Below are 55713 nucleotides of genomic sequence, written 5' to 3' on the forward strand. Positions count from 1 at the left end.
CGGACTTATCCGGATCATGACGGACTATAACGGACTGCGCGCGCACGCAGCCACAAAGCGAGACAGGCACATCGCTGCCAAGGGCAGGATGTTTCCAGCGCGGAGTGCGCGGCGCTTCATATGTATAGAGATCATCGGGCGGCGGGGCATCGGCCAGACAGACGAGCCGGATGTTTCCAAAACAGTCCACCGCCATCAGCGCTTCGCGCCCGGTGCGTGCGTGCCAGCGGGCGACGCGCACCAGGTTCCACACCAGCCAGGGCCAGAAGAGCGGCCAGACATGGGTAAAGTAGCGTTGAAGGTCAGGATGCATGCCCTCAAAGATGGGGGCGAGCCCTATCAGACGAATTCAGATCACTCCCCCCAGTGTCATCCCGGAAAGCCCGCAGGGCTTATCCGGGACCTTGTTCCTGTTGTGCGCACACCAGCAAGAAGGTCCCGGATAAACGCTTCGCGTTTTCCGGGATGACACGGTGCGGGTGTGGGATTGGGGCGGAACTATCCCCATATGGTGCAAATCCGGCGTGGATTGACGCAGCGAGAGGCGGGCGCGGCATTGTTTTCGCGCTGTTCCGGCGGGATGGTTCTGTTAGGATCGCTTCAGAGGAAACGTAAAAAACAAAAGATGGGAGGCCTGCACCATGAGTGCCGACATGAAATTCACGATGACAATCAATGGCAAGGCCGTCGCCGGCGCCGAGACATTCGGGGTGGAGAATCCGGCCCTGGGCGAAGTGTTTGCCGAGGCGCCCAATTGCACGCAGGCGGAGCTCGATGAGGCGGTCGCCGCTGCGCGCGCGGCGCTGCCGGGCTGGCGCAAGACGCCCATCGAGAAGCGCAAGGAAGTCATGCTGGCGATTGCCGGTGTCATTGCACAGAACGGCGAAGAGCTGGCCCGCCTTCTGACGCGGGAACAGGGCAAGCCGTTCGAGCAGGCGATGGGCGACGTGCTGGGCGGCGCCCACTGGTTTGCCGAAACGGCCAAGCTGGACATTCCGGAAGTCGTTTCGCAGGACGATGACGAGCGCTACACGGTCACCCGCTATGAGCCGATTGGCGTTGTCGCGGCCATTGTGCCGTGGAACTTCCCGATCATCCTGGCTGCGTTCAAACTGGCACCTGCGCTGCTGGCCGGGAACACAATCGTGCTGAAGCCGGCGCCGACGACACCGCTGACGACGCTGCGCCTTGTGGAACTGATCCGCGATGTGGTGCCTGCGGGTGTGCTGAATGTCGTCTCTGGCGATGACCGGCTCGGCCCCTGGCTGACCGGCCATTCCGGCATCGACAAGATCAGCTTCACCGGATCGACCCAGACGGGCCGCAAAGTGATGGAAGGGGCCTCGAAAGAGCTGAAGAAGGTGACGCTGGAACTCGGCGGCAATGACGCGGCCATCGTCATGCCGGACGTGAACGTTGAGGCCGTCGCGCAGCAGCTGTTCTGGGCGGCATTCCAGAACACCGGGCAGATCTGCATCGCGACGAAGCGCATGTATGTGCACAAGGACATTTACGAGCCGCTGAAGGCCGCGCTGGTGGAATATGCCAAGACCGTGAAGGTTGGCGACGGCTCCCAGCAGGGCACGCAGATCGGGCCGATCCAGAACAAGGCGCAGTATCAGCGTGTGCTGGACCTGATCCAGGATTCGAAAGACAAGGGCTACAAATTCCTGATCGGCGGCGAAGCCTCCACGGCGCCGGGCTATTTCGTGCCGGTGACCATCCTCGACAATCCGCCCGAAGATGCGCGTATCGTTCAGGAGGAACAGTTCGGGCCGGTCCTGCCGCTGATGTCGTTCGACAATCTCGATGAAGTCGTCAGCCGTGCCAATGATACGATCTACGGCCTCGGCGCCTCGGTCTGGAGTGCAGACATCGCCAAGGCGCAGGAAATTGCCGACCAGCTGGAAACCGGCACGGTGTGGATCAACGAGACCCAGCACCTGTCGCCGCACGCCGTGTTCGGCGGGGCGAAACAGTCCGGCATTGGCGGGGAAGGCGGCGAGCATGGCCTGCTGGAATTCTGCCAGCCCAAGACGACCAATATCCGCCGCAATGCGACGGTCGCCTGAGGCAGCAGGACGGCTGGCCGAAAGCGGACATTTCTGACGGAAAGAGGCGGGCGCGGCATGACGCGCTCGCCTCTGCCTTTTCCTGCCGTGATCCGTGTTGACCGCCCTAGGGGCAGGTGCGGTTGCCACTGTCCGGCAAGACCGGATTTGAAAGGAACATGATTTGGACCCCTATTTTTACCGGAAAAAGGACTATGTGATCGCCACCGAACATGGCGCAGGACCTTGGGATCCGCGCATGCTGCATGGCGGCGCGCCGTCTGGCCTGATTGCCAGTATTGTGCAGAATTTGCCGAGCGAAGTGCCGATGTCGGTAACGCGCCTGACCATCGACCTGCAGCGCCCGGTGCCTGTGGGGATGCTGGACATCGATGTGAACATTACCCGCGAAGGGCGCAACATTCAGACCTCGGAAATCATCCTGTCCGCCAATGGCAAGCAGGTTGTCCGGGCCTCGGCGCTGAAGATCCGCAAGGAAGAGCTGAAGCTGCCGGAAGAGTCGGCGATGCCGGAAATTGAGGGCACCATTCCGGAAACGCCCATCGGCTTCCCGCGTGCGGTCGGTTTCAATACGGCGGTGGAGATGCGCACGGAAGACCCGGCGGCCGTCTCGCGCAAGGCGGTCTGGTTCCACATCAAACGGCCTTTCCTGGACAGCCAGGAGACGACGCCGCTGATGCGGGCGGCGGCGACGGGCGACTATTGCAACGGGTTCGGCTCGACGCTCGATTTTGACGTTTGGACCTATATCAATGCCGACCTGACGCTGCACTTCGCGCGCGAGCCTGTGGGCGAATGGATCAAGCTGGAGGCCAATTCCTGGATCGGCCCGGATGGCCGCGGGCTAGGCTTCGGGGAATTGTCGGACCAGCATGGACCCTTCGGCCGGGCGGTCCAGTCTCTGGTGATCGCGAAGCGCTGAGCTGTCGGTGAGCGGGCGGGCTTTGCCGGGCGGCAAAGCTCGCTTATACGCCGCGCATGACAACCTTTCCGTTTGAGATCAAGGCCCGCGAGGGCAAGGCGCGCACGGGCGTGCTGAAAACGCCGCGCGGCGACATCCGCACGCCGGCCTTTATGCCCGTGGGGACAGCGGGCACCGTGAAAGCGCTCTATATGGATCAGGTGAAGGGCGCCGGGGCAGACATCATCCTCGGCAATACCTACCACCTGATGCTGCGCCCCGGTGCCGAACGGGTCAGCCGTCTGGGTGGTCTGCACAAATTCGCGCACTGGGACGGTCCGATGCTGACCGATAGCGGCGGCTTTCAGGTGTGGAGTCTCGCCCAGCTGCGCAAGATGGATGCCGACGGGGTGACCTTCCAGAGCCATATCGATGGCTCCACGCACCGGCTGGACCCGGCGCGCAGCATCGAGATCCAGGCAGACCTGCTTGGCGCCGACATCTCCATGCAGCTTGACGAGTGCACCGATTATCCGTGCACGCATGAGCAGGCAGAAGAGAGCCTCGAACTCTCCCTGCGATGGGGCGAGCGCAGCCTCGATGCGTTCGGCGAACGGGATGCGCAGACGCTGTTTGGCATCATTCAGGGCTCGAACTTTGCCGATCTGCGCGAACGGTCCGCAAAAGGGGTCGTGTCGCAAGGGTTCGGCGGGATTGCGCTTGGCGGTCTCGCGGTGGGCGAGGGGCATGCGCAGATGTGCGAGACGATCGACATGACCGTGCCGCACCTGCCGGATGGCATGCCGCGTTACGTGATGGGGGTGGGCAAGCCGATCGACCTGGTGGAGAGCGTGGCCCGCGGTATCGACATGTTCGATTGCGTGCTGCCGACCCGGTCCGGGCGCCACGGACAGGCCTGGACCTGGGCCGGGCCGGTGAACGTCAAGAATGCGAAATTCGCGGAGGACCTCTCCCCGCTGGATGACGCCGTCGACTGCCCGGCCAGCCGCGACTATCCGCGCGCCTATTACCACCACCTGTTCCGGGCGGGGGAGTATCTGGGGCCAATGCTGCTGAGCTGGCACAACACAGCCTTCTTCCAGGCCCTGATGCAGGAGATCCGGACGTCCATCGCCGAAGGACGGTTCGAGACGCTGAGAGCGCGGCTCAGTGACGCCTGGGCCTCCACAAAGTCGAAGCCCCGCGCCTCCGAGGGTGAGCCTGGTTAGTCCGGTGTGTCGCCTTTGAACAGGGTCTTGTCGGGCTCTGCTTCAACCGGGTTCGGCCGGGCAGGCGGCGGACAGTTCCGGGCGAGGCCAACGCCCTTCAGATAGGCCCTGCGCTGGGCGCCGAGCCGGAAGGCCTGATTGTACTTCTTCTGATAGGCATAGGCCCCCGTCGCGCGCCGCACGAGGCTGCGGAAGGGAATCAGGCCGCTGGCGGTCGACGAAATCGTGTCGAGCGCTGCATCGGAGGCTTCATCAGCCAGTTTTTCCGTCCGCAGGCGCTCGTCGGGGTTTTCGGTATCCCAGTCTGGCCCGAGCGCAGCGTCCAGCTCCGCCAGCATCAGCGTGATTTCGGAACAGCCAATGTCTTCCGGCACGTCATAGGGGCTTTCGATCCCCTGCAGGACAACGGGAATCGGGTCGCGCTTCAGGTTCAGATCCTCCAGCGGGGACATGGCGGCATCGGGAATACCGTCTTTTGTCTGGGTGTAAGCGCTGCCAGCTGCCGCTTCGGTGTTCTTTACGACCCCCTGGGAGGCCGCGTCATTTTCCGCAGGGGCAGGTTCGGGGCTGCTGGCACAGGCTGCAGCCAGAAAGAGGGCGGGCAGGATCAGGATGGAATATCTCATGATTTCAGTTTGAGAGAAGAAATGTGACGACTTGTGGCGATTGGGTGCAGGCGGGTGTTGACCAGTCCCGAACCCTTCTCTAAATGGGCCGCTCTGGCGTGCCCTTAGCTCAGCTGGTAGAGCAACTGACTTTTAATCAGTAGGTCGCAGGTTCGAACCCTGCAGGGCACACCATCTTCTCCCCTCACTCTCCCTTCACATGGTTATCGTACCAGCCAACATAGCGCTGGTAGCGGTCTGCGACAAAGCTTGGCCGTCCGATTGAATGGTCTTCGCCCGGATACACGACCAGCCCGGTTTCGATGCCGCGCTTGCGAAGGGCCTGGTACATTTCCTCCGAATTGAGAATCGGCACGTTCCAGTCCGCGCCGCCGCCGATGAACAGGCTGGGTGTGGTGACATTGCCGATCTGGTAGAAGGGCGAGATCCGGTGCCATTCGGACTGGTTCTCCCAGGGCAGGCCGAGTTCCATCACCCATTCGCGCTGATAGATGTCGTGGCCGTAATTGGCCGTATAGTTCGCCTCGCTGGCGCCGCTGACGGCGCCTTTGAACCGGCCGGTCTTTGTGATCACGTAATTGGTGAGAATGCCGCCATAGGACCAGCCGCCGACGCCGAGACGGTTTTCATCGGCCAGGCCCATTTCCACGGCCTTGTCGACACCGGCCATGACGTCGGCAAAGTCCCGGTTGCCCCAGTCGGCCCAGATGGCGGACGCATAGTCCTGCCCGCGCCCGCTGGAGCCGCGTGGATTGACCATGACGGTCGTGTAGCCATTGGCGGCATAGATCTGGGCAAATGGGTCAAAGCCATAGTCAAACTGCGCCACAGGGCCGCCGTGGATGCGCAGGATGGCCGGAGGCACGGCGTTTCCGCTTATGCCCAGCGCCGGGTAGATGAATTCCTGCACCGTATCGCCATCAGGATTCGTGAAGTCGACGAATTGCGGCGTGGATAGCGACAGCTGGTTCAGCAGATCCGCATTGGTGTGCGTCACCTGGCTGAGCTTTCCACGCTTGTCGCTGAAGAAGATGTCGCTGGGCACAGCCGGGGTCGACACCACGGCGGCCATCGTGCCCTTCGGTCCGAGGTCGAAGCCTGTGACGGCCAGTTCGCCGTCGATGACTTTGCGGATCGAATTCTTTCTCAGGTCGTAGGCTGACACCGGCTGTGTGCCGGAGTCTTCGCTAAGGAAGTAGATGGTCCGCCCATCCTCGGAGAAGGCCGGGGAATAGACGTTCCGGTCCAGCGCCTCGGTCAAAACCTCTTCCTTGCCGCCATCGGCGGGCACGACGGCCAGGTGAATGGTGGCATACCAGACAAGCTCCGGCTGGATCTGGGCGGTGTAAGCGATGGACTTTCCGTCCGGGCTCCAGTCCGGCGATGCATCGGTCCCCGGGTTGAAGGTGAGTTGCCGGGGATCGGCTGGCGCGGCCGAGGTGTCTGCCGGAATGGTGAAGATGTCGGAATTGAAATTGTCGTCCGGTTCTTCGGTATGGTTGCTGACATAGGCGATCTGCTTGCCGTCGGGGCTCCAGTCCGGCTCGCTGTCATCGCGCTGGCCGAAGGTCAGCTGGACAGGTTCCTCATTGCGGCCGGCGGTTACGTAAAGATGGGTATAGGTGCGGTCCAGATAGCCGACCCCGTCTTCTTTGAACTGCAGGCGATCGATGACGTAGGGATGTTCCTTCGGCGTATCGCCATTGGCTTTGGCCTCCCGGTCTGCCTTGGCGTTGTCACTCTCATCGGTGATGAGCAGGGCCATGCGCTTGCCGTCCGGGGCCCATTCGAAGCCGTCCACGCCTTGGGTCACATCAGTGTAGGCCAAGGCCTCGCCGCCGCGCATGTCCAGCGTCCAGACCTGCGTGGCCGCTTCCTCGTCGAGATCGTCACGGGCGGCCAGGAAGGCGAGTTGCGATCCGTCCGGGCTCCATTGCGGGTCGCTCGCGCTGTAGGTTTCGCCGGTCAGCGGCAGGACGGTGCCGTCTTCCATGGAGACCATCCAGATACGGGTGAAGGTCTTGTCCTCGTCCATGTCGTTGCGTTTGACGGTGTAGGCAGCCCAGGCCCCGTCCGGGCTGAGGTCCACTGAGGAGACATCCCGGATTGCCAGCAGATCGTCGACCGTGATCGCGCGCTTTTCCTGTGCCGAGGCGGGCACGGCGGCCAGGGCGAGCAGGGCGCAGAGGCTGAGGGATGACTTCAGATATTTCATGGGGGAGGCTCCTCGAAGAGAACGTAAAGCTTACTCTCTTCCTGTGGCGCGGCAATGGCGTGCTGAAACCTCAGTTTGCCGCACCGGATTGGCCTGTTATATCCGCGCTTTCACCGCGCGAGGGGCCGGTATGGACAACGCCGTCCGCAAGACAATCCGGGAAGAGTTGCTGCACCGGCTGACCGGTGGGCGGGTGATGCTGATGGGCATCCTGAACGTGACGCCGGATTCCTTCTCGGATGGCGGCGAGCATTACGGGCTGGCCGAGGCGCTACGCCATGCGGAACAGATGCAGCAGGAAGGTGCGGATATCATCGATGTCGGCGGAGAGTCGACGCGCCCGAATGCCGACGAGGTGGATGCCGAAGAAGAATGGCGCCGGGTCTCAGGCGCGATTGCTGCGCTTTCGGAAGCTGGCGCGCTGCCGCTGTCCATCGATACCTACAAGGCGTCTGTCGCACGCCAGGCGGCCGCCGCAGGCGCTGTGATCATAAATGACGTCTGGGGCATGACGCGTGACCCTGACATGGCTGCAGCGGTGTCTGAAACGGCCAGTCTTGTCGTTGTGACCTACAATCGCGGCAAGGCAGACGGCACGATCAATCTGCGTGACGACATGGCCAGCTTCTTTGCCGAGAGCTTTGCCGAGGCGGATGCGCACGGCATTCCGCGCGAGCATGTGATCCTCGACCCGGGCGTCGGGTTCGGGAAAACCTACGAACAGAATTTCGGTGTCCTGGCCAATCTCGATGTGCTCACGGACACCGGGCGCCCGGTTCTGGTCGGCGTGTCCCGGAAGTCCTTTATCGGGCGCCTGACGGGCAACCCTGTCGGCGACCGGTTGATCGGGACGCTTGCCGCCAATCTGGACAGCGTCAGCCGCGGCGCATCCATCCTGCGGGTGCACGATGTTGCTGCGCACCGCGAAGCCCTCAACATGTTGGAAGCAATCGAGAAAGCAAAATGACCGACCGCGTATTCGTCACCAATCTGTGCCTTCATGGGTTTCACGGGCTTCACAAGGCTGAAAACTCCCTCGGGCAAAAATTCTATATCGACCTGGATTGCGAGCTGAAGCCGCAGGCGGCCCGCAAGGACGAGATGTCTGAGACGGTTCACTATGGCGAACTGTGCGATCTGGCTGAGCGTCTGTCCGGGGAGACAGTTTTCAATCTCATCGAAACATTTGCAGAGCGGATCGCGTTCGCCGTGCTGGAAGACCAGCCACTTGTGGAGCGGATCACGGTGACGGTTCGCAAACCGTCCGCGCCGATCCGGCACTTTGTCGATCATGTGGGTGTGGTCATTACGCGGAGCCGTGATGGCTGAGGCCTTTCTCGCGCTGGGAACCAATCTGGGCGACCGGGAAGACTATCTGGCACGCGCGCTGGCGCAGCTGGAGGAGGCGGAAGGGATTTGTCTCGGCCAGCTCTCCCGCGTCTACACCTCGAAGGCCTGGGGCGTCACTGATCAGCCCGACTTCTTCAACATCTGTGTGCAGATCGAAACGGATCTGGCGCCGCTTGATCTGCTGGACGTGTGCAAACGTATCGAGCGGGAGCTGGGGCGAGAGGTGCGCGAGCGCTGGGGGCCGCGCGAGATCGATATCGACATCCTCCTGATGGACGGCGTGGACATGGATACGCCAACCCTGACCATTCCGCATGCGCGTATGATGGAGCGGCGCTTCGTGATGGACCCGCTGGCCGAAATCGCGCCGGACCGGGAGATCGACGGGATCCGCGTGGCGGACCTGTCGCGGCATCTGCGGGCTGACCCGGGCGCTCTGGCGTGTGCCCCGGATACTGTCGCGACGGAACGGCTCGGCGCCTTGCGGTCGCAGGACTGAGGACGGCGCGGTCTATATCGGAACAGAGGCGCCGACCTGCACGTTGGTATCCTGAAAGGAGCACCGACATGACCCGCTATGCAACCGATATGGCCCCCACAAACAAGGAAACGGAAGGCAATCATGGCGTTCTGCGCGATGACGGTCAGAAGGACCGTCCGAAAGATGAGAGCGTGCAGGAGCGCATCGACGAGGGCAACAATCCGGTCCTCATGCCGCGTGACGAACGTTTTCCGAATGCGCCCGATACGCTGAACGCCGACAAGGGCGCGCGGCCGGCCGAGGAAACGGCCAACCGCGAAACCCTGAATACGCAGGAACTCGAAGACGCTTACGCGCAGACGGATCCGGGCGTTACACCGAAGGACTGACGCCCTAGAGCGACTTGACGATGTCTTCCACCATCTTCTTCGCGTCAGCGAGCAACATCATTGTGTTGTCGTTGAAGAAGAGCGGGTTATCGACACCGGCATAGCCGGAGCCCATCGAGCGCTTAACGAACAGCACGGTGCGGGCGTTCTCAACGTCGAGCACCGGCATCCCGTAGATCGGCGAGGATTTGTCCGTCTTGGCTGACGGGTTGGTCACGTCATTGGCGCCGATGACGAAGGCCACATCCGCGGTCGAGAATTCGGAGTTGATGTCCTCCAGCTCGAACACTTCGTCATAGGGCACCTGGGCTTCAGCCAGCAGCACGTTCATGTGCCCCGGCATCCGGCCTGCGACCGGGTGGATGGCATACTTCACTTCGACGCCTTCCTCCTTCAGCAGCTCCGCCATTTCCTTCAGCGCGTGCTGGGCCTGCGCCACAGCCATGCCGTAGCCCGGCACGATGATGACCTTGGAGGCGTTCTTCATGATGAAGGCCGCATCGTCGGCAGAGCCCTTCTTGAACGGGCGGTCGACGGCCGGGCCACCTGCGCCTGCTGCAGAATCGTCAGCACCGAAGCCACCGAGGATCACCGAGATGAAGCTACGGTTCATGCCTTTGCACATGATGTAGGAGAGGATCGCACCGGAGGAGCCGACAAGGGCGCCCGTGATGATCAGGGCAAAATTTCCAAGCGTGAAGCCGAGGGCGGCAGCCGCCCAACCCGAATAGGAGTTCAGCATCGACACGACGACCGGCATGTCGGCCCCGCCGATCGGGATGATCAGCGTGATGCCGAGGATCAGGGCGAGCACTGTGAGGCCCCAGAAGGCCCACGGTGCCTGTCCGTTCACGGAAATCAGGTAGCCAAGCAGGCCAATAATGCCGAGACCAATCAGGATGTTCAGCAGGTGGCGGGCTGGCAGCATGATCGGCGCACCGCTCATATTGCCGTTCAGTTTCGCAAACGCGATGACCGAGCCGGTGAAGGTGAGGGCACCGATCGCTGAGCCAAGACCGAGTTCGATCAGGGATGCGCCCTTGATGCCGACATCGCCTGCGATGCCGAACTGGATCGGCGAGTAGAAGGCCGCTGCGGCCACGAGCACGGCGGCCATGCCGACAAGGCTATGGAACGCGGCAACAAGCTGAGGCATCGCCGTCATGGGGATGCGGCGGGCAATGATTGCGCCGATGATGCCGCCCACGGCAACACCAGCCAGGATCAGGCCCCATGTGGTGAGGTCAAGATCACCCCAGAGAAGGGCGAGCGTGGTGCCCACGGCGATGGCCATGCCGATCATGCCGTTGCGGTTGCCCGCGCGGCTGGTGGCAGGGCTGGAAAGGCCGCGAAGGGCCAGAATGAAGAGGATGCCGGCGATCAGATAGAGCAGCGGCGCCCAGGTGGAGTGGAAGGAGTCCATGAATTAGTCCCCCTTCTTCTTGTACATGGCCAGCATGCGCTGGGTGACGAGGAAGCCGCCGAAAATGTTCACGCTGGCAAGCGCGACGGCGACCGTGCCGAGGATCTTGGAGACCCAGTTGTCGGAGTTGAGGCCGACCGTAGCCGCAGCGACAAGTGCGCCGACAACGATCACGGACGAAATGGCATTGGTCACAGCCATCAGCGGCGTGTGCAGGGCCGGGGTGACGCTCCACACGACATAATAGCCGACGAAACAGGCCAGCGCGAAGATGGCGGCCAGGAAGACGGTGGAATCGATTCCGCCGCCATCGGCAAAGGCGGGCAGCGCAACGCTGGCCGCGACGAGGGTCAGGAGTGCGCGTTTCATGATTGGATCCTTTCGTTCACCGTGTCGCCGCCCCGGGTGAGGAGCATGGCGACGACGACTTCGTCATCGGTGTCGAGATTGAGGCTGCCGTCTTCGGCCGTCACGAGCGGCAGGAAGGCGAGCAGGTTCTTGGCGTAAAGCGAGGACGAGTCTGCGGGCAGGCGGGCGGGCAGGTTCGAGAACCCGGCCACTTTCACGCCGCCGACATCGACAATCTCATCCGGCTTCGATAGCGGGCAGTTGCCGCCCTGCGCCACCGCCATGTCGACGATGACGGATCCCGGCTTCATGCTTTTCACCATATCCTCGGTGATGAGGACGGGCGCAGCCCGGCCCGGGATGAGCGCCGTGGTGACGACAATGTCCTGTTTTGCGATGTGGCTGGCCGTCAGTTCAGCTTGTTTGGCCTGGTATTCAGGCGACATTTGTTTGGCATAGCCGCCAGCAGTTTCTGCCGCCTTGAACTCGTCATCCTCGACCGCGATGAACTTCGCACCGAGTGAGGCGACCTGTTCCTTGGCGGCGGGTCGCACGTCGGTTGCGGTAACCACACCGCCGAGACGGCGGGCGGTGGCGATGGCCTGAAGACCGGCAACGCCGGCCCCCATCACGAACACTTTTGCGGGGGCGACCGTGCCTGCGGCGGTCATCATCATCGGCATGGCGCGGCCATAAATCTGCGCGCCTTCAATCACGGCACGATAGCCGGAGAGGTTGGACTGGGACGAGAGCGCATCCATGCTCTGCGCCCTTGTGATACGCGGCGTGAATTCCATCGAGAGCGCCGCAATCTTTTTTGCATTGAGTCCTGCGAGAACCTTCGGGTCCATCGCAAACGGTTCCATGAGCGCGATCAGGGCCGTCCCGTCCGGAAGGGCAGCGATCTCGTCTTCTTCTGGTCCGCGGACCTTGAAGACGATGTCTGCCCCCTGGACGGCAGACGCCGCATCCTTTGCTATGGATGCGCCTGCCTCCTCATAGGCGGAGTCCAGAAACCCGGCAGTCTTGCCGGCATCGGACTCGATTGTAACCGAGTGGCCGGAGGCCACTAGCTTCTTGACCGTCTCTGGTGTAGCCGCCACACGGGTCTCACCAGAACGTCGTTCCCTCAGCACTGATATTTTCATGATGCTAGGAGTAGCGACAGAATCTTGCGTTGTGCAAGTGCGAAATGAGGAGTTTGGGGCATGGATTTGTTTAGTCTTTCTGACAAGACCGCTTTGGTGACCGGTGCATCGAGCGGATTGGGCCGCCATTTTGCGAAGGTTCTGTCTCAGGCTGGCGCCGATGTTGTGCTTGCTGCGCGCCGCATGGATCGCCTGGAAGCACTGGCGGAAGAGATTACCAAATCCGGCGGCCGCGCCCTGCCGGTGGAGATGGACGTGACGTCTGACGAGAGCGTCAGCGGGGCTTTTGCAGAGGTCAAAGAAGCGCTGGGCCGTCCCTGCGATATTATTGTGAGCAATTCGGGTATGTCGCGCGATACCTGGTTCCGCGACCAGAGCGAAGATGACTGGAACGCGGTCATCGATACGAATCTGAACGGTGTCTGGCGGGTCGGGAAGCACGCGACGAATGCGATGATCGAGGCCGGCGTGCCTGGTTCGATCATCAATATCGCGTCGATCACCGGCCTGCAGCCGCAGATGATGACCACCGCATATTGCGTCTCCAAGGCAGGCGTCGAGCACCTGACGAAGCAGATGGCGCTGGAGAATGCGCGCTACGGGATCCGCGTGAATGCGATCTCGCCGGGCTACTACAAGACCGACATCAATGCCGACTATCTCGATTCCGATGCGGGCGACAAAATGCGCAAGCGGATCGCGATGAAGCGCTTCGGCGAGCATCACGAACTGGACGGGGCGCTGCTCTTGCTGTCGTCCAGGGCTGGCAGCTACATGACCGGCTCGAACATTGTCGTCGACGGTGGTCATCTGCTGCTGCCGCTCTAGCGATAAAACTCATTCTTTTATCTGGCGTTAGCCAAGCCTTAGGGTCTGGGATGGCAGAAGGGACGGCAATCTGAAGGAGATTGCCGTGTCCGCCCTCAAAGCCCCGAAAGACAATCATCCGGAAACCGATGCGGCGCATGACGCGGAGGCCAATGCCCCGGCGCGGGAAACGCATGGCTGGCAATTCGGTGACCTCAAGGCCCATGGCGCGGGATCTCCGGCCCGGAAGCTCCAGTCGCACCTGGCAGAGCGCCTGCACCGGGCAAACCGGTTGCCCATCCGGGGTGCACTGGCCACGCTGGCTGTGATTTGCCTATCGATGTCTGTCGCAGGCCTCTACCTGCTTACATTTGCCTGACACATTACCGGGATAGGTTTTGGTGATGCCCTTGGGTGACCTTGGCAGGCAAATTGCTTATCAAACAGGGCAGTTTTCACCTGATACACGAGAAATGGATTTGATATGCGCGTAAAAAAGGCTGTCCTGCCGGTTGCTGGCTTCGGCACACGTGTGCTGCCGGCAACAAAAGCGATTCCGAAGGAAATGCTTCCGGTCGTTGATCGCCCCGCCATTCAATATGTGGTCGATGAAGCGCTTGAAGCCGGCATTGAGCACATTGTTTTCGTCACGGGGCGCAACAAAGGCGCGATCGAAGACTATTTCGACCATTCCTACGAACTGGAAGAAGCCCTCGTCGCGAAGAAGAAAGACGCCATCCTGAAACAGGTGGAGCAGAGCCGCCTGCCGTCCGGCGCGGCGAGCTTTACCCGCCAGCAAAAGCCGCTGGGACTTGGTCACGCTGTCTGGTGTGCCCGGGACATCATCGGCAACGAGCCGTTCGCCGTGCTGCTGCCGGACGTGATCGTGAAGGGCAAACCGTCCTGCCTCGCGCAGATGGTTGCGGCCTATGATAAGGTCGGCGGCAACATCGTCGCGGTCGACCCGGTGCCGGAAGAGCGCGTGTCCTCCTATGGTGTGATCGCTCCGGTCGAGCGCGATGGGCGCCTGATCCGCATGTCCGGCATGGTGGAGAAGCCGCCGGTCGAATCGGCGCCGTCGAACCTTGCGATAACCGGCCGCTACATCCTGCAGCCGGAAATCTTCGATCTCCTCGAAAACCAGGGCAAAGGCGCCGGTGGCGAGATCCAGCTCACCGACTCCATGGCCACCCTGATGGAGAGCCAGGAATTTTACGCTTATGAATTCGAAGGCGCGCCGTATGATTGCGGATCCAAGGTCGGCTATTTCGAAGCGGTGCTGGCCCATGCCCTCGATAATGAGGAAACGGCTGCCGGTGCGCGCGAACTGGTGAAGAAATTCGCCGCAGAGCTCTAAGCTGATTTTCCCGGAGGCCATGGCGCGCTATGGAGCGCCATGGCTTTCGATTCCCTTCCGACGCATTCAGATGTCCTCGCCGCCGCAGCGCGGCTGACCGATCTTGTCCGAAAAACGCCTGTGCTTCAGCATGATGTGCTTGATGCTATGTCAGGCGCCCGCCTCTTCGTGAAGGCGGAATGCCTGCAGGAAACCGGCAGCTTCAAGATCCGCGGCGCGACGAACCGCCTGTTGCAGATTCCGGAAGCGCAGCGCCCGGCGGGTGTCGTGGCGTTCTCTTCCGGCAATCACGCGCAGGGCGTTGCACGGGCAGCGCGCCTGCTGGGCATGCCGGCCCTCATCGTCATGCCGTCTGATGCGCCCGCGGTGAAAGTCGAAGGTGTGCGGGCGGATGGTGGAGAAATCCGCTTCTACGACCGCAATACGGAAAGCCGGGAAGTCATCGCCCAACAGATTGCGGCGGAGCGCGGCGCCATTGTTGTGCCAAGTTTCGACGACCCGCACATCATTTGCGGGCAGGGCACGGCAGGCCTGGAGTTTGCAGCTCAGATGGAAGAGGCGGGCGAACGGCTCGATTATCTGATCACGCCGGCTGGCGGGGGCGGTCTTGCCTCCGGCATTGCCCTGGCGCTGGAAGGTGTCTCTTCCGGCACGCGTGTCTGGGTGGCCGAACCGGAAGGGCATGACGACTGGAGACGGTCCCTCGCCAGCGGACGTATCGAGGCAAATGCCCCTGGAACGCGGTCCATCTGCGATGCGATCCTCACTCCGGCACCGGGTGAACTGACTTTCGCGATCGGCAAACGCCTGTTCGGCGGGGGCGTACCCGTTACCGATGCACAAGTGAAAGATGCAATGCGGGCGGCGTTCCGCTATCTCCGGATTGTCGCAGAGCCGGGCGGCGCGGCTGCACTGGCGGGCGCATTGTCATGCCTGCCGGAAACCATGAAGGGCAAGACGGTCGGTATCGTGGTCAGTGGCGGGAATGTGGATGCGGGCGACTATGCGGGCGTGCTGTCTGAAGCCTGAGGTGCGCATAACATTCCCCAACGGATGGAATGGGCGCGCACCTTCTGCCTGATTTCATCGCTCTGAAAAATTCAGACTTATGGTTTGCGGCAGGTTAATTCACCTTGCTTCTTGGTTAATGCGCCGTTCCGGCACATTTCGAGATTTATCTGCACGTCTTCAAGAGACCTTACCGTCTACGTCCTAACCATGACAGTCGGAGCATTCGCGCCGGCCTGGCGCAGTGAGGGAGCGATGAAGACAACACCCTTAATCAGTCTCGGGCTTTCGGTTGTCCTGGGCGCAGGAGCCGTCCTGCTGGGACGTTACTATATGTCTGATGAACGCACGCGGGCAGACGCCGAAACGAACGTGCCGGCCGTCACCACGGCAGGCGTTATGGTTGCCGCACGGACAATTGAAACCGGAGAGCTGCTTGAGCCCTCCATGCTGAAGCGTGTGGACTGGCCGACGGATATTGTTCCGGCCGGCACTCTGTTTGCCGGAGATGACCTGCCGGAGAAGGCTTATTCCCGCGGACTGATCGTCGAAGGCGAGCCGGTAAATGTCAGCAAGCTGGACCTCAGCGGCGCGACCCTGACCCTGGCAGGCGCTATCAAGCCGGGCATGCGCGCCGTTTCCATCGTTGTGCGGAATGATACCGGCGTTTCCGGCTTCGTGCTGCCAGGTGACCGCGTAGACGTCAACGAGTTCATTCCGCGTGAGGGGCAGGGGAGCTCCTATGCGCGCGGTAATGAAGACATGCGTATTTCCGGTGATCTGATCGCGCGCCCGGTTCTGAAAAATGTTTCGGTGCTTGCAGTCGACCAGATTTTCGAACCAAACCTTGAAGGTGCGATGCCGTCCAATACTGTCACACTGGAAGTGACGCCGGAAGGTTCTCTGGCGCTTGGCGCAGCAAGCCAGCGCGGCGCCCTAGGCCTCGCTCTGATCGGGCGGGATGAGGAGGCGGAGCTGATCGTCGCGGCGCAGGAGCAGGTGAAGAAGCCTGCGGTTATCCGCACGCCGGTCGTACGCCGAAATTCCCCCTCGACCGCACAGGTGCGGGTCATCAACGGTAATCAGGAGACGGAGGTTACCGCGCCTGTCAGCCCGGGCAATCCTCCGAAGAAGGTAACGGACTGATGGGACATTTCTACCGTATCGTTCTGGCCTGTTGTCTGGCCATGATGTTCGCCACTGTGCCGGCTGCGGCATGGACCCAGCGGACGGCGGCGCCAAATGACGAAATGCTGGTCGTCGAAAAGGGCCGTTCTGCCGTTGTGGAAGCGAATGCACCATTCACGACACTGGTTGTCGCCGATCCGGACATTGCCGAAGCCATGGCGACGTCGAACCAGTCTTTCTTCCTGCGTGGCAAGCAGCCGGGGGCAACCACCGTTCTGATCTATGGTGCCAGCGGCCAGATCGCAGAACTGATCAATGTGGAGGTGGAGATCGGACTCGATGAATTGCGGACCGATCTGTCCAATCTTCTGCCCGGAGAGGACATTCAGGTCTATCCGGTGCATGACGGCATTTTCCTGGACGGGAAACTGACGACTGCGGCGGCGGCAGAGATGGCGCTGCAGGTGGCGGAACGCTACGTGCCGGGCGGCGTGGCTAATGGCCTGTCTATCGGCCAGAGCCAGCAGGTGCTGCTTGAAGTGCGCTTCCTGGAGGCAAGCCGCAATGCGGTGAAGGAAATCGGTTTCGGAAACGCCATCAACGCAAATGATTTCGTTTCAACGACAGAATCCGGCACCGTCTCCGGGCTGGCCGAGAAAACCGTCGCCCTGTTCACCAATGTCGGAAACGAGAATATCGACATTCGCCTCCGCGCGCTGGAGGAAAAAGGCATTGTCCGTACGCTGGCTGAACCGAACCTTGTGGCCTTGTCCGGTGACACGGCCAGCTTCCTGGCAGGCGGCGAATTCCCGATCCCTGTGGCGGCCCGTAATGGTGAAATCACGGTTGAGTTCAAGAAATTCGGTGTCGGGTTGGATTTTACCCCGACCGTGCTGGGTGATGGCCTTGTCAATCTGCGCGTTCGCCCGGAAGTGTCGGCTCTGGACCGCAACAACGGAATCCGGGCGGCCAATATCGAGATCCCCGGCATTTCCGTCCGCCGGGCCGATACGACGATCGAGCTTCGCGACGGACAGGCATTCGCCGTGGCTGGCCTGCTCCAGAATGACTATTCGAACGATGTTCGGCAGACGCCGTGGCTGAGCAATGTGCCGGTTCTGGGCGCGCTGTTCTCTTCCAAGCGCTACCAGCGCAATGAAAGCGAACTGGTGATCATTGTAACACCCCGGCTGGTGCAGCCTGCGCCTCATCCGGACATGCTGGCATCACCGCTGGATGCATTCGCTGAACCGTCTGAGTCGGAATTCTTCCTGATGGACAAGACGGCGATCCCGCCACGTGGCTACTGAGATGATGGGACTGACAAAAATGAAAAAGTTCAGAAATGCTTTTCCGATCATGTTGCTTGGCGTCCTGCCAGCCTGTGCATCGCATGATTATCAGGACCAGTTTCTGCTGGGCGGCGCCAGTACAGCCAATATCGCAGAACAGTCCATCCGTGATGTGACGGTTCCAAATTCCGAGGCAAACCAGTCTGCATCCGGCGTTCGTGCGGCGAATGCCGTTCGCGCGCTAAATGAGGGCAAGCGCAAGGAACTGAAACCGTCCGGTCTCAATGGAAGCGGGGAGACTTCGTGATGACCCAACCGGCCCCGGCAAATACCCCCCGGTCCGGATCGGACCGTATTATCCCGCACCTTGCGGCACTGGTCAGCGACGAAAGGCTCGGCGCCCTTCAGCCGCATTGCGTGGAGCTGGCGGATCTCAGCCAGCTGTCAGCTTCGGAAGCTGCGATGAAATTTGGCGGCGGAATCATGCTTCTGGAACAGGGGCTGCCCGGCTGGGACGAACTGCTGCTGAAGCTGGCTGTTGATCGGCCGTCGACGGCCGTGATCGTGCTGTCAGACCAGATCCCCGGCAGCATGGTGCGCGCGCTGATGAAGCTTGATGCGTCCGATGTCCTGCCTATTTCGTCGAATCCCGCGGATATTATCGATGCAGCGGAAAAGCTTCGCGACACATCGACCGGCGGTGTCGGCGGCTCCAGCGTGTGCTGGGCGTTCCGGGGTGCGGTCGGCGGTGCGGGTGTCACCACGATTGCCATTGAGAGTGCCTTTGAGCTGGCGCGGCGCTTCGGGCCGGGACGTGTTTGCCTCGTGGATCTGAATGTCGCGGACGGTATGACGACTTCTTTCCTGGAAGCTGTGCCGAAACTCGACCTGTCGGCGCTGGCGGCCGCGCCGGAGCGTCTTGATCCGAGACTGCTTGCGGCCTGGTGCTACCAGCACGAAAGCGGTGTCTCGATCATCGCGGCGCCCCGCAACCCGGATGGGGACGAGCTGGCGACAGAACCGGCGATCCTGCGTCTGCTGGATGTCGCGTGCGGCATGTTCGAGTTCACCATTGTCGATATGCCGCGGCATATGATGCCCTGGACCAAGTCTGTACTGAGCGCTGTGGATGAAGCCATTGTTATCAGTGAGCTGACCGTGCCCAGTCTTCATGCTGCAGCAGATATGGCGCGTGAAGTCGATGTGCTCCGTCACGACCGTGTGCCAGCGAAACTTGTTCTGAACCGCATGTTCCAGAAAAAGCGCCTGCGTGCCGAGTTTGCCTTGGACAAGGCAGAGGGCGCCATCGACCGGAAGATCGATTCCACGATCACGTCGGATTGGGACGCAGCACGGACGGCCGTCAATCTCGGACGTCCGATTGCGGAGGTCGTCCAGAAAAGCCCGCTTGTCTCTGACATCGGTCAATTGGTTCAGATGATGCTGCCGGCAGAGGCTCAGGCCGCTGCGCCAGCAGAAGGTAAGCGGAGGCGCCGCGGATGAGCCGTTTCGGATTCTCGACCCCGCCAGCCCCTCCGCCGGAAGCTGAAGCCAAGCCGTCCACGCCTGTTCCGCCGCCAACACCGCCGCGTGCCAAAGCGGAAACCGGTGGCTTCGATCAGTTGGACGCGAAGCTTAAAATCCATGCCAAGCTGATCGACGAGCTGGACCTGTCCAAGCTTGAGAAGCTGGACGACGAGACTCTGCGCCGCCGCGTGCGGAGCATTATCGCCGATATTATCCGCAAGGAAGAAATGGCCTTGTCGGCTGCGGAGGAAGCGAGCTTCGCGGATGCCGTGATGGACGAGATGACGGGCCTTGGGCCGATCGAACCACTGCTCAAGGATGACTCCATTGCAGACATCCTGATCAATGGCTGTGATCAGGTCTATGTGGAACGCCACGGCAAGCTGCAGGTGGCTCCCGTGCGCTTTGCGGACAATGACCACCTCCTGCGGATTGTTCAGCGGATCGTGTCGGCTGTGGGCCGCCGTGTGGATGAAAGCCAGCCGCTGGTGGATGCGCGCCTGTCCGATGGCAGCCGCGTCAACGCAGCCGTGATGCCGATTGCGATTGATGGGCCTCTGGTGTCGATCCGGAAATTCTCGAAATCACCGCTGACCATCGACAAGCTCGTGGAATTTGGAGCTATTCCACGCCCCGTGGCGGACTTCATCCTGGGTGCTGTGAAGTGCCGGGCTTCGACAGTGATTTCCGGCGGGACAGGCTCGGGCAAGACAACTCTGTTGAATGCATTGTCGTCCGCCATCAGCCCGGATGAGCGCCTGATCACGATTGAAGATGCTGCAGAGCTTCAGCTGCAGCAGCCGCACGTCGCCCGGATGGAGACCCGTCCGCCGAACATAGAAGGCAAGGGCGAAATCCGCCAGCGGGAACTGGTCAAGAACGCGCTGCGGATGCGTCCCGACCGGGTTATCCTGGGCGAGGTGCGCGGCGAGGAAGCCTTCGACATGCTTCAGGCCATGAATACCGGTCATGAAGGGTCCATGGCGACCATCCACGCAAACAATCCTCGCGATGCGCTCACCCGTCTGGAGCAGATGGTCATGATCGGCGGCATGAAAATCTCCGAACATGCCATCCGCGGGCAGATCGCGTCTGCTGTAAACTTCATCGTGCAGGCGTCACGCTTGTCGGATGGCTCCCGTCGGGTGATGTCCATTGCCGAGGTGACAGGCATGGAGGGATCTGTAGTGCAGTTGCAGGAAATCTTCCAGTTTGTCCGTACCGGCACAACGGATGAAGGCAAGGTGGAGGGGCACTTCGCGGCCACAGGCCTTCGCCCGAAATTCCTGGACGAGATGGAGCGCCGCGGTGTGCATATGCCGCCGGGTATGTTCGACCCGTCCACGCGCTTTTAGGAGAGAAACGTGTTCGGCCTGCCGGATCTTTCAGATGTCAGCCTGACATTCATGATCCCCATGATCATGGCTATCGGTGCCGTGTTCCTGGCGTTACAGGCGGTGATGAGTCTGTTCTCGACAGCGCAGACCCAGCGCATCGTGAACCAGCGGCTACAGTTCAAGGAACGTTTCGAAAGCACCAATGAGGCGATGATCGAGCTGCGCAAGAGTCGTGGCCTCGACGAGTTCGGCAATTTCGCCATGCCACTGCAATGGTTCAACCAGCTGGTTGTGCGCTCCGGACTGCCTTACCAGCCGGCCCGTTGGTTCGGCATGTCAGGCATCGGCGGCATGGTCATCGCATTTGCTTACATGAAATTGGTTGGAGGGTTCCTGACGGCGAGCGGTCTCGCTTTGGCAATTTTCGCGCTTGGGCCAATCATTGCCCTGAAGATGGTCGGCGCCAAGCGGATGAAGAAGCTGGCACAACAGCTGCCGGATGCCATGCAGATTGCCTGCCGCAGCCTGGAAGCTGGTCATCCGGTTGCGACGGCGATTGCGCTGGTTGCCCGGGAAATGCCCGATCCGATCGGTACCGAATTCGGCATGGCTGCAGATGAAGTCTCTTACGGCATGTCGCTGACCAATGCGGTTCAGCGTATGGCGGAGCGGGCAGGGGATCCGGACATCGAATTGTTTGCTGCAACTGTGCGCCTGCAGGAAAAAACCGGCGGGAACCTGACAGAACTATTGAAAGCGCTCGCGACCACGATCCGTGAACGTCAGACCATGCGCCTGAAAGTGCGCGCAGCGTCGTCCGAAGGGCGGACGTCAGCCATGATCCTGACAGCTGCGCCCTTCCTTGTGATGCTGGCCATTCATCTGCTGCGGCCGGAATTCTATGGCGATGTCATCGATACGCCGCTGATCCGCTATTCCTTCGCAGGCCTGTTCACCTGGATGTTCATCGGGAACATGGTCATGCGTAAAATGATCAACTTCAAAATGTGATGGGCAACATGTTTGGCGATCTTCCCCTCACAGACATCTGGCTCCCGATAGTCATGCTGGCGGTGGCTGTCGCTGTTGCTGTGCCGGGCGTCCTTTCTGTCTGGCGTAACGCCAAGGCGAAGGAAGAGGTCGAGCGCCGTCTGGAGCGGCGCGGGACCCAGTTCATGGAACCGCACAAACATGTCAGTCCGGTGGACAATCTGGTCCTGCAGGTGTCCAGTAAAGTGGCCCCGACGAATGAGGAAAAAGTCAGCGAGGTGCGCGCGCGTCTCGCGCTCGCAGGCCTGACGCATTCTAGCGCTGTGGGGCAGTATTATCTCGCTCGCCTGGTCTGTGTGATCCTGCCGCAGCTGGCGCTTCTCTTTATGTTGCCTTACCTCAGCAATTTTCAGTCGACCGTTCCTCTCTTCATCAGTGTTGGTCTGTTGATCGTAGGGCTGGTGGCGCCATCCTTCTACGTCGATCATCTGATTTCTGCCCGGCAAAGTCAGTGTTCCCTTGGGTTTCCCGACATGATGGATCTGATGGTCGCCTGTGTTGAAGCTGGCCTCAGCCTCGACGCATCGGTGCAGCGTGTGGGCGAGGAGTTGGAACTCCGCCATCCCATCATCGCCGGCCATATGAAAACCCTGTCTCTGGAGCTCAGGGCAGGTAAATCCCGCAAACAGGCCTGGCGGTCCTTTGCTGACAGGATGAACCTGGAAGAGGCCGGATCGCTTGCCACAATGCTGCGTCAGGCAGAGGAAATGGGGACGAGTCTGGGCGCAACTTTGCGCATTTTCTCTGCTGATATGCGTCAGCGGAGGATCCTCATGGCCGAAGAAAAAGCCATGGCACTGCCGGCGAAGCTGACATTGCCTTTGATTTTGTTCGTTTTTCCGGTCCTTCTGGGCGTCCTGATCCTGCCAGCCGTCGCGAAAATGCAAGGCGTGCTCTTCTGATCTCGGCACTAGGCGAGTCAGTCTGCGATTGCTAGTTTGCGCGCCATGAAAGTTTCATATCTCGAATTCGAAAAGCCGCTGGCGGAACTGGATTCCAAGATCGCCGAACTGGAAACGCTGTCGGGCCGCAAGGATGGCCCGTCGATTTCGGACGAGCTGACAAAGCTGAAGGCGAAATCCCAGAAGCTGCTTAAGGATACGTATTCCGATCTGAGCGCCTGGCAGAAGACGCAGGTGGCCCGCCATCCGGACCGGCCGCATTTTAGTGACTTCGTCGAGAATGTCTTTGAAGATTTCGAAGAACTGGCTGGCGACCGGGTCTATGGCAACGATGAGGCCGTGATCGGCGGTCTGGCGCGCTTCAAGGGGCGCCCTGTGGTCATTATGGGCCATGAGAAAGGCCGGACGACCGAAACGCGCTTGCGGCATAATTTCGGTATGGCCCACCCGGAAGGATACCGGAAGGCCGTGCGCCTCATGGATCTGGCAGAGAAGTTCAACCTGCCTGTGCTCAGCTTCCCGGACACGGCCGGGGCCTATCCGGGTAAGGGGGGGGAAGAGCGTGGACAGGCAGAAGCCATTGCGCGCGGCACGCAGCGTGGCCTGACGCTCGGCGTCCCCTTTGTGACGCTGATTATTGGTGAAGGCATGTCAGGCGGCGCCATCGGTATCGCGGCGGCCAACAAGGTTCTGATGATGGAGCATGCCATCTATTCGGTGATCTCGCCGGAAGGCTGCGCGTCCATTCTCTATCGCGATGCAGGCAAGGCGAAGGATGCAGCGGACGCGATGAAGATCACCGCGCCGGACCTGCTGCGGACCAAGGTCATTGACGAAGTTGTCAAAGAGCCCGTCGGAGGCGCCCATCGCGACCCGCAGCGGGCGATGGCCACAGCAGCCAAGGCGCTCGAAAAGTCGCTGAAGGAACTGGATGGCCTGTCGCCGGCGGAACTGCGCCGCCAGCGTGCGGAACGCTTCTACGCCATTGGCCGCGAAGGCCTCTGATCCCGCTTGCAATCGAGTACCGGGCACGCCACGCTTCTCTGACAAAGACAGGGAGGAGGGCTCCATGAAACGACTGATGCTGGCCGCAGCGATTGCGGTCTCGGCATGCGCCGCACCATCATCTCCAGATCCGGCAGCGGGTGAGGGCGTCGTTATCTACCCTGCAAAAGCGGTGGTCACGATGGCGGGTGAGGGCGATACCGCCGAGGCGGTTGCGGTATCTGGTGATCGCATCCTTTCCACGGGAACGCTGGCAGACTTGCGGGGTGCCTTGCCTGCGGCGGTGGTCGACACGGCATTTGAGGACAACGTGATCGTGCCGGGCCTGATCGACCCGCATGTGCACGTCGTGCTGGGCGCGCTGCAATACAATCTGCCCATCACGCCGCCCTGGCCGATGGCAACGCCTCACGGAATGAAAGCCGGCCTGCCGACACGGGAAGCGTTTCTTGCGGCCTTGTCCGGTATTGTTGCGGAGGCACAGCCAGACACGCCCGTCGTTGCGTATGGCTACCACAATCTGGTGCACGGTGATCTGACCAGAACGGACCTCGACATGATTGCGCCGGACCAGCCCCTGATCGTCTGGCACTATTCCTCTCATGATTTCTATCTGAACAGCGCCGCGATCGAAGCGGCGGGCTTTACGCCTGCGCTGGCGCAGTCCTTTCATGGTATTGATCTCGATGAAGCGGGGGAACTGACTGGCCGGATCTATGAAGATGCGGCGCTGCTAGTGATCCAGGCCTATGCGGGCGTGATCCTTGCGCCGGAGAATGTCACGGCAGGTTTCCACGGCTTCTCTTCCATGCTGCGCCAGGCCGGCGTCACGACCACGGCCGAGATGGCCTATGGCCTGTTCGGCTGGGAGATGGAGGACGCGAATATCCGCACCAATTGGGGGAGCGCACAGGCGGCGGGCTATCACCTCTATCTGGTGCCGGAATACCGCGCGCTGGAGCGGACATTCGGTGACGGGAAAGTCCAGGCGGTTCTCGATATGGTCAGCGGCGAGCGGCCAACCCCGGCGCCCGTATTACCAAGGGTAAAGTTCTTCACCGATGGCGCCTTCTACAGCCAGACAATGCGGCTTTCCCCGCCGGGCTATCTCTCCGGTCAATCGAAGGGATCTGAAGGCCTGTGGGTCGCCGGACCGGATGGAATTGTTCCGGCGATCCAGCCCTATTGGGACGCGGGACTCGGCGTGAATATCCATTCGAATGGCGACGCAGCCCAGGGCGCGACGCTGAAGGCGCTGGAGACACTTCGGGAAGGTGACGGCCCCAACAACAGCTTTGTCATTGAGCATGGCGGCCTGTTTTCACCGGAGCAGGTGGAACTGGCCGGGCGGCTGGATGCGCAGCTCTCCGCCGCAAGCCACTATGTCTTCTACATGGCGAACGAATATGCCGGGCCGTTGGGAGATGTACGGGCCAAGTGGATTTCTCCATTGGGCGCGCTGACGGTCGCAGGCGTCCCCGTAGCGGTGCATAGCGATGCGCCCCTGGCGCCGCCTTATCCGTTGCGGGCGGCAGGTGTCCATATGACCCGGGCGACACGCGAGGGCGGCGTGTATGAAGCTGAGATGGCGCTCAGCCCCTACGAGGCGCTTGAAGCGATTACGCTCGATGCAGCCCGTGTGCTCGGCCTGGAGGCGGAAATCGGCTCGATCGAGCCCGGCAAACGCGCGGATTTTACTATTCTCGGCGAGAACCCGCTGGACACTAAAGGGAAGGACTGGGACGCAATCCCGGTCTGGGGCGTGGTTCTGGATGGCGTAAAGCGGCCATTGGCGGAACAAGAGGTGTCTGACTAGGCGTGGGCGAACGTGACTGGATCTCCCGGTATTTCGCGCCGTTGGTAGCATCACCCGGGGCGGCGGCCTTGCGTGACGATGTGGCCGAACTCTCTACCCCGAGCGGACCTGTCATCGCGACGGTCGATGCACTGGTCGAGGGCGTGCACTTCTTTCCAGACGATCCAGTCGACACCATCGCGCGCAAGCTGGTCCGGGCGAATGTGTCGGACATCATCGCCAAAGGTGCCCGGCCGCTGGAGGCTTTGCTGACGCTTGGCTGGCCAGGCACCAGGCCGGAAGAGCAGCTTGCCCGGTTTGCGGCAGCTTTGGGGGATGAACTGTCCAGCTGGGGCATCCGGCTGATCGGCGGCGACACGACGGCCAGCCCGCAAGGCCTGTTCCTGTCCCTGACCTTGACCGGCCAGTCCGGCCCGGGCGGCGTGATCCGGCGCAGTGGGGCGCAGGCGGGTGACAGGCTTTGGGTGACCGGAGCGATCGGCGCAGCACTTCTTGGCTACAGGGCGCTCCGGGACGGGCGCGTGGATGACCCTCATGTCGCGGCCTACAGGGAGCCTCAGCTGGCGCCATTGGCCATTACCGGGCTGCTACGAGATTGCGCCACCGGATCAATGGATGTCTCCGACGGACTACTAGGGGATGCCCGCATGCTTGCGGAGGCGTCCGGCCTGTCGGTGACGGTCGATCTGGACGCCGTGCCTTATGCCGGTGGAGCCTCAACTCTTGAAGAGCGTCTCGCGCTCGCGTCCTGGGGCGACGACTATCAGGTTCTGTTTGCCGCACCTGAGTCGGTGACCTCCCGAATTCTGGCTTACGCTGGGGAAGAGGGCATCAAGGTCACACAAATAGGATCTTTTGCGTCTGGAGCCGGTCTGACAGCTTGTATGGATGGTGCGCGCGTTAACCTACCGGAAAGACTCGGCTTCGAGCATGGCTGAACCGGGTCTTGTCTGACTCGCTTCAAACGTGAGGCATCTTGCACCTGACGTCAGGGGGTGGCAGCAAAGTACCCATAATAAAGAAAGCTCAGGGAGAAACCGGGCAAAACCGGTTCGATTTGGCTAGGGAAGGAAACAAGGTTCATGTGGTATTATCTCGCTCTCGCAGCGGGCGTAATCTCGGTTTTGTACGGGTTTATTCAGGCTCGTTCGATCCAGTCCGCCCCCGCGGGTGACGCGCGAATGCGCGAAATCGCTGCGGCCATTCAGGAAGGCGCAAACGCCTATCTCGGCCGCCAGTATCGGACCATCGCCATTGTCGGCGTCGTGGTCGTTGTTTTGCTTGGCATTGCGTTCTGGAACTTGGTAGCGCCGCTCGGCTTTGTCATCGGTGCCGTGCTCTCCGGCGCAGCCGGTTTCATCGGCATGAAAGTCTCGGTGCAGGCCAATGTCCGCACGACGGAAGCCGCAAAATCCGGCCTCAATGCCGGACTTAAAATGGCGTTCAAGTCTGGCGCCATTACCGGCATGCTCGTTGTCGGCCTCGCTCTTCTTGGTATTGTTCTCTATTACGGCTTCCTGACCATGATCATGGGTCTCAGCCTGACTGAGGAAGACCAGAAGCGGGAAATCATCGATTCCCTTGTCGCACTTGGTTTCGGGGCTTCGCTCATTTCGATCTTCGCCCGTCTCGGCGGCGGCATCTTCACCAAAGGCGCAGACGTCGGCGGTGACATGGTCGGCAAGGTTGAAGCCGGTATTCCGGAAGATGACCCGCGTAACGCTGCGACGATTGCAGACAATGTGGGCGACAATGTCGGTGACTGTGCCGGCATGGCAGCCGACCTGTTCGAGACCTATGCCGTGACGCTGGTTGCGACCATGGTGCTCGGTGCGATCTATTTTGCGGATGCCAGCTATCTGGGAGACCTGATGCTGCTGCCGCTGGCCATTGGCGGTGTCTGCATCATCACGTCGATCATCGGCACATATTTCGTCAATCTCGGCCCGGGCAAGACCGACGTCATGGGCGCGCTCTACAAGGGCCTCATCGTTACAGGTGTCCTGTCGATCGGTGCCCTGGCACTCGTTATCAGCCAGGTACTGCCTGCGGGGTTCGGCCCGCTGGAAGGTGCGGCAGCCGCGCTTGGGCTTTCTGGTGAAATCACCGGGATGGACCTGTTCCTCTGCGGCCTGCTTGGCCTTGCTGTGACAGGCCTGATCGTTGTCATTACGGCATATTATACCGAGACAAAGTATCGTCCGGTACGGTCCGTGGCGAAGGCGTCGGAGTCCGGTCACGGCACGAACGTGATCCAGGGCCTCGCTGTCTCACTGGAGTCGACCGCGCTGCCGGCCCTGACGATCATCGCTGGCATCATCGCCACCTATAATCTGGCAGGCCTCTATGGTGTCGCGATTGCGACCACCACGATGCTGGCTCTGGCAGGCATGATCGTTGCGCTCGACGCATTCGGTCCGGTCACGGACAATGCGGGCGGCATTGCTGAAATGTCAGAGCTTCCCTCGGAAGTACGTGACACGACGGACGCCCTCGACGCAGTCGGGAACACGACCAAGGCTGTGACGAAGGGCTACGCAATCGGCTCCGCCGGTCTCGGCGCGCTCGTTCTGTTTGCGGCCTATTCGGAGGATCTGAAATATTTCTCGGCGAAAGCCGCGGATGGTTCTTTCTTCTCCGGCGTGGCGGTCGATTTCTCGATTGCCAATCCATACGTCGTGGTTGGCCTTCTGTTTGGCGGTCTTCTGCCGTTCCTCTTCGGCGGCATGTCGATGATGGCTGTGGGGCGTGCAGCCCAGGCCGTTGTTGAGGAAGTCCGGCGTCAGTTCCGCGAAATGCCGGGTATCATGAAAGGCGAGGTGAAGCCGGATTACGGTCGCGCCGTCGACCTTCTGACTCAGGCAGCCATCAAGGAAATGATCGTGCCGTCGCTCCTGCCGGTGCTGTCACCTGTGGTCCTGTTCGGCGTGATCCTTGCCATCGCTGGCAAGAGTGCTGCCTTCGCAGCCGTGGGCGCCATGCTTCTGGGCGTGATCGTCACCGGCCTGTTCGTCGCCATCTCGATGACATCGGGCGGCGGGGCATGGGACAACGCCAAGAAGTATATCGAAGACGGCAATCATGGCGGCAAGGGCTCTGAAGCCCACAAGGCTGCCGTGACGGGCGATACGGTGGGTGACCCCTACAAGGACACCGCCGGTCCGGCTGTGAACCCGATGATCAAGATCACGAATATCGTGGCGCTTCTGCTGCTGGCTGTCCTCGCCGGCATGTAGGGAAAATGAAATTTTCTTAGGAGGCCCCGGGGCGATAGCCTCGGGGCCTTTGTTTTGTTTGGGGAAAATAAGATATAGTCAAAAACTATAGCAACCCCTCAAGCAATCAATTGGTCCTATTCGTCTGGCAGGCGTAGAGTTATCGTGCGGTGATGAACCTCGCCGGCACCATTCCGGTGTCTGGCCGTCACCGAAGTTTTTGCGGTGTGCCTGGCATGCCTCGTTTCGGATCTGAAAAACGCTTAAGCGAAAGGGAGAATACTATGGATGGCAATGATATGGGCCGCGGCAAGTGCCCGGTAATGCACGGAAGCCTGACGACGACTGAAACCTCAGTCATGGCGTGGTGGCCACAAGCCCTGAATTTCGACATCCTGCATCAGCACGACAGCAAGGTTCAGCCCTATGGCAAGGATTTCAGCTACCGGGATGAGGTGAAGAAGCTCGACTTCGACCAGCTGCAGAAAGACATCCATGCACTTGTCACTGATAGCCAAGACTGGTGGCCGGCAGACTGGGGCAGCTATGCGGGCCTCTTCATTCGTCTCGCCTGGCACTCTGCCGGATCTTATCGCCTCGCCGATGGCCGCGGCGGCGGCGGCGCGGGCAATATCCGTTTTGCACCTCTGAACTCCTGGCCGGACAATGCCAACCTCGACAAGGCCCGCCGCCTTCTCTGGCCGATCAAGAAAAAATACGGAAACAAGATCAGTTGGGCAGACCTGATCCTGCTGGCCGGCAATGCCGCTTATGAAGTGGCCGGACTGAAGACATTTGGCTTCGGCTTTGGCCGTGAGGACATCTGGCATCCGGAAAAGGATACCTATTGGGGCTCTGAAAAGGAGTGGCTCACCGAAGATACGGATCGTTATCCCGACAAGGACGACCGGACCTCTCTGGAGAACCCGCTGTCTGCCGTCGTGATGGGCCTTATTTATGTGAATCCGGAAGGCGTGCACGGGAAGCCTGATCCGGCCCGGACCGCGGTGGACGTGCGCGAAACCTTCAAGCGCATGGCCATGAACGATGAAGAAACGGCGGCGCTGACTGCCGGTGGCCACACGATCGGCAAGGCGCACGGTAACGCCGATGCCTCGAAGCTTTCGCCGGAACCGGAAGCCGGTGCGATTGAAGCCATGGGCTTTGGCTGGCTCAATCCCAAAGGTAAAGGCTTTGGCCGCGATACGTTGACGGGCGGGCCGGAAGGTGCGTGGACGTCCGACCCGACGAAATGGGATGGCGGTTATTTCGAAATGCTGCTCGACCATGAGTGGGAAACGACCAAGAGCCCGGCAGGCGCCTGGCAGTGGAAGCCAGTCGACATCAAGGAAGAAGACATGCCGGCGGATGTGGAAGACCCATCCATCCGTACCATGCCAATGATGACCGATGCCGATATGGCGATGAAAGTCGACCCGATCTACCGGAGCTATATGGAGAAGTTCCGGAATGACCACCAATACTTCTCCGATGTCTTCGCCCGGGCATGGTTCAAGCTGACCCACCGCGATATGGGGCCGAAGGCTCGCTATATCGGTCCGTGGGTGCCGCAGGAGGATCTGATCTGGCAGGATCCGGTTCCGGTCGGCTCCACCGGCTATGATGTCGATGCGGTCAAAAAGAAGATTGCCGATAGCGGCCTCAGCATCGGCGAAATGGTCTCGACCGCATGGGACAGCGCCCGCACCTATCGCGGGTCTGACATGCGCGGTGGTGCGAATGGTGCCCGCATTCGCCTTGCACCGCAGAAAGACTGGGCAGGCAATGAGCCTGCACGTCTTCAGAAAGTGCTGGGCGTGCTGGAGCCGATTGCTGCGTCGAGCGGTGCAAGCGTGGCGGACGTCATCGTCCTGGCCGGTAATGTGGGCGTTGAGCAGGCAGCGAAGGCGGCTGGTTTCAATGTCACCGTCCCGTTCACGCCAGGCCGCGGCGATGCGACCGACGAAATGACGGATGCGGAATCCTTTGAGACAATGGAGCCGCTCGTTGACGGCTACCGGAACTGGATCAAGGAGGCCTATGCTGTCAAACCGGAAGAGATCATGCTGGATCATACCCAGCTGCTGGGTCTCACGGCACCGGAAATGACGGTTCTTGTCGGCGGTATGCGCGTCATCGGTACGAACCATGGCGGGTCTGCCCATGGTGTGTTTACTGACAAGGTGGGCGCGCTGACGACGGACTTTTTCGTCAATCTGACGGACATGTCGAACACCTGGAACCCGACCAGCGAGGATGGAATCTACGAGATCCGCGATCGCAAGAGTGGCAAGACCAAGTGGACGGCTACCCGCCTCGACCTGGTCTTCGGTTCGAGCTCGATCCTGCGGGCCTATGCGGAAGTCTATGCCCAGGATGACAACAAGGAGAAGTTCGTGAAGGACTTCGTGTCTGCCTGGACCAAGGTCATGAACGCCGACCGGTTCGACGTCTAGAAAAGCACAATCACTTAAGCAGGCGGCGTTCCGGAAATACCGGGACGCCGTTTTCTATTTGGCCAGGGAGGTTGCCATCCGCTGGAACTCTTCCTGTGTCAGAGTCTCGGCGCGTGCTGTGGGGTCAATGCCGAGATCTTTCAGCCATTCATCCGCTTTCAGGCCATGTTTCTTGGCAAACGGCTTTAGCGCCGCGCGCAACATTTTCCTGCGCTGACCGAACGCAGCGCCGGCGACCTGCTCCAGCTTGTCGAGGTACGGAAAGCGTTCGCCTTCGGGGAGGGGGTCCAGAACCGCGACTGCGCTGTCGACTTTCGGTGGCGGCTTGAAAGCCCCGGGCGGCAGGGTGAAGGCAATGTGCGGCCGCGTCACCGCATGGGCCAGAACGGCAAGACGGCCATAATGTTCCGTTCCCGGATCGGCGCAGATACGCTGGGCAACCTCCTTCTGGAACATCAGCGCCATCTCTCCGCGCCAGGCGCCGGCTTTTAGCCAGTCGATCAGTAGCACTGTGCCGACATTGTAGGGCAGGTTCGCGATGATCATGGCGGGTGTGCCATCGCCGAGTTCGGTCAGGACTTTTTCCCATTTAACCTTGCGGGCATCCTTCTCGATGACCGTGAGGCGGCCGTCGCTCGCTTCAGGCCAGGCCTGCAAGGCTGAGGCAAATCGTGGGTCCGTTTCGACCGCGATCAGCTTTGCAGCGCCTTCTTTCAGGATGGCGCGCGTCAGGCCGCCGGGGCCGGGCCCCACTTCGATCACCGTGCGACCTTTCAGCGGTCCAGCAGCGGTGGCGGCGCGGTGAAGAATGCTGGGGTCGAACAGGAAGTGCTGGCCGAGCGCCTTGCGCGCCGGGGCCTGTGTCAGTTCGGGCTCATTCTGTTCGCTCATGCGGTTTTCCTGTTCTTCGCGACCATGGCCGCTGAGCGGATTGCTGCGATCAGGCTGTCCGGACGGGCGGTACCTGCCGCTGCCGCATCGTAACCTGTACCATGATCGGGACTCGTTCGGACGATCGGAAGACCGAGCGTCATGTTCACGCCGCCCCAGAAATCCAGCGTCTTGACCGGAATCAGGCCCTGGTCATGTGTCATCGCGATCACCGCATCATAGGCCCCTGACAAGGCTTCTGCGAACACGGTGTCCGCCGGCCGGGCATCCGAAATGTTGATGTTCCGGGAGCGGAGTGTGGCGGCAGCAGGATTGATGATGTCGATCTCTTCGCGCCCAATGGCTCCGCCTTCGCCGGCATGAGGGTTCAGTCCGGTAAAGGCAATTCGGGGCGCGGCTATGCCAAAGTCGGATTTCATCGCGCTGTGCACAATGGAGCCGAGTTCCACAAGGGCTTCCTGCGTCAGGCTCGCGGGCACGCTGGCCAGTGATTGGTGGATCGTTGCCAGGGCCACCTTCAGGCCACCGCCTGTGAGCATCATGACAGGCCGGATCGGTTCACCACCCTCCGGGCGGCAGAGTTCTGCAATGAATTCCGTATGACCCGGGTGCCGGAAACCGGCGCTGTAGAGCAGGGCCTTGTTGATCGGATTGGTGACGATACCGGACGCTTTTCCTTCCCGGACATGCGCGACGCCCATTTCGATGGCGGAGACAATAAATGGGGCGGAGGCTTCGTTTGGTTTGCCCGGCGTGATCTCTGGCACAGGCCCGACTGGCAGGACAGGCAGCGCGGCACTGAACACGGCTGCAGCGTCTTCGGGTGCAGCAATCTCCTGCACAGGACAGAGTTTTCGGTAAAGCTCCGGTGCGCCAATGACGTAGAACCGAAGCTCAGGGTCTGATTTCAAAGCCTGCCAGGCAACGGCGGTGATGGAGGGACCCACACCCGCCGGGTCGCCCATGGACAGGACGAGGGGAAGAGAAGACATTTGCTCGGTCACGCGCCGGATGTCGCGCCAAATGGAACGGCGTGCAAGCCTTATCGGTAGATAATCGTGGCGTCGCGGCGCAGGTTACGCAGCTCACGCTCGGAGATCATGTTGAGTTCACGCCCCTTGAGGCTGTTTTTGAGATCCTCGCGGGATGGAAGTGCTTCAGCGCCTTCTTCCCGTCGGCAGACATACATGGTGCCCAATCCGCCACTGACAGCAAAAATGTCTGTCGGCTTACCGATTTCGGCACTTTCGACGAGCGATTTGCCTTCAGGACCCAGCTCTTCGATGTTGATGTCTTCGAGCGGTTGCGCCCGGAGGCCCTGAGTCGTGTTGGCAACTGTCTGGACGTCGTCACACGATGTAATGCGCTCCATCGCGGCTTTCAGGTTTTCATCCGTGGCATCGCTGGTGATCAGGCGGATGAGATCGACCTTGGTGGTCGCTTCCGCCGGCTCCCGCTTGTTCTGGATGTAGAGAATGTACACGCCATTATCGACGGTGATCGGCTCCAGCAGGCCTGGGCCGGCAGCTGATTCGATGGCAGGCACCAGCTCAGGCGGAAGGTCGGAGGCCGAAACCCAGCCCATGTCGCCGCCGGTCGCTGCGGTGGGCGCGGAGGAGAGGCGCTGGGCAGCAATACGGAAGTCAGCGCCAGCTTTCAGCTGCTCCACAATGGAGCGGGCAGCTTCCTCGGCCTGGGTGCGGGTCTCTGGGTCTGGCGCGAACAGAAAGATCTCGGAAATGCGGTACTGCGTTTTCTTGGCGGCCAGCCGCAATTGTTCGATCTGGTCGTCGACCTGATTGTCGGAAATACGAATGCGCGACCCGTAGAGGCCGCTCATCACGCGGTTCCAGGCAAGTTCGGCACGCATCTGTTCTTCAAGACTGGAAGGATCGATTCCCGCCGCCAGAAGCTGGGATTTCAGGTCGGCGCCGGTCAGTCCAGATTGGGCAGCCATGCCTTCGACAGCGCCGTCAATCTCTTCCTTGCTGATCTCCAGCTCAAACTCGGACGCCTTTTCGAGCTGAAGGCGTTCATCAATCAACTGCTCCAGAGCCTGTCCGGTGATCTGCTGCACCTGTTCCGGGGAAGGTTGCTGTCCACCAAGGCTCAGCAACAGCATGCGGGCGCGGTCCCGGACGTCTGTAAACGAGATCGGCCGGTCGTTGACCACTGCTGCAATGGCTTCCAGAGTCAGGCTGCCATCATCTGCCGGGGCTTCCTGAGCACTCGCTTGTCCGGCGAAGGGAAGGGCCAGCATCATTGCGGCGACGGCGAGTTTGCGAACCATCAGAGGTCTCCAATTCATGCCTGCGATCCCGCAGGCAGGTATTCAACTTCGACCATACAAATCCTGATGCATGGCGCAACGCGGGCCCGCAGTCAGCCCTGATAACTTACGGATATTTAGGGTTCACGGCGATTTCGGGGCAGTGGCAGACTTAATCGAAATCGCTGGACCCGAATTGCCCAAGTGTTTTGAGAGAAAAGCGGATCTGAATGTTTTCTGACGGACCTTGTGTGCGATCCTGCAGTTCCGTGCGGCTATAGACCAGTTCGAGGCGTGAACAGTCGTCTTCATAGGCGATACCGAAATCCTTTCTGGCATTCCGGTCGTTCGCTATGTCACGCAGCTGGCCGTAGATGAAGGAGTAGCGTTCAGTGATCCGGAATTCGCCGGTCATGAAGAAACCTTCGTCTTCCTCCTGGTTCGGGTTCAGCCGTTCGCTGATCTTGTAATACTGGCCGGTTGCGCGCCATCTGGAAGACTGTGTGGACAGGCGGGTATCGATCCGGTTCAGTTCCAGTCCGTCTTGATCAAGCCGAACCCGCGTATCAATGCGCAAGGCCTTGCCGAAATCCGCTGTTGCCGCGGCCACCCAGTCCGATGTCGTGCCGTCGAGATTGGTGACTTTTTCAAAGCTCGGGTCTGGCCGGGACCGCCATCTCCGGCCGACAGTGGCAGACAGTTCCGGGCCGTCTTTCCAGACCGCCCGGGCCGTCAGCCCGGCAGAGATTTTCCCGTCACCTTCATAGAGGTCATAACCGGCAACCGTGTTGGCATCGAACAGGACGGTTTCATCCATTTCGAATAACAGGGCATCTTCATTCGGGATGATCGGATCATTCGAATTAGACGTGCCCCATGCGGCCATGACTTCCGGCTCAAGCATGATGTCGACCGTCTTACCCGGACGGATCATCGGATAGGCAATGCGTGTTCCGGCATTGCCGACCAGCCTCGAAGCGTTGTCATCTTCGATGCCTCTTTGATCGAGCTGATAGTAATCCCCGCGCAGTTCCGCGAAAGGCTCGAAAGTGAAGCCGCCGGGCAGAATCTTGTATGTCGACCAGTCTGCCCCAACGCTGACGCGCTGGCTGTCATCGCCGACATCGCGGCGCAGAATGGCGGTTGAGGCGTTCACGCTGGCAAAGCCGTAATCGCCGAGATCCCAGTATTTTTCGCTGAAGAGCAAGGGCGTGACGGTCGGCAGGCTGCCATCGGCATCGCTGCCGCGAAGCCCCTGAATTGAGAGAAGAGAAACGTCCGTGTAGTAAGAATCGCCTTGTCCCACGGCATATAGCTGGGACAGGAGCCGGCGTGGCTGGCTCTGATAGATCCCGCGTTTGTCACCTTGCCCGTCGATGTCGTAGCGGCGGTCATACAGGTCGTCGGTCTGGGTTTCGACGCCGAAGCCCCATTGCCATTCTTCTGTCAGCGCAAACCGGCCGCTGCCGTACAGATGGCCGCGCCACTTTTCTTCGCCGAATTTCTGACCGTCGCTATCGAAGTCTTTTTCCCGTGTGATGCTCGTGTTGATATTGATGGCACCCGAATAAAACCGCTTGCGGTAATCGAGTTCCAGCATCGGATTGACGTTTTCCGTGATGAGAGGTGCGATCGTCAGGTCTGAGGAGTCCGAGATCGCCCAGTAATAGGGTTGCTGGTAGAACGCGCCGAGCTTGGACGAAAAGCCAGCGGACGGGATCATCAGGCCGGAACGGCGATCAGACGTCGGATCCGGGTGCGCGAGGTAGGGGAAGTAGAACACGGGAATGCCCATGACTTCCAGAACCGCGTCGCGATAGGAAATCATCTGGGTTTCCTGGTCCAGCACGGCGCGGCGGGCCCGCAGAGACCAGGTCGGCGTCTGGCCCTTGGCTTCACAGATAGGACAGGCCGTATAGATGACCTGATCCATGGCGTTAATGCCGTCCGACTGGCGGATCGCTGAATTCGCCACAATGGTTGAGCCATCTGTCAGACGGGCGGAATAACCGATCGCATAACCATCCGACAGATTGGAGCCGACTTCGACTTCGTCGGAGAATTGCTGGGAGCCGTCTGTGTCGATGATAACGACATTTCCGGTCGCCCGAACGCGTTCTGTGGTCCGGTTGTAGACAAGCCGGTCTGCTCGCAGGATGCGCCCGTCATAGAGTGCTTCGACATTACCTTCCGCGACGATGGAATTTTCGTCGCGCAATTCGTAGACATAGTCGGCTTCAAGGACGACCTGTTCCGAATTGGCCGTTGTATCCGGCGCGCTGGTTTCCTGCGCAATTGCTCCGAATGACGGAGATGCGGCAAGGGCCAGGGCTGCAGCATAATGGTACCAATTGGCCAATTCGGGCTACCTCGGTTTTGCCCCGGCAGCGCCGGCTGCGGACTACGGAATTCTGTCTCGGTGACTGAGGCTTAGAGGCTGTCCCCGGCATCGTCCAGCCACGGAGCGCCGATGAGTGATTTTTCGGCACCTGTCCGGTGCAGCTTGGCCACACGTATGCCGCTTGATCAAAATGCCCTGGCGGCCAGTCCGCCCGGCAAAGTTTGGGCTTCTCCGGACAATTCAAGCTCCAGCAAGACGGCTGCGCACCGCGAAGCGGGCAGGCCGCTGGCGCGTGCAATTTCGTCGATTGGCATTGGGTGGGGCGACAGCGCTTCGAGCACCCGCTGCAGTTCCGAATCGCTCGGCTCCCCGGCATCCGGGTCGAATTCGAAGGGGCGAGGCGGCGGCGCGCAGACCTGACGCCGGTCCAGTGTCGCGAGAATATCCAGCACATCATCCGCGTGGCGAACGAGCGTTGCGCCCTGATGAAGCAGGCTGTTGGTCCCCGCCGCGCGTGCGTCCAGAGGAGATCCCGGTACAGCCATGACTTCGCGCCCCTGTTCGCCAGCGACCCGCGCCGAAATCAGCGATCCCGAGCGCTCCGCAGCCTCTACAACGACAACCCCAAGCGACATGCCGGTAATGATACGGTTACGGCGCGGAAAGTCCTGTGCCTTCGCCCGATACCCGAACGGGCTTTCGGACACGATCAGACCGGACGCGGCAATCTCGGCGTAGAGACGCTTGTGCTGCGGCGGATACACATGGTCGATGCCACCGCCCAGTACCGCGATCGTGCCTGTCTCAATGCTGGCCGCATGTGCCTCGCCGTCGATGCCCAGGGCCAGGCCAGACACGGTTGTGAACCCGTTTCGGCCAAGCTCTGCTGCCATGTCGCGAGCGATCTTGCGGCCGGCAGCTGAGGCGTTTCGCGCGCCAACAATTGCCACGGTTGGCCGGGATGCAAGGTCGGCCTGTCCCAGCAGGGTCAGGACAGGCGGTGGAGGCTCAAGGTCATTTAGAAGTGGCGGGTAGTCCGGCTCGGAACTCAGAACGAGGCGTGCCCCATACCGGCTGGCGGCCCCCAATTCCTGCTCGACCAGATCACGGTCCGGTGGCTTGAGTGCACGCGTCCTGCGAGAGCGGGCAGACAGTTCCGGAAGGGCGTCCAGCGCGGCACTGGCAGAACCAAAGCGGCGAATGAGCTGGAAAAAGCTGACCGGCCCGATCCCGTGGGTCCTGGCGAGGCGGATCCAGTCCAGCCTTTCACCGTCAGACATCATGCGTCTGGTTTCGCTTTTGAGCTTCCAAAGCGCGGTTCGGTGCCTTTCAGCAGGCGGCCGAGATTGGCGCGATGGGTCCAGAAGACGAATACCGACAAGGCCGCCAGACCGAGAAGAACAAACCAGTTGTGCGGCCGGTGCATCACTTCCTCAACCAGCCATGCCCCGGGGGCGACAAGGGCAGCGGCGGTCAGGGCGGCAAGGGAAGAAATCCGGGTGAGTGCGAAAATGCCAAACCACACAGGCGCGGCAACATAAAAAGCCGGTAGTGACACAAATGGCAGCAGGCCTGCGAAGGTCGCGACGCCTTTCCCGCCCTTGAAGCCGAGCCAGATCGGGTAACAATGGCCGATGAAAGCAGCCGCGCCGGCAACAAGGCCGAGCTCCGCGCCGCCCAGCAGACCAAAACCCAGCGCCACAAGACCGGCTTTCAGGCTATCGAGCAGCAGCGTTGCGAGTGCCAGATCCTTGCGGCCGGTTCGCAGGACATTGGTCGCGCCGATATTGCCGGAGCCGACCTGACGGATGTCTCCCAGACCGGCTGCCCGCGTCAGCAGAAGCCCGAAAGGGATCGACCCGGCGAGGTAGCCGACCACAGCGGCAAGCGGAAAGACAAGATATGCGGCCATGCGCAGCTCCCGAAAACACGTTTAAGTGGTAGGCAGAGATGAGCGTCCGGGCAAGCCTTCTCAGGCGAGGCTCGCATGCGCAAAGACTTCTTCTCCGCCAACAAAAGTCCGCAGGACGCGGCCCTGCAGCCGACGTCCGTCGAATGGCGAGTTGGTTGAGCGGGAGCGCAGGTGCTCACGTTCGCACAGCCAGGGCTTGCCGGGATCAAAGAGGATGACGTCTGCTGGTGCATTCTTCGCGAGCCGGCCTTGCGGCAGGCCCAGCATATCGGCTGGCCGGCAGGTAATCGGCGCCAGCGCTTCGAGCAGGCTGAGCGGGCCATCATGAACCAGGCTGAGCATGGCAGGGAGAACAGTTTCCAGTCCGGCCGCCCCGAACGCCGCTTCGCCAAAAGGCAGGCGCTTTTCTTCAGGTGGCTGAGGGTCATGGGCGGAGACGACGGCGTCGATCAGCCCGTTTTTCAGTGCATCGATCAAGCCCAGCCGGGTCTCTTCATCCCGGAACGGAGGGTTGACCTTGCAATAAGTCAGGTAGTCGCCGACATCCAGCTCGTTGAAGAAGAAGCTGTGTGCCGCAGCGGTCGTGAACACTTTGGCACCTCGCTTGCGGGCCTCCATGGCGATTGCCACGGTGCGCGGTGTCGACACCTGGTCCAGGATCAGGGTGCATCCCGTTGCCTCTGCCAAGGCTGTGTCCCGCATCGCGCCGATCCATTCGGCCTCGACCGGGATTCCGGGCAAGCCCATCCGTCCGGCAAGCTCTCCGGCATTCATCACGCCGGAACCTGACAGAGACCGCTCGTCCGGGCGAGACATGATCGAGGCGCCAAGACTGGCGGCATAAGCCATCGTCCGTTTAAGGATCGAGGCGTTCGCAACAGGCATGTCGCCATTGGTGAACAGGACAGCGCCTGACTGCGCCATCAGGCCGATCTCGGCCATCGCGTTGCCATCAAGACCCGTTGTCAGGGCGCCTGCCGGGTAAATGCGCGCAGAAGCATTTGCCCTGGCCGTGTCCGCAACGAACCTGACCAGCGCCATGTCGTCGATTACCGGCCGCGTGTCAGGCATCACGACGAAGCTGGTAATGCCGCCTGCAACAGCAGAGCGCGAGGCTGTGGCCAGCGTCTCCTTTTGTTCGATGCCCGGTTCGCCTGTTTTGACGCGAAGGTCAATCAGGCCGGGGGCGAGACAAAGACCGGCAGCGTCGATTGTGTTTGTCGCGTCGGCATGCGGTTCGGTCTGGCCGTTGGCGATCTCCTTGATCTTTCCCCGGTCGATCAGGATGGCGCCGGTTTCATCCAGTCCGCTGGCCGGGTCGAGCAGGCGGGCATTGTAGATGCTGAGGCTCATGCGGGCCCTCCCGCCAGAAGGTGAAGCACGGCTTCGCGGACGGCGACGCCCATTTCGACCTGTTCGGTAATGACCGATTGTTCGCCATCGGCAATGGCGCTTTCGATCTCGATTCCCCGGTTCATCGGGCCGGGGTGCATCACCGTCGCATCCGGTTTGGCGAGCGCGAGCCGGTCTTTTGTCAGCCCGAAATAACTGAAATATTCACGGCGGCTAGGCAGGAAGGCCCCATCCATCCGTTCCAGCTGCAGGCGAAGCATCATGACGATGTCAGCGCCTTTCAGGGCTTTGTCGAAATCGGTCGTGGCGCTGGCTGCGCCCCAGGTCTCGGTGCCCGATGGTAGCAGCGTGCGCGGCGCGCAGAGATGCACTTCTGCCCCCATCAGATGAAGCGCCTGAGTTGTTGACCGGGCCACACGCGAATGCGCAATGTCACCGCAGATCACGACTTTCAGGCCTTCGATGCGGCCTTTGGTGCGCCGGATCGTAAGTGTGTCCAGCAGTCCCTGTGTTGGATGCTGATGCGTTCCGTCGCCGGCATTGATGACGGCGCAATCCACCTTGCGGGACAAGAGTTTCGGCCCGCCAGACGCCGAGTGCCGCACGATCAGGGCATCCGGTTTCATGGCATTCAGCGTCATCGCTGTGTCGATCAGCGTTTCGCCTTTCTTCACGCTTGAGGCGGCAACCGGCATCGAAATGACGTCTGCACCGAGCCGGCGGGCAGCAATCTCGAAACTGCTCATGGTCCGGGTGGAGTTCTCGAAGAACAGGTTCACCACAACCTTGCCCTTGAGCACCGGATCCGGCCGGATGCCAGCACGGGTCGCCTCGGCATAGCGGTCCGCAAGGTCCAGAATGTGGGTAATATCGAGAGGAGAAAGCCCTTCAATACTGAGCAGGTGCTCGTGATCGAAGCTGTAGTGATATGCCGCCCGGTTCATGGAGGCCCTTTCGATTTTTGGCGGTTTAGGCCCGATTCCGCCGGGCTTCAAGCCCTCAGGCCGCTGCAAGCTGCATCACTGCGAGGTACAGCAATGGCATCGTGATCATGGCAAGGACTGTCTCAACCGCGATCAGGTTGGCGGCGAGCGGGGCGTCTCCACCCAGCTCGCGCGCAAGAATGTAGGAGGATGTGGCGGTTGGCGTCGCGGCGCATATGACCGCAATCGTCAATGGAACGCCGGAAAGGCCAAGCAAGAGTCCGAAGCCAACGGCAAAGACAGGCAGTCCGATGAGCCTGACGAGCGACCATGAGAAGGTTCGTGGGCCGGCCCGGCGCAGGGCAGATAAATCTACACCCGCACCAGCTGACAGCAGACCGAGTGCGAGGGCCGCGTCACCCAGAATGCCAAGACTGTCATCCAGAAGCTCTGGCAACTCAATGTTAGCGGCTGCCAGGGCAAGCCCTGCGGCGCACGCAATCACGATCGGATTGCGGACAAGGGCCAGAATCGGCTTGGGCGCAGGGCCGTGCGGCCGGTCGGCATGGGCGATCAGGGCGTAGACCGACAGGACATTGGCCGTTGGAATCATGGCAGCGGCGGCGATGGTCACCAGGGCGAGGCCGTCCTGTCCGAACAGAAGGCTGCCAATCGAGAGGCCGATCATCGTATTCCAGCGGACATTCGACTGAATGACTGACCCGACCGCCGGCCGAGGCATGCCCGGCAGGAAGCGTCCGAGCCAGCCAACGCCTGCGAGAGCGAACTGCGCGAGAATCAGCGCGCCGGCCAGACGCCAGGGGGCTGTCTCAAACGGAGCGTTGGCGAGGGTCCGGACAATCAGGGCCGGGAACAGGACGACATAAGACAGGCGTTCGATGGCCCGCCAGCTTTCCGTCGGAATCCATTTCCTGACAGAAAGCACATGGCCGAGCGTGACAATCGCAATGACGGGCAGCAGTGCATATAGAAATCCGCTCATTCGCCTCTCTCCAGCCGCTCGAGCGCCGATTTGAGAATGATCGCCGCTGCGGATGCGTCAATTCGCTCTGCCCGGCGCTTGCGGGACAGGTCAGCCTCCAGCATTGCCCATTCGGCTTCGGCTGTGGACAGACGCTCATCCTGCAGCAGGATCGGCACATCGCGATGTTTCAGGATGTTCCAGGCAAGGGCCCGGACCGACTGGACGCGCGGACCTTCGCTACCGTCCATGTTAAGGGGCAGGCCAAGCACCAGCCCCACCGCGGATCGATCATCATACAGGTGGAACAGCCGCTCCAGCACCGGCGCAAGTTTCCGGCCCTTGGGAATGGTTTCCACCGGGCTGGCGATCATGCGCAGGGCATCGCAGGACGCTACGCCGATTGTCTTCGTTCCCGGGTCAAGCCCGAGCAGGGGACCGGCAGAAGGGAAATCGGCGACATCAACGACTGGCATGGGGTGCCCACATAGCGCCTTGATGGGGCGTTGCCTATGGCGTATTCCGGCCGCAGCAATTTCGGAGAGTTCCCATGAGTGTCACGAAAGACGATGTTCGCAAGGTTGCGCGCCTGTCGCGGATCGCAGTCGACGAGGCGCATCTGGAAGAACTGGCTGGTGAACTGAACGGCATCCTCGGCTGGATCGACCAGTTGAACGAAGTCGACATTGACGGCGTGGAGCCGATGACTTCGGTGGTCGAAACCAAATTGCCGATGCGCGAAGACGTGGTTACCGACGGCAATATTCCCGATCAGGTGCTGGCCAATGCCCCCCGTACCGAAGACGGCTTCTTCGTGGTACCGAAATCTGTGGAGTAGTATTTGGGTGGATACACGTTGGAGCAATTGAATCAGATTGCTCAGCTGGCAGTTTCACTAATGACGCTGATCGGTGCACCGATCGCGGTCTACCTTTTCTTCCGGGATCGTTCCATCGAGCGGCAGGACCGCATCAATGAAGTATATCGCAGGTCGTCTGACAGATACGCTGGCTTTTTGGGCCTCATGCTGTCGCATACCGACACCGGCGTGTACCTCCATGGCGATGACGAGGATCTGCCGACCGACCTAGACCGCCGGCGTTCGATACTTTTCGAAATCGTCACGCAGATGCTGGAAGACGCATATCTCGTCTATGAGCGCAGTCCCAACGGCCAGCGCAAGCAGCAATGGGCCGGGTGGCTGGCCTATATTCGGATGTACTGTGCCCACACTCCTTACATTGCGTGGTGGGAAGCCCGGATCGGCGATGTGGAGACAGCGAAAGAAGGCGCCTCGTCCTACGATCTGGGTTTTGAAACCCTGATGTTCGAAGAACTCAGAAAAGCAAAGCGCCAGATCATTGTGGACGCCGCTCCTGTGCTCTAGCTTTCGCCCTGGGCTTGTTCGTCTGCTTGCTCGTCTGACTTCGTTTCAGAGGTGTCTTCTGCCTCACCAGCCTTCGGATCCCATTTGTAGATAGACTTCACCAGGCAGCGTGATTTGCTGAAGGGGGTGCTGCTACTGCTCGTCAGCGAGTCCGACACGATGACATGGTCACCCGCAGTCAGGCAGTTCATGGTCGAGTCCATTCGCATGGTCATTGCATGCTGGAGCGGCGGACATGATCCGAATATCTCGATCAGATAATAGTCCCGGCCTTCCCGGACGGTGAATGTGTCGCGCGTGTTGTCGCCAAAACTGTCGATATTGCTCGCAAAGCAGATCCGGTCGACTTCCTCGCCCAGACGCGGGTCGTCCGCGTATTTCGCGACGCCTTTGGGTTTCGGTTCAGTGTCGGCTGTCGACGCGCAACCGGCCACGGCTATCAGTGCTGTAAAAAGGGACAGACTCAGGCGCATGACACTCTCCTTCTGCGCGTTTCAGGGCTCACAATGGTGTGACGAACTGATTTCTACCTGACAAGCGCTCTCACAGAGACTTGAACTTTCGTCATAAGCCGTCATAGCAGGCGGTCAGAATTGCCGGAGATACGCCACGATGACCGACCTGACGAAACTGACCCTTGCGGACGCTTTGGACGGGCTGAAGGCGAAGAAGTTCTCGTCCCGGGAGATCACGCAGGACTTCATCCAGACAATCGAGGCTTCCCGTGTCCTCAACGCCTATGTTGTTGAAACCCCGGAAAAAGCCCTGGAAATGGCCGAGCAGGCTGACGCGCGCCTTGCCAAGGGTGAAGGCGGCAAGCTGGAAGGCGCCCCAATTGGTGTGAAAGACCTCTATTGCACCAAAGGGGTTCGCACGACGGCCTGCAGCAACATCCTCGGCGAATTCACACCGACCTATGAGTCCACCGTCACGCAGAATCTGTGGAACGAGGGTGCAGTCATGCTGGGCAAACTCAATATGGATGAGTTTGCGATGGGCTCGTCCAACGAGACGTCCCGGTTCGGGCCGCCGATCAATCCGTGGCGCCGTCAGGGCGACAATGCCGGGCTGACGCCGGGCGGATCGTCCGGTGGATCGGCTGCGGCAGTTTCCGGAGACCTGTGCCTGGCGGCAACGGCTTCCGACACGGGCGGTTCCATCCGCCAGCCAGCGGCTTTCACCGGCACCGTCGGGATCAAGCCCACCTATGGCCGGGCCAGCCGTTGGGGCATGGTGGCGTTTGCCTCTTCACTGGATCAGGCCGGACCGATCGCAAAGACCGTGGAAGACTCCGCCATCCTTCTGGACGTCATGTGCAGCCATGACCCGAAGGACTCAACGTCGCTTCAGGTCGAGCAGCCGGACTGGCGGGCCGAGGTTTCAAAAGGCGTGAAAGGTATGCGTATCGGTATTCCGAAAGAATACCGCATGGACGGCATGTCTGAAGAAATCGATGCACTCTGGAACAAGGGCATTGAATGGCTGAAGGCTGCCGGTGCTGAGATCGTCGACATCAGTCTGCCGCACACAAAGTACGCCCTGCCAGCCTATTATATCGTCGCGCCGGCGGAGGCTTCGTCTAACCTCGCGCGCTATGACGGCATGCGCTACGGTGCACGCGTGGATGGCGACAATCTGACGGCGACCTATGAAGCGACCCGCGCCGGTGGGTTCGGCCGGGAAGTGCAGCGCCGCCTGATGATCGGCACCTATGTGCTGTCATCGGGCTATTACGACGCCTATTACCTGCGAGCGCAGAAGGTGCGTACCAAGATCCTGCATGACTTCGTCGATGCATTTGAAACCTGCGATGCGATCCTGACGCCGACCTGTCCGTCTGCGGCCTTCGCCTTCGGTGAGAAGAGCGGCGATCCTGTGGAAATGTACCTTAATGACGTGTTCACGGTGACGACCAACCTCGCCGGCCTGCCGGGTATATCCGTGCCGGCTGGCCTGTCATCCGATGGTCTGCCGCTTGGCCTGCAGGTGATCGGCAAGGCGCTGGATGAGTCGGCCTGTTTCCGCGTTGGCGGTGAACTGGAACGTGCAGCCGGGTTCGTGGCCAGACCGGAGAAGTGGTGGTAGGCTTCGCGCCATGACCCGCTTTCTTGTTCTGTTTGGAATCCTGCTGGTTATCGCGATTGCGATGATTGCAGCCGCGGCGATGCAAGCCGACATCAGTCTGATGGATTCGAAGGCCACACCGCTTTGGCTCTGTGCTGTGGCTGTCGCGGCCTATGTCGCCTGGCGGATCGAGGGTGTCCTGAAACGCCGTGAACGGAAACAGGATGTATCGGTTGGCGAAGGACGTGGCTTCCTGAAGACAAAGGTTTCTCCGGCGCAATCGGCCCGCGCCGCACGAGTTGCTGCGCGTCGCAAGAAGCTGATTGCGGAAGGTAAGCTGGAAGCCGATCCGGAACCGGAGACTAAACCGGAAACCGGTGACGAGGCGCCCAGCCGAGTCTCACAGGCGGCCCCGATCAAGGATCGGATGGCCGCCCGGGCCGAACGGGTCAGGCAAGCGAAGGAACAGGGGAAGCTTTAGGCGGCTTACGGCGACTGGACGGTGCCGCGTCTGCAGCGCTGACAGCCGGTGCCTTTGTGCCGCCCCGCGGGCCTTCATCCTCGTCAGCAGGCTTTTCGCCGCGATCTGCGATCCGCGTAACGTGAACGCCAGCGCCAATCAGGCCGCCAATCGGGCCGAACTGAAGCAGCATGGCCAGGATGAACAGGATCGGAATGTTCATGTCCAGATTGCCGAGCGTCAGGAACAGGGCGCCAAACATGGCCCCGCCGAAGATCAGGCCGATCGCGAACCCGGCAATAATGTGACGCAGGAACCCCTGCGCGATGTGACGCTCGTCGTCGCTTGCGCCATCAAGGATCATTTTGAAGAGCATTATTCTTATTTCCCCTTCGCGCTTCCTCCCGAAGCAGTGGTGTAAATTTGCCGCACATTCCAGCTAAGGAAAACCCCTTAGTTTTGAGCATCTCCATAAAACCGGATATTTCAGCGCCTTATAGGGTGTCAGCGTGGCTCGACAGGGCTGGTCACGCGGGGCTAAAAGGACCGGATTCTGCTGTGACTAATCGAGGGAACGATGTCTGTACGCACCCCCTACACGATCAAGGGCGACACGGGTGACTGGGAGCTGGTCATGGGCCTCGAAGTCCATGCCCAGGTGTCATCCAATGCGAAGCTGTTCTCCGGGGCGGCCACAGCGTTCGGTGCCGACCCGAACTGCAATGTTTCCCTCGTAGATGCGGCCATGCCCGGCATGCTGCCCGTCATCAACCGGTTCTGCGTGGAGCAGGCGATCCGGACAGGCCTGGGCCTGAAAGCGCAGATCAATCATTACAGCCGGTTCGACCGGAAGAACTATTTCTATCCTGACCTGCCGCAGGGCTATCAGATCAGCCAGTTCGCACATCCGATTGTCGGGGAAGGCGAGATAGAGGTGGACGTGGAGCCCGCGCATGGCGGCGAGGCCTATTCCTTCCCCTGCCGGATCGAGCGCCTGCACCTGGAGCAGGATGCCGGCAAATCCATCCACGACATGGATCCGAACTCCACCTATGTGGACCTGAACCGGTCCGGTGTGGCGCTGATGGAGATCGTCTCCCGTCCGGACGTGCGCACACCTGCCGAAGCGGCTGCCTATGTGAAGAAGCTGCGGGCCATCGTGATCGCGCTGGGCACCTGCGACGGCGACATGGAAAAGGGCAACCTGCGCGCGGACGTGAACGTTTCCGTTTGCCGCCCCGGCCAGTACGAGAAATACCGCGAGACGGGCGACTTCGGTCATCTGGGGACACGCTGCGAGATCAAGAACATGAACTCGTTCCGCTTCATCCAGCAGGCCATCGAGTATGAAGCCCGGCGCCAGATCGAGATCATCGAAGCTGGCGGCAAGGTGGATCAGGAGACCCGCCTGTTCGATCCGAACAAGGGCGAGACCCGCTCCATGCGCTCCAAGGAAGACGCGCACGATTACCGCTATTTCCCGGACCCGGACCTTCTCCCGCTGGAAGTGGAAGAAGCCTGGATTGAGGAAATCCGGTCGACCCTGCCGGAACTGCCGGACGAAAAGCGTGCGCGTTTCGAAAAAGACTATGGTCTCTCGCGCTATGATGCGGGCGTCCTGACGGCGGAAGCCGACAAGGCTGCCTTCTTCGAGGAGGTTGCCAAAGGGCGCGATGCGAAACTCGCGGCCAACTGGGTGACGCAGGAGCTGTTCGGTTATCTCAACAAGGAAGGCCTGGAGCTGTCCGAAAGCCCGGTGTCTGCAGCTGACCTCGGCGGCCTGATTGAGCTCATTTCCAACGACACGATCAGCGGCAAGATCGCCAAGGACGTCTTTGGGCGGATGATCGCCGGTGAAGGCAAGCCGGCCGAGATCGTCGAGAAGCACGGCCTGAAGCAGGTGACCGACACCGGCGCGATTGAGAAGGTTGTCGACGAGATCATCGCCGCCAACCCGGAGCAGGTCGCTCAGGTCAAGGAAAAGCCGAAGACCATGGGCTGGTTCGTCGGGCAGGTGATGAAGGCTTCGGGCGGCAAGGCCAACCCAAAAGCCGTCAACGACATCCTGAAAGCAAAGCTCGGCCTGTAAGCGTCAGAGCGCGGCGCGGATCTTTTCCGCAATAGGTTCCAGCTCTTCCGGTTTTGCCATGCCACCTTCGGCATGGCGGCCGAGTGGCTTGCCTTCCCATCGCGGAATGATGTGGAAGTGCAGGTGGTATACGGTCTGCCCAGCCGGGGCGCCATTGAACTGGCTGACCATCAAACCGTCCGGCGTCAGGGCCTTTTCGACGGCTCGGGACACTTTCTGCACCTTCAGCATGTACTGGCCGAGATAATCTGACGGCATGTCGAGGAGGTTCCGGGCCTGAACCAGCTTTGGAATGACGAGCGTATGTCCTTCGCTTTGCGGAAAGACGTCCATGAAAGCGAGGGCGACTTCGTCTTCATACACTTTGATGCTCGGCATTTCGCCCTTGAGGATTTTCGCGAAAATATTGTTCGGGTCGTAAGAGTCGTGAAGCGTCAATTTAGGGCCTTTCTAGAATTGTCATCTGTTTTCCGTCATCGCTTATCCGGTGTTTCCAGATCAATGCCATTCCGACGAGAATGATCAGGGGATCAAGGGAAATCAAAACCATTGCCCATGCCCGCCATCGGATGCGCTTGGGAGCAATGTAGAAAACGGGTTCCTGCAGCGCTTCTTCCAGACGGACTGCTGCAGTGTCCTTCATGTTCCGCACATACTCCCGTGCAGCTGGCAGCTGTCTGGTCGGAATGCTGATCCTGATGCCACCCAGTGCAGGGATGGAAAAGGGATTTATGGATGTATGGCCATAATTGTCTAACGTAGCGTTGAAGCCGCCATCGGTCAGCAAGGAAGCAACGATCAGCGCTTCTTCCATCATCAAGTAGGTGCCGAATGTAGACTTGGGGCTCATTCGCCCTTCTTAAACGGCGTTCGCTCGTTCAGGTAGTCCTGATCGTGCTCGACTGCGGCGCGCTCGCGTTCGAGATAGTCCGCGACGGCATCCCGCAGGCCGGGATGAGCTATCCAGTGCGCGGAATAAGTCAGTACCGGGACATAACCCCGCGCCAGTTTGTGTCCCCCCTGGGCGCCAGCCTCGACGACGGCCAGCTTGTTGGCGATGGCATAGTCGATCGCCTGATAATAGCAGGTTTCAAAATGCAGCATGGGACGCGGGTCGAGTGTGCCCCAATAGCGTCCATAGAGCGTATCAGACCCGATCATGTTCAGCGCCCCCGCAATGGCTTCACCGTCTTCCATGGCGAAGACGAACAGCATGTCGTCTGCCATGCGCTCGCGGAGGAGGGAGAAAGTCAGGCGGTTGAGGTAAGGAGAGCCCCACTTGCGGCTGCCCGTGTCCAGGTAGAATTCAAAGAAGCGGTCGAGATGAGCTTCGGTAATATCGGCGCCACGGATATGAACGAAGTCGAGCCCTTCCTGCGCTTTGGCGCGTTCCTTCCGCAGGTTCTTGCGTTTTCCCGACGACAATTCCGCCAGGAAATCGTCGAAGCTGTCATAATCACGATTGAGCCAGTGAAACTGCTGGTCTGTCCGGCACAGCATCCCGTTCAGCATCAGGGATTGCGATTCCTCTTCTTCGAGGAAATTTATGTGCAGGGAAGAGAGCTTGTTCTGTTCAGCAAAGCTGACGGCGGCGCTTAGCAGCAGCGCCCTGATCCTGGCCTCGTCCGGTCCGGGCGCGGTCAGGCGCCTGCGGCCGGTGACCGGGGTAAAGGGCACCGCGCTCAGGAGTTTCGGATAGTAGGATCCGCCCGCACGCTCGAAGGCATCGGCCCAGGAGTGATCGAAGACGAACTCACCACGTGAATGCGTCTTGCCGTAGAGGGGCATGGCACCACGCAGCACGTCATTTGCGTCTCTCACCAGAATGTGCCGCGGGATCCATCCTGTGTCGGGGGTCGCGGCGCCAGAGCTTTCCAGTGCTTCGAGAAATTCCCAGCTCAGGAATGGGTCCCTGCGGATGCCCGGCGGATTGGCGACGGCATTCCATTCGCCTGGGTCGACTTCCGAGAGCCCGGTGGCGATGTCGATGCGGAAAGTCGTGTCGTCCATTCCCCCAATCTAGGTGTTCAGGCGCTGTGAGACCAGTTCCGGATCCAGATGCTCGAAGATGACTGCTGCGCCATGCTCCTTGCAGCGATCAAGGTCATCCTCACTGCGTACGGTCCAGACGATAATTGGCAGATTGCTGCCCTGAGATTTCAGAGCCGCGCGTTCGACGTCTGACGTGTGGACCGCAAGATAGTCGATCCGGTCGGCAATGGCGCGCTCCAGGACTGCATCGAACGTATCATCGCCGACCCTGGAGGCTGGTCCGATCAGTTGGCCCCGCATCAGTCCCATGGGCAGGGCGCGGACGGCCTTCTCCGAAAAGCTCATTGCCGCCGCGAAGCCTTTCCAGTGAGCCAGGCGGTCTCCGACACGGCGGGCGAAGGCTTCCGGGTCGGTGTTTCCATCGATCTTCAACTCGGTCAGCAACGGCAGCTGGTAAGGCCATATCCGGAGCAATTCGAGGAAGTTCGGTACATGTTCCGACGAACCTGCGAGTGAAAGCCGGCTGAGCTCTTTCGCATTCAGCTCCTCGGTCTTGCCGGACCGTTTGGTCATCCGGTCGAGCGTGTCATCGTGGAAAACCACCGGCGTACCATCGCGGGCCGGCCGGACATCGAACTCAATGCCCAGCCCGGCCATACGGGCACGCCGGAAGGCTTCCAGCGAGTTTTCAGGCGGGCCGTTCGCCGACCACAGGCCGCGATGCGCGTAGCGGAACTTGCGGGGATCGAACGGCGTGGCCATGGCTAGTCAGTAAACTCGATAACCGCATCGATCTCGACAGCGACTCCGAGCGGCAGAACGGGTGCAGCGACGGCGAACCGGGCATGCTTGCCGGCATCGCCGAACACTTCGACCATCAGGTCGGAGCAGCCATTGATGACCTGCGGAATGTCCGTGAAGTCCGGATGGGCATTCACGAAACCGCCGAGCTTGACGATACGCTTCACACGGGAAAGGTCACCCAGAGCGTCTTTGCACTGCGCGATGATATTGATCCCGCACTGGCGTGCCGCCTGCTGGCCGGCCGAGAGTTCCATGTTTTCGCCGAGACGGCCCAGCATGCGGCCTTCTGCGGTCGCGCTGACCTGGCCGGAGATGAAGAGAAGGTTGCCGGTTTTCACATAGGCCACATAGGTCGCGACAGGCTTCATCGGCTCGGGAAGGGAGATGCCGAGCGCATCGAGACGGGCTTCAGGGGTACTCATGGATGTATCTCCGGGATTTACTGGTCAGGAACTGCAGACTTGCCGCACGCCGCCGCCGGCGGCAAGCGCTCCACGCCTATTCCTTTTGCTTCTGGCCCATGCGTGCTGCACGGCCGGTCATGACGGCATCCTGGCCAAATTTTGCCCGGGCAGCGTCTGACGCACGTTCTGCGGCTGCACGCCGGGCGATGCGTGGGTCCAGAAGGTCGGTTTCGTCTGCTCGATGGTCTGAAAGTTCGGAGATGCCGATACCGATCAGCCGGTACTTCCGGCGCTCGTCAGCTTCCCGTGCGAGCAGGGGGCGGGCGGCCCGAAAGATCGATTGCGCGATCTGGGTCGGCTCGGACAGGGACACCCGCCGGGTCAGCGGCTTGAAAGTGGAGGTTTTCAGCTTGAGGGTGATGACGGAGCCGACCACACCGATCTGTTTCGCCCGGTCGGAGGTTTTGACACAAAGCTTCCAGAGCTGGTCTTCCAATTCGGCAAGATCGGAAATGTCTGTCCGGAACGTGGTTTCCGCCGACACGGATTTGCGTTCCTCATCAGTACGGACAGGGCGATTGTCCTGCCCGTGCGCCACGCGCTTCAGCCACATGCCTGTTTCGCCGTACCGTCCGATCAGGGCCTTCAGCTCAGCTTTCTGCAGGTCACCGATCGTCTCAAACCCGTCCTGTTCGAGCTTGGCAGCGAATTTCGGTCCCACTCCATGAAGGAACCCCACGGGGCGGGGCGCGAGAAGCGCTTCGGCCTCATCCGGTGAGATCACGGCGAAACCGCGCGGCTTGTCGAGCTCGCTGGCAGTTTTGGCGAGGAATTTGTTGGCGGAGAGGCCCACCGAAACCGTGATGCGGAGTTCCTGCTCTATCTCTGCTGCAAGGCGGGCAAGAGACGCTGCTGGCGGCGCCTTGTGGATCGCTTCGGTACCGGACAGGTCGAGATAGGCCTCGTCGATGGAAACGGGCTGTACCAGCGGCGTCAGGGCCTCCATCTTCTCCCGCACAATCGCTGCGGCTTCGGAATATTTGCCCCGGCTGGGCTTTACCACAGTTGCCTCGGGACAGAGTTTCATGGCCTGGAACATCGGCATGGCCGACCGGACGCCGTACAGCCGCGCAATGTAGCAGCAAGTGAGCACCACGCCGCGCTCTCCGCCGCCGACGATCACCGGCTTGTTGTTCAAGGCAGGGTTGTCACGTTTCTCGATCGCCGCGAAAAAGGCATCGCAATCGATGTGGGCGATATGCAGGGTGTGCAAGGCAGGGTGACAAACGACACGAAAGCTCCCGCAGGCGGGGCAGGCGCGCCCGTCCGTGAGTTCAAAGTGGAAACAGTCCCGGCACAACAGGCTCATCGTCTCATGTTCATGCCATGTTCCGGGGGTGGCGGCAATCTGAAGTGACCCGTAAACACCCGTTAAGCTTTTGCCGTATAGCTGGTCTGGTACGGTAAGGTCCGTTCCGAATCGCTCGTAATCGTGGGAAAAAATGGCAGACGCAAAAGCCAGAAAAGTACTGGTTGTTGAGGACAATGAACTCAACATGCGCCTGTTTTGCGACCTGTTGGACGCTTACGGCTACGAAACCTATCAGTGCCGCGATGGTGCCAAGGCTGTCGAAATCGCCCGCCGCGAGCAACCGGACCTGATCATCATGGACATCCAGCTTCCTGAAGTTTCCGGCCTGGACATCACGCGCTGGCTGAAGGACGACGAGAAAGTTGCTCATATCCCGGTGCTTGCGGTGACGGCTTTTGCAATGCGCGCCGACGAGCAGCGTGTACGCGAAGCAGGATGCGAAGGATACCTGTCCAAGCCAATCCAGATCATGACCTTTATCAAGGCCGTTGAATCACTTATGCCGAAGGAAGCGGCATGAGCGCGCGGATCCTCGTTGTCGATGACATCGAAGCGAACCGGCGGCTGCTGCAGGCCAAGCTGGAGGCTCAGTATTACACCGTCATCCAGGCAGAGAACGGGCCTCAGGCGCTTGAAGTCGCCCGGAAGGAATTGCCGGACATTATCCTGCTCGACGTGATGATGCCGGGAATGGACGGCTATGAGGTCTGCCGCCGGCTGAAGGAAGATCAGGCAACGGCTTTCATCCCGGTCGTTATGGTCACGGCTCTCAGCGACACTGAAGACCGCGTCAGGGGGCTGGAGGCCGGCGCCGAAGATTTCCTGACAAAGCCGGTTGATGATTTTGCCCTTATGTCACGCGTCGGGGCGTTGATGCGATATAACGCCGTGGCGTCAGAGCTCAGACAGCGGCAGGCAAACGGGCTTGGGGGCGGGCTGGACCACGAGAGCACCAAGGAAGAAACCGACCAGCCGGCGCGGATCTTCATTGTCGACGACAATCCCCGGGCGTCTGCCCGCCTCGCGTCAGTGTTGCGGGAGGCTGGCCACACAGTGGTGACGCTCGCCGAGGCAGGATCCATGAGTGGCCTCGCCAGCCTCGGCGTCGACCTGATGATCCTCTCCCTGCCCAGCAAGTCCTTCGACGCGCTGAAGCTATGCGCGCACTTCAAGGTGACGGAAGCGACCCGGGCGGTCTCCATTCTGCTGATCTGTGATCCGGATGACCGTGTGCGCGCAGCAAAAGGGCTGGAGATCGGCGCCAGCGACGTGATCCTGACACCGGTCGACAAGCAGGAGCTTCTGGTCCGCGTCCGCACGCAGGCACGCAGGGCCCGTTATATCGAGATGCTGCGCCGCCGGGTGGACAAGGGCCTGGAGCTGTCCGTGATCGACCAGCTGACCGGACTTTACAATCGCCGCTACATGATGGGCCAGCTGCACCAGTTCATGCAGCGCTCGGTCATGGGCGGGAAACCGGTTTCGGTGATGATGGCGGACATCGATCACTTCAAATCGGTGAACGATACCTATGGGCACGATGCCGGGGACGAAGTCCTGCAGGAGATTGCCAACCGGCTTCGCGAAAATGTACGTCCGATGGACATTGTCTGCCGCCCCGGAGGTGAGGAATTCCTCGTCATCATGCCGGAAACACCGGGAGACCGGGCCTGCGCCGCCGCAGAACGAATCCGGCGGGCGGTCGCTGCCTCGCCTTTCATCGTCGGCAAGGCTGGCCTGAACATTCAGATCACGGTCAGTGTGGGTGTCTCGACCATTGCTGGTGAGCAGGACACGATCGCTGACCTGACCAAGCGGGCAGATCAGGCGCTCTATCAGGCTAAGACAACCGGCCGGAACCGGGTTGAGAGCACAGCCGCCTGATTGACTTGATACCCGGCTGTCGTCACAGAGGCGCACAGCTCAGGGGATAAGGCGTGACCGACAGGTTTTCAGCGTTCCGGCATTCGGCCTACAGCCGTTATTTCATTTCTCGGTTCTGCACGTCGCTCGGCGCCCAGATCGTCTCGGTCTCCGTAGCCTGGCAGATCTATGATCTCACACAGAATGCGGCACTGCTTGGCTGGATTGGCCTGGTTCAATTCCTGCCTGCGCTTGTGCTGGTTGTTGTCACAGGCGTCACGGCTGACCGGTTCGGGCGCCGCAATGTCATGGGACTGGCGGTCTTCGTTGAGATGGCCTGTGCGCTGGCCATCCTGTTTCTCGCCCTGACGGGCCGGTTTGAGCCCTTCTGGGTCTTGGCCGCATTGACTGTCTTTGGCGTCGCCAGGGCCTTCTATTCGCCGGCCTCGTCCAGTCTGGCGGTCAATCTGGTGCCGAAAGAAGACTTCGCGAATGCCGTAGGCTGGATCACGGCGTCCTGGCAGCTGGCGTCCATCCTTGGTCCTGTGCTGGGCGGGCTGATCTATGGCATCGGCGCACCGGTGGCTTACACGACGGCAGTCAGCCTATTCCTCATATCTGGGGTGATCGTCCTGACGATCCCGAAGCCTGCGCAGAAGGGGGTAAAAGAGCCCACGACGATCCGCACGCTTCTCGGCGGCTTTTCCTATGTCTGGAAAGAGAAGGTGGTGCTGGGGGCTATCTCACTGGACCTCTTCGCGGTCCTGCTCGGCGGGGCAGTGGCGCTCTTGCCGGTTTATGCGCGTGACATTCTGGAACTTGGGCCTTCTGGGCTCGGCCTGCTTCGGGCGGCACCGGGTGTCGGCGCTGTGATCATGATCGGGATCATCACGGCCTTTCCGATACGCGACCATGCCGGGATCATCCTGTTCGTCTGCGTGGCCCTGTTCGGGCTCGCGACCATGGTGTTCGGCGCGTCGACAGTCGCATGGCTGTCGATCCTGGCGCTGGCGCTGATTGGCGCCTTTGACATGGTCTCGGTCTATATCCGCGAGATCCTGCTGCAGCTCTGGACACCGGATGAGGTGCGCGGCCGTGTGAATGCCGTCAATTCGGTGTTCCTCGGCGCCTCGAATGAGCTCGGCGAAGCCCGTGCAGGCTTTATGGCGCATTTCTATGGGGCGGTGTTCACCGTTGTGGCCGGCGGCGCTGCGGCCATCGGCGTCGCAGCGGCCTGGTCATTCCTGTTCCCGGCGATCCGCAAGACGCGCTATCTGCACCGCGACGAGGTCATATGAAAAAGCCCGCTCGGATCACGAGCGGGCTCTTCAAAAGTCCAAAAGGATCAAGTGATTACTTGATTTTGCCTTCTTTGAACTCGACGTGCTTCTTGGCAATCGGATCATACTTCCGCTTGACCATTTTCTCGGTCATGTTGCGCGGGTTCTTCTTGGTCACATAGAAGAAGCCGGTGTCAGCCGTCGAGTTGAGGCGGATCTTGATGGTGGCGGGTTTTGCCATGGCG

Annotated in this window: 55 protein-coding genes, 1 tRNA gene and 1 pseudogene; 32 read left to right on the top strand and 25 right to left on the bottom strand. The window is 60.7% G+C overall.

The annotated features are described in order from the left end of the window. Positions 1-313, bottom strand: a pseudogene (locus tag HJA_RS11555) (hypothetical protein); the annotation flags it as partial. 328 nt (positions 314-641) lie between these two features. On the opposite strand from HJA_RS11555, the gene HJA_RS11560 reads away from it, so the two are divergent. From HJA_RS11560 to tgt, 3 genes are all read left to right on the top strand, one after another. After that, a complete protein-coding gene (locus HJA_RS11560; protein WP_035582411.1) occupies positions 642-2072 on the top strand; it encodes an aldehyde dehydrogenase family protein in 1431 nt (476 codons plus the stop codon). A 163-nt stretch (positions 2073-2235) separates the two neighbouring features. Further along, positions 2236-2994 carry a thioesterase family protein gene (locus HJA_RS11565; protein WP_035582415.1) on the top strand — a complete coding sequence of 253 codons (759 nt, stop codon included), beginning with the start codon at positions 2236-2238 and terminating at the stop codon, positions 2992-2994. Between the two features lie 56 nt (positions 2995-3050). Beyond that, positions 3051-4202, top strand: a complete 1152-nt coding sequence (gene tgt / locus HJA_RS11570; RefSeq protein ID WP_035582417.1) for a tRNA guanosine(34) transglycosylase Tgt — start codon at positions 3051-3053, stop codon at positions 4200-4202. On the opposite strand, the gene HJA_RS11575 is transcribed toward tgt, so the two are convergent. Continuing rightward, positions 4199-4828, bottom strand: coding sequence for a hypothetical protein (locus HJA_RS11575; protein ID WP_035582419.1), 630 nt, complete (start codon positions 4826-4828; stop codon positions 4199-4201). The genes tgt and HJA_RS11575 overlap by 4 nt on opposite strands. Before the next feature lie 98 nt (positions 4829-4926). On the opposite strand from HJA_RS11575, the gene HJA_RS11580 reads away from it, so the two are divergent. After that, positions 4927-5002 (top strand) — tRNA-Lys (locus tag HJA_RS11580). Positions 5003-5012: 10 nt separating this feature from the next. Here HJA_RS11580 and HJA_RS11585 read toward each other — a convergent pair. Continuing rightward, positions 5013-7043, bottom strand: coding sequence for a S9 family peptidase (locus HJA_RS11585; RefSeq protein ID WP_081814671.1), 2031 nt, complete (start codon positions 7041-7043; stop codon positions 5013-5015). Positions 7044-7173: 130 nt separating this feature from the next. Between HJA_RS11585 and folP the strand changes: the two genes are divergently transcribed. The 4 genes from folP to HJA_RS11605 all read left to right on the top strand — a co-directional run bounded on the left by folP (position 7174) and on the right by HJA_RS11605 (position 9263). Beyond that, positions 7174-8010 (top strand): dihydropteroate synthase, encoded by an 837-nt coding sequence (folP, locus tag HJA_RS11590; RefSeq protein ID WP_199285801.1) that lies wholly within the window; start codon positions 7174-7176, stop codon positions 8008-8010. Then, positions 8007-8372, top strand: coding sequence for a dihydroneopterin aldolase (gene folB / locus HJA_RS11595; protein WP_035582421.1), 366 nt, complete (start codon positions 8007-8009; stop codon positions 8370-8372). Before folP ends, folB begins: the two co-directional genes overlap by 4 nt. Further along, positions 8365-8892 (top strand): 2-amino-4-hydroxy-6-hydroxymethyldihydropteridine diphosphokinase, encoded by a 528-nt coding sequence (folK, locus tag HJA_RS11600; RefSeq protein WP_051597617.1) that lies wholly within the window; start codon positions 8365-8367, stop codon positions 8890-8892. Before folB ends, folK begins: the two co-directional genes overlap by 8 nt. A 68-nt stretch (positions 8893-8960) precedes the next feature. Further along, positions 8961-9263 carry a hypothetical protein gene (locus tag HJA_RS11605; RefSeq protein WP_035582424.1) on the top strand — a complete coding sequence of 101 codons (303 nt, stop codon included), beginning with the start codon at positions 8961-8963 and terminating at the stop codon, positions 9261-9263. Between the two features lie 4 nt (positions 9264-9267). Here HJA_RS11605 and HJA_RS11610 read toward each other — a convergent pair whose 3' ends face one another. From HJA_RS11610 to HJA_RS11620, 3 genes are read right to left on the bottom strand one after another with little or no spacing between them, the layout of a single operon-like run. Then, positions 9268-10686 carry an NAD(P)(+) transhydrogenase (Re/Si-specific) subunit beta gene (locus tag HJA_RS11610; protein WP_035582427.1) on the bottom strand — a complete coding sequence of 473 codons (1419 nt, stop codon included), beginning with the start codon at positions 10684-10686 and terminating at the stop codon, positions 9268-9270. Positions 10687-10689: 3 nt separating this feature from the next. Next, positions 10690-11055 (bottom strand): proton-translocating transhydrogenase family protein, encoded by a 366-nt coding sequence (locus HJA_RS11615; protein WP_081814673.1) that lies wholly within the window; start codon positions 11053-11055, stop codon positions 10690-10692. Further along, entirely contained in the window at positions 11052-12182 is a 1131-nt protein-coding gene (locus HJA_RS11620; RefSeq protein ID WP_035582430.1) for a Re/Si-specific NAD(P)(+) transhydrogenase subunit alpha, read from the bottom strand. The genes HJA_RS11615 and HJA_RS11620 overlap by 4 nt, the downstream gene beginning before the upstream one ends. A 60-nt stretch (positions 12183-12242) precedes the next feature. Here HJA_RS11620 and HJA_RS11625 point away from each other — a divergent pair, with 60 nt between their 5' ends. From HJA_RS11625 to katG, 16 genes are all read left to right on the top strand, one after another. Then, entirely contained in the window at positions 12243-13010 is a 768-nt protein-coding gene (locus HJA_RS11625) for an SDR family NAD(P)-dependent oxidoreductase (RefSeq protein WP_035582433.1), read from the top strand. An 85-nt stretch (positions 13011-13095) separates the two neighbouring features. Continuing rightward, positions 13096-13368: a hypothetical protein gene (locus HJA_RS11630; protein WP_035582435.1), complete on the top strand. Its 273-nt coding sequence runs from the start codon at positions 13096-13098 to the stop codon at positions 13366-13368. A 105-nt stretch (positions 13369-13473) separates the two neighbouring features. Then, positions 13474-14346, top strand: coding sequence for a UTP--glucose-1-phosphate uridylyltransferase GalU (gene galU, locus HJA_RS11635; RefSeq protein WP_035582437.1), 873 nt, complete (start codon positions 13474-13476; stop codon positions 14344-14346). Positions 14347-14385: 39 nt separating this feature from the next. Next, positions 14386-15375 carry a threonine ammonia-lyase gene (locus HJA_RS11640; RefSeq protein ID WP_035582439.1) on the top strand — a complete coding sequence of 330 codons (990 nt, stop codon included), beginning with the start codon at positions 14386-14388 and terminating at the stop codon, positions 15373-15375. Positions 15376-15609: 234 nt separating this feature from the next. Further along, positions 15610-16500, top strand: coding sequence for a Flp pilus assembly protein CpaB (cpaB, locus tag HJA_RS11645; RefSeq protein ID WP_035582441.1), 891 nt, complete (start codon positions 15610-15612; stop codon positions 16498-16500). Next, entirely contained in the window at positions 16500-17792 is a 1293-nt protein-coding gene (locus tag HJA_RS11650; RefSeq protein WP_051597618.1) for a type II and III secretion system protein family protein, read from the top strand. Before cpaB ends, HJA_RS11650 begins: the two co-directional genes overlap by 1 nt. A gap of 19 nt (positions 17793-17811) precedes the next feature. Continuing rightward, the gene (locus HJA_RS11655) at positions 17812-18081 is read left to right on the top strand and encodes a hypothetical protein (RefSeq protein ID WP_155839945.1); all 270 of its coding nucleotides are present in this window, start codon (positions 17812-17814) and stop codon (positions 18079-18081) included. Then, the gene (locus tag HJA_RS11660; protein ID WP_035582445.1) at positions 18081-19277 is read left to right on the top strand and encodes a CpaE/TadZ family protein; all 1197 of its coding nucleotides are present in this window, start codon (positions 18081-18083) and stop codon (positions 19275-19277) included. The genes HJA_RS11655 and HJA_RS11660 overlap by 1 nt, the downstream gene beginning before the upstream one ends. Further along, entirely contained in the window at positions 19274-20656 is a 1383-nt protein-coding gene (locus tag HJA_RS11665; protein ID WP_035582447.1) for a TadA family conjugal transfer-associated ATPase, read from the top strand. Before HJA_RS11660 ends, HJA_RS11665 begins: the two co-directional genes overlap by 4 nt. Before the next feature lie 9 nt (positions 20657-20665). Next, positions 20666-21649: a type II secretion system F family protein gene (locus HJA_RS11670; RefSeq protein ID WP_241764350.1), complete on the top strand. Its 984-nt coding sequence runs from the start codon at positions 20666-20668 to the stop codon at positions 21647-21649. A gap of 191 nt (positions 21650-21840) precedes the next feature. Beyond that, on the top strand, positions 21841-22590 hold the full coding sequence (locus HJA_RS11675) for a type II secretion system F family protein (protein WP_206741717.1): 750 nt from the start codon (positions 21841-21843) through the stop codon (positions 22588-22590). Between the two features lie 45 nt (positions 22591-22635). Further along, complete coding sequence (locus HJA_RS11680) at positions 22636-23595, top strand: acetyl-CoA carboxylase carboxyltransferase subunit alpha (protein ID WP_035582451.1); 960 nt, start codon at positions 22636-22638, stop codon at positions 23593-23595. A 64-nt stretch (positions 23596-23659) separates the two neighbouring features. Beyond that, complete coding sequence (locus HJA_RS11685) at positions 23660-25411, top strand: amidohydrolase (protein ID WP_035582453.1); 1752 nt, start codon at positions 23660-23662, stop codon at positions 25409-25411. A gap of 2 nt (positions 25412-25413) precedes the next feature. Further along, positions 25414-26349 (top strand): thiamine-phosphate kinase, encoded by a 936-nt coding sequence (gene thiL / locus HJA_RS11690; RefSeq protein ID WP_035582455.1) that lies wholly within the window; start codon positions 25414-25416, stop codon positions 26347-26349. A gap of 144 nt (positions 26350-26493) precedes the next feature. Next, the gene (locus HJA_RS11695; protein WP_035582457.1) at positions 26494-28647 is read left to right on the top strand and encodes a sodium-translocating pyrophosphatase; all 2154 of its coding nucleotides are present in this window, start codon (positions 26494-26496) and stop codon (positions 28645-28647) included. Positions 28648-28910: 263 nt separating this feature from the next. After that, on the top strand, positions 28911-31082 hold the full coding sequence (gene katG / locus HJA_RS11700; RefSeq protein ID WP_035582459.1) for a catalase/peroxidase HPI: 2172 nt from the start codon (positions 28911-28913) through the stop codon (positions 31080-31082). Between the two features lie 54 nt (positions 31083-31136). Here the strand turns inward: katG and rsmA are convergent, their stop codons facing one another. The 10 genes from rsmA to ruvX all read right to left on the bottom strand — a co-directional run bounded on the left by rsmA (position 31137) and on the right by ruvX (position 42229). Further along, entirely contained in the window at positions 31137-31973 is an 837-nt protein-coding gene (rsmA, locus tag HJA_RS11705; RefSeq protein ID WP_035582460.1) for a 16S rRNA (adenine(1518)-N(6)/adenine(1519)-N(6))-dimethyltransferase RsmA, read from the bottom strand. Continuing rightward, complete coding sequence (pdxA, locus tag HJA_RS11710; RefSeq protein WP_035582462.1) at positions 31970-32965, bottom strand: 4-hydroxythreonine-4-phosphate dehydrogenase PdxA; 996 nt, start codon at positions 32963-32965, stop codon at positions 31970-31972. Before pdxA ends, rsmA begins: the two co-directional genes overlap by 4 nt. Positions 32966-33015: 50 nt before the next feature. After that, the gene (locus tag HJA_RS11715; RefSeq protein ID WP_035582465.1) at positions 33016-34263 is read right to left on the bottom strand and encodes a SurA N-terminal domain-containing protein; all 1248 of its coding nucleotides are present in this window, start codon (positions 34261-34263) and stop codon (positions 33016-33018) included. A gap of 151 nt (positions 34264-34414) precedes the next feature. After that, positions 34415-36601, bottom strand: coding sequence for an LPS-assembly protein LptD (locus tag HJA_RS11720; protein ID WP_035582468.1), 2187 nt, complete (start codon positions 36599-36601; stop codon positions 34415-34417). A gap of 167 nt (positions 36602-36768) precedes the next feature. Further along, on the bottom strand, positions 36769-37866 hold the full coding sequence (dprA, locus tag HJA_RS11725) for a DNA-processing protein DprA (RefSeq protein WP_035582470.1): 1098 nt from the start codon (positions 37864-37866) through the stop codon (positions 36769-36771). After that, positions 37863-38495: a glycerol-3-phosphate 1-O-acyltransferase PlsY gene (gene plsY / locus HJA_RS11730; protein WP_035582472.1), complete on the bottom strand. Its 633-nt coding sequence runs from the start codon at positions 38493-38495 to the stop codon at positions 37863-37865. The genes dprA and plsY overlap by 4 nt, the downstream gene beginning before the upstream one ends. Positions 38496-38555: 60 nt before the next feature. Continuing rightward, complete coding sequence (locus HJA_RS11735) at positions 38556-39848, bottom strand: amidohydrolase family protein (RefSeq protein ID WP_035582475.1); 1293 nt, start codon at positions 39846-39848, stop codon at positions 38556-38558. After that, a complete protein-coding gene (locus tag HJA_RS11740) occupies positions 39845-40792 on the bottom strand; it encodes an aspartate carbamoyltransferase catalytic subunit (RefSeq protein ID WP_035582478.1) in 948 nt (315 codons plus the stop codon). The genes HJA_RS11735 and HJA_RS11740 overlap by 4 nt, the downstream gene beginning before the upstream one ends. Positions 40793-40847: 55 nt before the next feature. Next, on the bottom strand, positions 40848-41774 hold the full coding sequence (locus HJA_RS11745) for an AEC family transporter (protein ID WP_035582481.1): 927 nt from the start codon (positions 41772-41774) through the stop codon (positions 40848-40850). Then, positions 41771-42229, bottom strand: a complete 459-nt coding sequence (gene ruvX / locus HJA_RS11750; protein ID WP_035582483.1) for a Holliday junction resolvase RuvX — start codon at positions 42227-42229, stop codon at positions 41771-41773. The genes HJA_RS11745 and ruvX overlap by 4 nt, the downstream gene beginning before the upstream one ends. Positions 42230-42303: 74 nt before the next feature. Here ruvX and gatC point away from each other — a divergent pair, with 74 nt between their 5' ends. Beyond that, a complete protein-coding gene (gene gatC, locus HJA_RS11755) occupies positions 42304-42591 on the top strand; it encodes an Asp-tRNA(Asn)/Glu-tRNA(Gln) amidotransferase subunit GatC (RefSeq protein ID WP_035582486.1) in 288 nt (95 codons plus the stop codon). Positions 42592-42618: 27 nt separating this feature from the next. Further along, positions 42619-43140 carry a hypothetical protein gene (locus HJA_RS11760; RefSeq protein WP_155839947.1) on the top strand — a complete coding sequence of 174 codons (522 nt, stop codon included), beginning with the start codon at positions 42619-42621 and terminating at the stop codon, positions 43138-43140. Here HJA_RS11760 and HJA_RS11765 read toward each other — a convergent pair. After that, positions 43137-43613 (bottom strand): DUF6491 family protein, encoded by a 477-nt coding sequence (locus tag HJA_RS11765; RefSeq protein WP_035582491.1) that lies wholly within the window; start codon positions 43611-43613, stop codon positions 43137-43139. The genes HJA_RS11760 and HJA_RS11765 overlap by 4 nt on opposite strands. 139 nt (positions 43614-43752) lie before the next feature. Between HJA_RS11765 and gatA the strand changes: the two genes are divergently transcribed. Beyond that, positions 43753-45225, top strand: a complete 1473-nt coding sequence (gene gatA, locus HJA_RS11770) for an Asp-tRNA(Asn)/Glu-tRNA(Gln) amidotransferase subunit GatA (RefSeq protein ID WP_035582495.1) — start codon at positions 43753-43755, stop codon at positions 45223-45225. 10 nt (positions 45226-45235) lie between these two features. Next, complete coding sequence (locus HJA_RS11775; RefSeq protein WP_035582498.1) at positions 45236-45685, top strand: hypothetical protein; 450 nt, start codon at positions 45236-45238, stop codon at positions 45683-45685. Here HJA_RS11775 and HJA_RS11780 read toward each other — a convergent pair. After that, entirely contained in the window at positions 45654-46040 is a 387-nt protein-coding gene (locus HJA_RS11780) for a hypothetical protein (RefSeq protein ID WP_035582506.1), read from the bottom strand. The genes HJA_RS11775 and HJA_RS11780 overlap by 32 nt on opposite strands. A gap of 201 nt (positions 46041-46241) precedes the next feature. Between HJA_RS11780 and gatB the strand changes: the two genes are divergently transcribed. Continuing rightward, a complete protein-coding gene (gene gatB, locus HJA_RS11785) occupies positions 46242-47753 on the top strand; it encodes an Asp-tRNA(Asn)/Glu-tRNA(Gln) amidotransferase subunit GatB (protein WP_035582508.1) in 1512 nt (503 codons plus the stop codon). Between the two features lie 3 nt (positions 47754-47756). On the opposite strand, the gene HJA_RS11790 is transcribed toward gatB, so the two are convergent. The 6 genes from HJA_RS11790 to HJA_RS11815 all read right to left on the bottom strand — a co-directional run bounded on the left by HJA_RS11790 (position 47757) and on the right by HJA_RS11815 (position 52322). Further along, entirely contained in the window at positions 47757-48191 is a 435-nt protein-coding gene (locus HJA_RS11790) for an HIT family protein (protein ID WP_035582509.1), read from the bottom strand. A gap of 1 nt (position 48192) precedes the next feature. Next, positions 48193-48603 (bottom strand): hypothetical protein, encoded by a 411-nt coding sequence (locus HJA_RS11795; protein ID WP_035582510.1) that lies wholly within the window; start codon positions 48601-48603, stop codon positions 48193-48195. Further along, on the bottom strand, positions 48600-49763 hold the full coding sequence (locus tag HJA_RS11800) for a GNAT family N-acetyltransferase (protein WP_035582511.1): 1164 nt from the start codon (positions 49761-49763) through the stop codon (positions 48600-48602). Before HJA_RS11800 ends, HJA_RS11795 begins: the two co-directional genes overlap by 4 nt. A 9-nt stretch (positions 49764-49772) precedes the next feature. Beyond that, entirely contained in the window at positions 49773-50507 is a 735-nt protein-coding gene (locus HJA_RS11805) for a glycerophosphodiester phosphodiesterase family protein (RefSeq protein WP_035582512.1), read from the bottom strand. Between the two features lie 2 nt (positions 50508-50509). Continuing rightward, positions 50510-50971 carry a RidA family protein gene (locus HJA_RS11810; protein ID WP_035582514.1) on the bottom strand — a complete coding sequence of 154 codons (462 nt, stop codon included), beginning with the start codon at positions 50969-50971 and terminating at the stop codon, positions 50510-50512. Positions 50972-51047: 76 nt separating this feature from the next. Beyond that, positions 51048-52322, bottom strand: coding sequence for a DNA polymerase IV (locus tag HJA_RS11815; RefSeq protein ID WP_035582526.1), 1275 nt, complete (start codon positions 52320-52322; stop codon positions 51048-51050). A gap of 133 nt (positions 52323-52455) precedes the next feature. Here HJA_RS11815 and HJA_RS11820 point away from each other — a divergent pair, with 133 nt between their 5' ends. The 3 genes from HJA_RS11820 to HJA_RS11830 are packed head-to-tail and all read left to right on the top strand — an operon-like array spanning position 52456 to position 55486. Then, positions 52456-52845 carry a response regulator gene (locus tag HJA_RS11820; protein WP_035582534.1) on the top strand — a complete coding sequence of 130 codons (390 nt, stop codon included), beginning with the start codon at positions 52456-52458 and terminating at the stop codon, positions 52843-52845. Next, the gene (locus HJA_RS11825) at positions 52842-54209 is read left to right on the top strand and encodes a PleD family two-component system response regulator (protein ID WP_035582535.1); all 1368 of its coding nucleotides are present in this window, start codon (positions 52842-52844) and stop codon (positions 54207-54209) included. The genes HJA_RS11820 and HJA_RS11825 overlap by 4 nt, the downstream gene beginning before the upstream one ends. 53 nt (positions 54210-54262) lie before the next feature. Then, a complete protein-coding gene (locus tag HJA_RS11830) occupies positions 54263-55486 on the top strand; it encodes an MFS transporter (protein WP_035582536.1) in 1224 nt (407 codons plus the stop codon). Positions 55487-55541: 55 nt separating this feature from the next. On the opposite strand, the gene rpmG is transcribed toward HJA_RS11830, so the two are convergent. Beyond that, positions 55542-55709, bottom strand: coding sequence for a 50S ribosomal protein L33 (gene rpmG, locus HJA_RS11835; protein WP_027836255.1), 168 nt, complete (start codon positions 55707-55709; stop codon positions 55542-55544). Between the last annotated feature and the right edge of the window lie 4 nt (positions 55710-55713).

Source organism: Hyphomonas jannaschiana VP2, assembly GCF_000685215.1.
Taxonomy (GTDB): domain Bacteria; phylum Pseudomonadota; class Alphaproteobacteria; order Caulobacterales; family Hyphomonadaceae; genus Hyphomonas; species Hyphomonas jannaschiana.

What these genes read in the sequence shown, in the direction of transcription:
- HJA_RS11560 (WP_035582411.1), top strand. Translation starts at nt 642, where the DNA reads ATGAGTGCCGACATGAAATTCACGATGACAATCAATGGCAAGGCCGTC.
- tgt (WP_035582417.1), top strand. Translation starts at nt 3,051, where the DNA reads ATGACAACCTTTCCGTTTGAGATCAAGGCCCGCGAGGGCAAGGCGCGC.
- HJA_RS11575 (WP_035582419.1), bottom strand. Translation starts at nt 4,828, where the DNA reads ATGAGATATTCCATCCTGATCCTGCCCGCCCTCTTTCTGGCTGCAGCC.
- HJA_RS11585 (WP_081814671.1), bottom strand. Translation starts at nt 7,043, where the DNA reads ATGAAATATCTGAAGTCATCCCTCAGCCTCTGCGCCCTGCTCGCCCTG.
- folP (WP_199285801.1), top strand. Translation starts at nt 7,174, where the DNA reads ATGGACAACGCCGTCCGCAAGACAATCCGGGAAGAGTTGCTGCACCGG.
- folB (WP_035582421.1), top strand. Translation starts at nt 8,007, where the DNA reads ATGACCGACCGCGTATTCGTCACCAATCTGTGCCTTCATGGGTTTCAC.
- folK (WP_051597617.1), top strand. Translation starts at nt 8,365, where the DNA reads ATGGCTGAGGCCTTTCTCGCGCTGGGAACCAATCTGGGCGACCGGGAA.
- HJA_RS11605 (WP_035582424.1), top strand. Translation starts at nt 8,961, where the DNA reads ATGACCCGCTATGCAACCGATATGGCCCCCACAAACAAGGAAACGGAA.
- HJA_RS11610 (WP_035582427.1), bottom strand. Translation starts at nt 10,686, where the DNA reads ATGGACTCCTTCCACTCCACCTGGGCGCCGCTGCTCTATCTGATCGCC.
- HJA_RS11615 (WP_081814673.1), bottom strand. Translation starts at nt 11,055, where the DNA reads ATGAAACGCGCACTCCTGACCCTCGTCGCGGCCAGCGTTGCGCTGCCC.
- HJA_RS11620 (WP_035582430.1), bottom strand. Translation starts at nt 12,182, where the DNA reads ATGAAAATATCAGTGCTGAGGGAACGACGTTCTGGTGAGACCCGTGTG.
- HJA_RS11625 (WP_035582433.1), top strand. Translation starts at nt 12,243, where the DNA reads ATGGATTTGTTTAGTCTTTCTGACAAGACCGCTTTGGTGACCGGTGCA.
- galU (WP_035582437.1), top strand. Translation starts at nt 13,474, where the DNA reads ATGCGCGTAAAAAAGGCTGTCCTGCCGGTTGCTGGCTTCGGCACACGT.
- HJA_RS11640 (WP_035582439.1), top strand. Translation starts at nt 14,386, where the DNA reads ATGGCTTTCGATTCCCTTCCGACGCATTCAGATGTCCTCGCCGCCGCA.
- cpaB (WP_035582441.1), top strand. Translation starts at nt 15,610, where the DNA reads ATGAAGACAACACCCTTAATCAGTCTCGGGCTTTCGGTTGTCCTGGGC.
- HJA_RS11650 (WP_051597618.1), top strand. Translation starts at nt 16,500, where the DNA reads ATGGGACATTTCTACCGTATCGTTCTGGCCTGTTGTCTGGCCATGATG.
- HJA_RS11655 (WP_155839945.1), top strand. Translation starts at nt 17,812, where the DNA reads ATGAAAAAGTTCAGAAATGCTTTTCCGATCATGTTGCTTGGCGTCCTG.
- HJA_RS11660 (WP_035582445.1), top strand. Translation starts at nt 18,081, where the DNA reads ATGACCCAACCGGCCCCGGCAAATACCCCCCGGTCCGGATCGGACCGT.
- HJA_RS11665 (WP_035582447.1), top strand. Translation starts at nt 19,274, where the DNA reads ATGAGCCGTTTCGGATTCTCGACCCCGCCAGCCCCTCCGCCGGAAGCT.
- HJA_RS11680 (WP_035582451.1), top strand. Translation starts at nt 22,636, where the DNA reads ATGAAAGTTTCATATCTCGAATTCGAAAAGCCGCTGGCGGAACTGGAT.
- HJA_RS11685 (WP_035582453.1), top strand. Translation starts at nt 23,660, where the DNA reads ATGAAACGACTGATGCTGGCCGCAGCGATTGCGGTCTCGGCATGCGCC.
- HJA_RS11695 (WP_035582457.1), top strand. Translation starts at nt 26,494, where the DNA reads ATGTGGTATTATCTCGCTCTCGCAGCGGGCGTAATCTCGGTTTTGTAC.
- katG (WP_035582459.1), top strand. Translation starts at nt 28,911, where the DNA reads ATGGATGGCAATGATATGGGCCGCGGCAAGTGCCCGGTAATGCACGGA.
- rsmA (WP_035582460.1), bottom strand. Translation starts at nt 31,973, where the DNA reads ATGAGCGAACAGAATGAGCCCGAACTGACACAGGCCCCGGCGCGCAAG.
- pdxA (WP_035582462.1), bottom strand. Translation starts at nt 32,965, where the DNA reads ATGTCTTCTCTTCCCCTCGTCCTGTCCATGGGCGACCCGGCGGGTGTG.
- HJA_RS11715 (WP_035582465.1), bottom strand. Translation starts at nt 34,263, where the DNA reads ATGGTTCGCAAACTCGCCGTCGCCGCAATGATGCTGGCCCTTCCCTTC.
- dprA (WP_035582470.1), bottom strand. Translation starts at nt 37,866, where the DNA reads ATGATGTCTGACGGTGAAAGGCTGGACTGGATCCGCCTCGCCAGGACC.
- plsY (WP_035582472.1), bottom strand. Translation starts at nt 38,495, where the DNA reads ATGGCCGCATATCTTGTCTTTCCGCTTGCCGCTGTGGTCGGCTACCTC.
- HJA_RS11735 (WP_035582475.1), bottom strand. Translation starts at nt 39,848, where the DNA reads ATGAGCCTCAGCATCTACAATGCCCGCCTGCTCGACCCGGCCAGCGGA.
- HJA_RS11740 (WP_035582478.1), bottom strand. Translation starts at nt 40,792, where the DNA reads ATGAACCGGGCGGCATATCACTACAGCTTCGATCACGAGCACCTGCTC.
- HJA_RS11745 (WP_035582481.1), bottom strand. Translation starts at nt 41,774, where the DNA reads ATGAGCGGATTTCTATATGCACTGCTGCCCGTCATTGCGATTGTCACG.
- ruvX (WP_035582483.1), bottom strand. Translation starts at nt 42,229, where the DNA reads ATGCCAGTCGTTGATGTCGCCGATTTCCCTTCTGCCGGTCCCCTGCTC.
- gatC (WP_035582486.1), top strand. Translation starts at nt 42,304, where the DNA reads ATGAGTGTCACGAAAGACGATGTTCGCAAGGTTGCGCGCCTGTCGCGG.
- HJA_RS11765 (WP_035582491.1), bottom strand. Translation starts at nt 43,613, where the DNA reads ATGCGCCTGAGTCTGTCCCTTTTTACAGCACTGATAGCCGTGGCCGGT.
- gatA (WP_035582495.1), top strand. Translation starts at nt 43,753, where the DNA reads ATGACCGACCTGACGAAACTGACCCTTGCGGACGCTTTGGACGGGCTG.
- HJA_RS11775 (WP_035582498.1), top strand. Translation starts at nt 45,236, where the DNA reads ATGACCCGCTTTCTTGTTCTGTTTGGAATCCTGCTGGTTATCGCGATT.
- HJA_RS11780 (WP_035582506.1), bottom strand. Translation starts at nt 46,040, where the DNA reads ATGCTCTTCAAAATGATCCTTGATGGCGCAAGCGACGACGAGCGTCAC.
- gatB (WP_035582508.1), top strand. Translation starts at nt 46,242, where the DNA reads ATGTCTGTACGCACCCCCTACACGATCAAGGGCGACACGGGTGACTGG.
- HJA_RS11795 (WP_035582510.1), bottom strand. Translation starts at nt 48,603, where the DNA reads ATGAGCCCCAAGTCTACATTCGGCACCTACTTGATGATGGAAGAAGCG.
- HJA_RS11800 (WP_035582511.1), bottom strand. Translation starts at nt 49,763, where the DNA reads ATGGACGACACGACTTTCCGCATCGACATCGCCACCGGGCTCTCGGAA.
- HJA_RS11805 (WP_035582512.1), bottom strand. Translation starts at nt 50,507, where the DNA reads ATGGCCACGCCGTTCGATCCCCGCAAGTTCCGCTACGCGCATCGCGGC.
- HJA_RS11810 (WP_035582514.1), bottom strand. Translation starts at nt 50,971, where the DNA reads ATGAGTACCCCTGAAGCCCGTCTCGATGCGCTCGGCATCTCCCTTCCC.
- HJA_RS11815 (WP_035582526.1), bottom strand. Translation starts at nt 52,322, where the DNA reads ATGAGCCTGTTGTGCCGGGACTGTTTCCACTTTGAACTCACGGACGGG.
- HJA_RS11820 (WP_035582534.1), top strand. Translation starts at nt 52,456, where the DNA reads ATGGCAGACGCAAAAGCCAGAAAAGTACTGGTTGTTGAGGACAATGAA.
- HJA_RS11825 (WP_035582535.1), top strand. Translation starts at nt 52,842, where the DNA reads ATGAGCGCGCGGATCCTCGTTGTCGATGACATCGAAGCGAACCGGCGG.
- rpmG (WP_027836255.1), bottom strand. Translation starts at nt 55,709, where the DNA reads ATGGCAAAACCCGCCACCATCAAGATCCGCCTCAACTCGACGGCTGAC.